At 63.7% G+C, this 57,671-nt stretch carries 52 protein-coding genes, 1 other RNA gene and 1 pseudogene (1 of these 54 running past the window's edge); 10 read left to right on the top strand and 44 right to left on the bottom strand.

All coding sequences use genetic code 11. From position 1 onward, the window contains the following. Positions 1-163 precede the first annotated feature (163 nt). Positions 164-1,231, top strand: coding sequence for a DUF930 domain-containing protein (locus MESS4_RS22920; RefSeq protein ID WP_348259960.1), 1,068 nt, complete (start codon positions 164-166; stop codon positions 1,229-1,231). On the opposite strand, the gene MESS4_RS22925 is transcribed toward MESS4_RS22920, so the two are convergent. Continuing rightward, a complete protein-coding gene (locus tag MESS4_RS22925; protein WP_006336143.1) occupies positions 1,217-1,510 on the bottom strand; it encodes a hypothetical protein in 294 nt (97 codons plus the stop codon). The two genes, MESS4_RS22920 and MESS4_RS22925, sit on opposite strands and share 15 nt — an antisense overlap. 132 nt (positions 1,511-1,642) lie before the next feature. Here MESS4_RS22925 and MESS4_RS22930 point away from each other — a divergent pair, with 132 nt between their 5' ends. Next, complete coding sequence (locus MESS4_RS22930; RefSeq protein WP_006336144.1) at positions 1,643-2,503, top strand: SDR family NAD(P)-dependent oxidoreductase; 861 nt, start codon at positions 1,643-1,645, stop codon at positions 2,501-2,503. A gap of 2 nt (positions 2,504-2,505) precedes the next feature. On the opposite strand, the gene MESS4_RS22935 is transcribed toward MESS4_RS22930, so the two are convergent. From MESS4_RS22935 to MESS4_RS22945, 3 genes are all read right to left on the bottom strand, one after another. Then, positions 2,506-2,931: a low affinity iron permease family protein gene (locus tag MESS4_RS22935; RefSeq protein WP_036241919.1), complete on the bottom strand. Its 426-nt coding sequence runs from the start codon at positions 2,929-2,931 to the stop codon at positions 2,506-2,508. Positions 2,932-3,195: 264 nt separating this feature from the next. Next, positions 3,196-3,831, bottom strand: coding sequence for a DapH/DapD/GlmU-related protein (locus MESS4_RS22940; protein WP_006336156.1), 636 nt, complete (start codon positions 3,829-3,831; stop codon positions 3,196-3,198). Between the two features lie 108 nt (positions 3,832-3,939). After that, complete coding sequence (locus MESS4_RS22945; RefSeq protein ID WP_036241937.1) at positions 3,940-4,434, bottom strand: CreA family protein; 495 nt, start codon at positions 4,432-4,434, stop codon at positions 3,940-3,942. Between the two features lie 203 nt (positions 4,435-4,637). Here MESS4_RS22945 and MESS4_RS22950 point away from each other — a divergent pair, with 203 nt between their 5' ends. The 3 genes from MESS4_RS22950 (at position 4,638) to MESS4_RS22960 (ending at position 8,053) form a co-directional block, all read left to right on the top strand. Then, positions 4,638-5,216, top strand: coding sequence for an SCO family protein (locus tag MESS4_RS22950; protein WP_006336158.1), 579 nt, complete (start codon positions 4,638-4,640; stop codon positions 5,214-5,216). 10 nt (positions 5,217-5,226) lie between these two features. Further along, positions 5,227-6,099, top strand: coding sequence for a 50S ribosomal protein L11 methyltransferase (locus MESS4_RS22955; protein ID WP_006336160.1), 873 nt, complete (start codon positions 5,227-5,229; stop codon positions 6,097-6,099). Between the two features lie 109 nt (positions 6,100-6,208). After that, positions 6,209-8,053, top strand: a complete 1,845-nt coding sequence (locus MESS4_RS22960) for an aminopeptidase P family protein (RefSeq protein WP_006336161.1) — start codon at positions 6,209-6,211, stop codon at positions 8,051-8,053. An 18-nt stretch (positions 8,054-8,071) separates the two neighbouring features. On the opposite strand, the gene MESS4_RS22965 is transcribed toward MESS4_RS22960, so the two are convergent. The 12 genes from MESS4_RS22965 to MESS4_RS23020 form a co-directional block, all read right to left on the bottom strand. Further along, positions 8,072-9,040, bottom strand: coding sequence for a hypothetical protein (locus MESS4_RS22965; RefSeq protein ID WP_006336162.1), 969 nt, complete (start codon positions 9,038-9,040; stop codon positions 8,072-8,074). Between the two features lie 249 nt (positions 9,041-9,289). Next, on the bottom strand, positions 9,290-9,586 hold the full coding sequence (locus MESS4_RS22970) for an AzlD family protein (RefSeq protein WP_006336163.1): 297 nt from the start codon (positions 9,584-9,586) through the stop codon (positions 9,290-9,292). Continuing rightward, complete coding sequence (locus MESS4_RS22975) at positions 9,583-10,311, bottom strand: AzlC family ABC transporter permease (protein WP_006336164.1); 729 nt, start codon at positions 10,309-10,311, stop codon at positions 9,583-9,585. Before MESS4_RS22975 ends, MESS4_RS22970 begins: the two co-directional genes overlap by 4 nt. A 133-nt stretch (positions 10,312-10,444) precedes the next feature. Continuing rightward, complete coding sequence (locus tag MESS4_RS22980) at positions 10,445-11,839, bottom strand: glutamine synthetase family protein (RefSeq protein WP_006336165.1); 1,395 nt, start codon at positions 11,837-11,839, stop codon at positions 10,445-10,447. Between the two features lie 33 nt (positions 11,840-11,872). Continuing rightward, a complete protein-coding gene (locus tag MESS4_RS22985) occupies positions 11,873-12,949 on the bottom strand; it encodes a branched-chain amino acid ABC transporter permease (RefSeq protein ID WP_006336166.1) in 1,077 nt (358 codons plus the stop codon). A gap of 32 nt (positions 12,950-12,981) precedes the next feature. Continuing rightward, positions 12,982-13,881 (bottom strand): branched-chain amino acid ABC transporter permease, encoded by a 900-nt coding sequence (locus MESS4_RS22990; protein ID WP_006336167.1) that lies wholly within the window; start codon positions 13,879-13,881, stop codon positions 12,982-12,984. Positions 13,882-13,888: 7 nt separating this feature from the next. Then, entirely contained in the window at positions 13,889-14,593 is a 705-nt protein-coding gene (locus MESS4_RS22995) for an ABC transporter ATP-binding protein (RefSeq protein WP_006336169.1), read from the bottom strand. A gap of 49 nt (positions 14,594-14,642) precedes the next feature. Further along, positions 14,643-15,797, bottom strand: coding sequence for an ABC transporter substrate-binding protein (locus MESS4_RS23000; protein WP_006336170.1), 1,155 nt, complete (start codon positions 15,795-15,797; stop codon positions 14,643-14,645). A 43-nt stretch (positions 15,798-15,840) separates the two neighbouring features. Further along, entirely contained in the window at positions 15,841-16,566 is a 726-nt protein-coding gene (locus tag MESS4_RS23005) for an ATP-binding cassette domain-containing protein (protein ID WP_006336174.1), read from the bottom strand. A 155-nt stretch (positions 16,567-16,721) separates the two neighbouring features. Then, entirely contained in the window at positions 16,722-17,306 is a 585-nt protein-coding gene (locus MESS4_RS23010) for an XRE family transcriptional regulator (RefSeq protein WP_006336179.1), read from the bottom strand. 71 nt (positions 17,307-17,377) lie between these two features. Next, the gene (locus MESS4_RS23015) at positions 17,378-18,181 is read right to left on the bottom strand and encodes an N-formylglutamate amidohydrolase (RefSeq protein WP_006336180.1); all 804 of its coding nucleotides are present in this window, start codon (positions 18,179-18,181) and stop codon (positions 17,378-17,380) included. Between the two features lie 15 nt (positions 18,182-18,196). Then, positions 18,197-19,606, bottom strand: a complete 1,410-nt coding sequence (locus MESS4_RS23020) for an aldehyde dehydrogenase family protein (RefSeq protein WP_006336181.1) — start codon at positions 19,604-19,606, stop codon at positions 18,197-18,199. 153 nt (positions 19,607-19,759) lie between these two features. On the opposite strand from MESS4_RS23020, the gene MESS4_RS23025 reads away from it, so the two are divergent. Further along, positions 19,760-20,518 carry an SDR family oxidoreductase gene (locus MESS4_RS23025; RefSeq protein WP_006336182.1) on the top strand — a complete coding sequence of 253 codons (759 nt, stop codon included), beginning with the start codon at positions 19,760-19,762 and terminating at the stop codon, positions 20,516-20,518. Positions 20,519-20,552: 34 nt separating this feature from the next. On the opposite strand, the pseudogene MESS4_RS23030 reads toward MESS4_RS23025, so the two are convergent. From MESS4_RS23030 to mraZ, 21 genes and pseudogenes are all read right to left on the bottom strand, one after another. Further along, positions 20,553-21,244 (bottom strand): annotated as a pseudogene (locus MESS4_RS23030) (TIGR02453 family protein). Further along, complete coding sequence (ligA, locus tag MESS4_RS23035) at positions 21,244-23,448, bottom strand: NAD-dependent DNA ligase LigA (protein ID WP_006336185.1); 2,205 nt, start codon at positions 23,446-23,448, stop codon at positions 21,244-21,246. Before ligA ends, MESS4_RS23030 begins: the two are co-directional and overlap by 1 nt. Positions 23,449-23,578: 130 nt before the next feature. Continuing rightward, the gene (gene recN / locus MESS4_RS23040; protein ID WP_006336186.1) at positions 23,579-25,252 is read right to left on the bottom strand and encodes a DNA repair protein RecN; all 1,674 of its coding nucleotides are present in this window, start codon (positions 25,250-25,252) and stop codon (positions 23,579-23,581) included. 13 nt (positions 25,253-25,265) lie between these two features. After that, positions 25,266-26,135 (bottom strand): outer membrane protein assembly factor BamD, encoded by an 870-nt coding sequence (locus MESS4_RS23045; protein ID WP_006336187.1) that lies wholly within the window; start codon positions 26,133-26,135, stop codon positions 25,266-25,268. Between the two features lie 261 nt (positions 26,136-26,396). Continuing rightward, positions 26,397-27,344, bottom strand: a complete 948-nt coding sequence (lpxC, locus tag MESS4_RS23050) for a UDP-3-O-acyl-N-acetylglucosamine deacetylase (protein WP_006336188.1) — start codon at positions 27,342-27,344, stop codon at positions 26,397-26,399. Between the two features lie 276 nt (positions 27,345-27,620). After that, positions 27,621-29,273, bottom strand: coding sequence for a cell division protein FtsZ (gene ftsZ, locus MESS4_RS23055; RefSeq protein WP_006336192.1), 1,653 nt, complete (start codon positions 29,271-29,273; stop codon positions 27,621-27,623). A 66-nt stretch (positions 29,274-29,339) separates the two neighbouring features. Then, complete coding sequence (ftsA, locus tag MESS4_RS23060; protein WP_006336193.1) at positions 29,340-30,647, bottom strand: cell division protein FtsA; 1,308 nt, start codon at positions 30,645-30,647, stop codon at positions 29,340-29,342. After that, complete coding sequence (locus tag MESS4_RS23065; protein ID WP_006336194.1) at positions 30,644-31,585, bottom strand: cell division protein FtsQ/DivIB; 942 nt, start codon at positions 31,583-31,585, stop codon at positions 30,644-30,646. Before MESS4_RS23065 ends, ftsA begins: the two co-directional genes overlap by 4 nt. After that, entirely contained in the window at positions 31,573-32,499 is a 927-nt protein-coding gene (locus tag MESS4_RS23070) for a D-alanine--D-alanine ligase (RefSeq protein ID WP_006336196.1), read from the bottom strand. Before MESS4_RS23070 ends, MESS4_RS23065 begins: the two co-directional genes overlap by 13 nt. Before the next feature lie 324 nt (positions 32,500-32,823). Further along, positions 32,824-33,789, bottom strand: a complete 966-nt coding sequence (murB, locus tag MESS4_RS23075) for a UDP-N-acetylmuramate dehydrogenase (protein WP_006336200.1) — start codon at positions 33,787-33,789, stop codon at positions 32,824-32,826. Further along, positions 33,786-35,192, bottom strand: coding sequence for a UDP-N-acetylmuramate--L-alanine ligase (gene murC, locus MESS4_RS23080; protein WP_006336202.1), 1,407 nt, complete (start codon positions 35,190-35,192; stop codon positions 33,786-33,788). The genes murB and murC overlap by 4 nt, the downstream gene beginning before the upstream one ends. Next, positions 35,192-36,316: an undecaprenyldiphospho-muramoylpentapeptide beta-N-acetylglucosaminyltransferase gene (gene murG, locus MESS4_RS23085; protein WP_006336215.1), complete on the bottom strand. Its 1,125-nt coding sequence runs from the start codon at positions 36,314-36,316 to the stop codon at positions 35,192-35,194. The genes murC and murG overlap by 1 nt, the downstream gene beginning before the upstream one ends. A gap of 1 nt (position 36,317) precedes the next feature. After that, positions 36,318-37,469 carry a putative lipid II flippase FtsW gene (gene ftsW, locus MESS4_RS23090; protein ID WP_006336217.1) on the bottom strand — a complete coding sequence of 384 codons (1,152 nt, stop codon included), beginning with the start codon at positions 37,467-37,469 and terminating at the stop codon, positions 36,318-36,320. After that, the gene (gene murD / locus MESS4_RS23095) at positions 37,469-38,869 is read right to left on the bottom strand and encodes a UDP-N-acetylmuramoyl-L-alanine--D-glutamate ligase (RefSeq protein WP_006336220.1); all 1,401 of its coding nucleotides are present in this window, start codon (positions 38,867-38,869) and stop codon (positions 37,469-37,471) included. The genes ftsW and murD overlap by 1 nt, the downstream gene beginning before the upstream one ends. Positions 38,870-38,877: 8 nt before the next feature. Further along, entirely contained in the window at positions 38,878-39,960 is a 1,083-nt protein-coding gene (gene mraY / locus MESS4_RS23100; RefSeq protein ID WP_006336222.1) for a phospho-N-acetylmuramoyl-pentapeptide-transferase, read from the bottom strand. 26 nt (positions 39,961-39,986) lie between these two features. Further along, complete coding sequence (locus MESS4_RS23105) at positions 39,987-41,420, bottom strand: UDP-N-acetylmuramoylalanyl-D-glutamyl-2,6-diaminopimelate--D-alanyl-D-alanine ligase (protein WP_006336224.1); 1,434 nt, start codon at positions 41,418-41,420, stop codon at positions 39,987-39,989. After that, complete coding sequence (locus tag MESS4_RS23110) at positions 41,417-42,871, bottom strand: UDP-N-acetylmuramoyl-L-alanyl-D-glutamate--2,6-diaminopimelate ligase (protein ID WP_006336231.1); 1,455 nt, start codon at positions 42,869-42,871, stop codon at positions 41,417-41,419. The genes MESS4_RS23105 and MESS4_RS23110 overlap by 4 nt, the downstream gene beginning before the upstream one ends. A 54-nt stretch (positions 42,872-42,925) precedes the next feature. After that, complete coding sequence (locus tag MESS4_RS23115) at positions 42,926-44,653, bottom strand: penicillin-binding protein 2 (protein ID WP_006336232.1); 1,728 nt, start codon at positions 44,651-44,653, stop codon at positions 42,926-42,928. Continuing rightward, entirely contained in the window at positions 44,650-45,027 is a 378-nt protein-coding gene (locus MESS4_RS23120) for a hypothetical protein (RefSeq protein ID WP_006336233.1), read from the bottom strand. Before MESS4_RS23120 ends, MESS4_RS23115 begins: the two co-directional genes overlap by 4 nt. 4 nt (positions 45,028-45,031) lie before the next feature. Then, positions 45,032-46,063: a 16S rRNA (cytosine(1402)-N(4))-methyltransferase RsmH gene (gene rsmH, locus MESS4_RS23125; protein WP_006336234.1), complete on the bottom strand. Its 1,032-nt coding sequence runs from the start codon at positions 46,061-46,063 to the stop codon at positions 45,032-45,034. Then, positions 46,060-46,518, bottom strand: a complete 459-nt coding sequence (mraZ, locus tag MESS4_RS23130; RefSeq protein WP_006336236.1) for a division/cell wall cluster transcriptional repressor MraZ — start codon at positions 46,516-46,518, stop codon at positions 46,060-46,062. Before mraZ ends, rsmH begins: the two co-directional genes overlap by 4 nt. 408 nt (positions 46,519-46,926) lie before the next feature. Here mraZ and MESS4_RS23135 point away from each other — a divergent pair, with 408 nt between their 5' ends. Continuing rightward, positions 46,927-48,039, top strand: coding sequence for a cystathionine gamma-lyase (locus MESS4_RS23135; RefSeq protein WP_006336240.1), 1,113 nt, complete (start codon positions 46,927-46,929; stop codon positions 48,037-48,039). 9 nt (positions 48,040-48,048) lie between these two features. On the opposite strand, the gene MESS4_RS23140 is transcribed toward MESS4_RS23135, so the two are convergent. From MESS4_RS23140 to MESS4_RS23165, 7 genes are all read right to left on the bottom strand, one after another. Beyond that, complete coding sequence (locus tag MESS4_RS23140) at positions 48,049-48,342, bottom strand: type II toxin-antitoxin system RelE/ParE family toxin (protein WP_006336243.1); 294 nt, start codon at positions 48,340-48,342, stop codon at positions 48,049-48,051. Next, positions 48,339-48,623: a type II toxin-antitoxin system ParD family antitoxin gene (locus MESS4_RS23145; RefSeq protein ID WP_006336245.1), complete on the bottom strand. Its 285-nt coding sequence runs from the start codon at positions 48,621-48,623 to the stop codon at positions 48,339-48,341. Before MESS4_RS23145 ends, MESS4_RS23140 begins: the two co-directional genes overlap by 4 nt. A 172-nt stretch (positions 48,624-48,795) precedes the next feature. Continuing rightward, an RNA gene (rnpB, locus tag MESS4_RS31265) (RNase P RNA component class A) lies at positions 48,796-49,205 on the bottom strand. Positions 49,206-49,264: 59 nt separating this feature from the next. Next, the gene (locus MESS4_RS23150; protein WP_006336251.1) at positions 49,265-50,011 is read right to left on the bottom strand and encodes a transglycosylase SLT domain-containing protein; all 747 of its coding nucleotides are present in this window, start codon (positions 50,009-50,011) and stop codon (positions 49,265-49,267) included. A gap of 184 nt (positions 50,012-50,195) precedes the next feature. Further along, a complete protein-coding gene (locus MESS4_RS23155) occupies positions 50,196-50,963 on the bottom strand; it encodes an N-acetylmuramoyl-L-alanine amidase (RefSeq protein ID WP_006336252.1) in 768 nt (255 codons plus the stop codon). Next, positions 50,960-51,679 carry a DnaJ family molecular chaperone gene (locus tag MESS4_RS23160; RefSeq protein ID WP_006336253.1) on the bottom strand — a complete coding sequence of 240 codons (720 nt, stop codon included), beginning with the start codon at positions 51,677-51,679 and terminating at the stop codon, positions 50,960-50,962. Before MESS4_RS23160 ends, MESS4_RS23155 begins: the two co-directional genes overlap by 4 nt. 226 nt (positions 51,680-51,905) lie before the next feature. Continuing rightward, on the bottom strand, positions 51,906-52,100 hold the full coding sequence (locus tag MESS4_RS23165) for a hypothetical protein (RefSeq protein WP_036241922.1): 195 nt from the start codon (positions 52,098-52,100) through the stop codon (positions 51,906-51,908). A gap of 203 nt (positions 52,101-52,303) precedes the next feature. Between MESS4_RS23165 and MESS4_RS23170 the strand changes: the two genes are divergently transcribed. The 3 genes in view from MESS4_RS23170 to MESS4_RS23180 are tightly spaced (at most 31 nt apart) and all read left to right on the top strand, a layout consistent with a single transcriptional unit that may run on beyond the window. Further along, the gene (locus tag MESS4_RS23170; protein ID WP_006336255.1) at positions 52,304-56,173 is read left to right on the top strand and encodes a hydantoinase B/oxoprolinase family protein; all 3,870 of its coding nucleotides are present in this window, start codon (positions 52,304-52,306) and stop codon (positions 56,171-56,173) included. 31 nt (positions 56,174-56,204) lie between these two features. After that, complete coding sequence (locus tag MESS4_RS23175) at positions 56,205-57,503, top strand: DUF3419 family protein (protein WP_006336265.1); 1,299 nt, start codon at positions 56,205-56,207, stop codon at positions 57,501-57,503. After that, positions 57,500-57,671, top strand: the beginning of a protein-coding gene (locus tag MESS4_RS23180) for a class I SAM-dependent methyltransferase (protein WP_006336266.1). Its footprint extends 506 nt past the window's final position; the window shows 172 of its 678 coding nt (coding positions 1-172); it begins with the start codon at positions 57,500-57,502; its stop codon lies off the right edge, out of view. The genes MESS4_RS23175 and MESS4_RS23180 overlap by 4 nt, the downstream gene beginning before the upstream one ends.

Below are 57,671 nucleotides of genomic sequence, written 5' to 3' on the forward strand. Positions count from 1 at the left end.
GCGCCACCCGGGAAAAGACCGTGATCATCACGGCAAAGGCCACCTGTCCAGCGGCTAAATCGCGCCAGTTCCACGCTCATGCTTGATGCCGCCGCTATTTCACTCCACATCGGTCTAGATGAAAGACGAGACACGAGTGCGGCGTCGGAATTTACTGTGGGGCTTGCCCGCATCGCTGATCCTGCATGCGCTGATCGCAGCTCTCCTGGTCTACGGCCTGCCGACGCCTCCCCAACAGCCGCAGGAGGAGCAACCGGTAAATGTCGCGCTCGTACCTCCGCCCGATCAGCCTAAGCCGAAACCTGCTCCCCCAAAGGCTCCCAAAGTCGAAAAACCGCCCGAGCAGAAAGTTGAAAAGCCGCCTGCGCCGGAAAAGCAGCCGCTCAAGCCGTCGCCAATCGAGATCCTGAAGCCTGTTTTTCAGTTCGGCGAGAAGGATACCGGCCCCAGGAAATCCCTGGATGGGGGCAGCCCTCAAGACAACTCGCCGTCGCCGGCCAAGGATGAAGATTCGAAGCCGCCTGTCATACCGAAGGCCGAGGAGCAGGCAGATTCAGCCAAGGTCGGCGACAACTCGGCAATCGCAGCGAAGGACGCCGAGCCTGCACAGCAGACGCAGGCACCATCAGCCCGGGACGTAGACAAACAGGAGGCAGACAGACAAGGTGTGGGAACGCACACCGACAAGCAAACAGCCGCGGCACCAACGCCGTTGGCTGCCGCCGGCAGCGACGGTGAGATCGAGCTTCCCACGTCAGCCGAAGCGCCCCAGCCCAGGCCCGCAAATGCGCCGAACCCCAGCCCTGCAAAGGTCTCGAAGCTCGGAAACGCGAGCGCCAGGAGGCCAAGCTCCACGAACGCACGCAACTATGCGGGTCTTCCGGGTGTTCGCCGGCTCTACTCACAAGGCGCTACCGGCGATGTGCTGGCTACGACCTCAATCGCCGGAGTGCCTCGTGATCAGCGGGCTGCCAAACTTTGCGCCAGCGCGTTGCAGCAACAATTACAGGACGCCTCTTATTTTCCTGACCTGGTACCACTTGTTCCGCTGAAGACGGGCAATATCCTTGATGTTCCGCAGGCCGCTTTCCACGCAGCTGCAACATGGCATCGTCTGAGCTTCCGGTGCGAGGTCGATACCGATGCGACGAAGGTCCTGTCCTTCACCTTCCGTGTCGGACCTACGATCCCGCCCGACGAATGGGCCGCCCTTGGACTACCTATTCGCTAGCCCCCGCATCGCCTTCAACTTCTCGGCGACGGAAGCAGCAAGATCGGCATAGCGCTCCTCCAGCCGTTCGGCCGCCTTGATCACGGAAAAATCATGGCCGAACTTCTCCAGCGCCATGCGCAGCTTCTCGACGAATTCCGCCTGTTTTTCGAGCGCCGAAAACAGCGTCTTCACTTGCGCCTCGGTGATATCGGGATTGGCCAGCATCTGCGGTACCTCGCGGCCCATCTGGTCGCCGGTGGCGGTCTGCTCCTTCAGGATCTCGATCCAGTCGGTCAATCGGCAAATCTCCTCTTTCGCCGGCAACATGCGCAGCGCCCGCCGACGCGGTCAACCCGAAGACATCAGGAGAAGCTTGCCTGAGCCACATCCCACGCTAAGTTCGGCGCTACCCCGAACAAGGAAAAAATCATGACCGCCGACGCCGAAATCCAGACCATTTTGCCCGCCCTTGCCTCAGGCAATGTCGCCGTCATCACCGGCGGCGCCAGCGGCATCGGGCTTGCCGCGGCCAGGCGGCTGGCGGCACTGGGCATGAAGATCGTGCTGGCCGATATCGGCGGCGCGCGTCTCGACGAAGCAGGCCGCGTCATCGCCGCAATCGGCGGCGCCGTGCTCGCCGTCCCGACCGACGTCTCAAAAGCAGACGATGTCGACCGGCTGGCGGAAAAGGCGTTTGGCGCCTTCGGCGGCGTGTCGCTGCTGATGAACAATGCCGGCGTCGGCGACAATCCCGGCAAACCCTGGGAGAACCGCGATGCCTGGAAGCGGCTGCTGGACATCAATTTCTGGGGCGTCGTGCATGGCGTCGAGGCCTTTGCGCCGCGCATGCTGGCGGCCGGCAAACCAGGCCTGATCATCAACACCGGCTCCAAGCAAGGCATCACCACGCCGCCCGGAAATCTCGCCTACAACGTCTCCAAATCGGGCGTGAAAACCTTCACCGAAGGGCTGGCGCACGCGCTGCGCAACGAGCCGGGCGCCCATCTGTCGGCGCATCTGCTTATCCCGGGTTTCACCTACACGGGTCTCACCGAAGGGGCGACGCAAAAACCGGCCGGCGCCTGGACCGGCGAGCAGGTGATCGACTTCATGCTGGCATCGCTGATGCGTGGCGATTTCTACATCCTGTGCCCGGACAATGAGGCGACGCGGCCCATGGACGAAAAGCGCATGGCCTGGGCGATCGGCGACGTCATCGAGAACCGCCCTGCTCTCTCGCGCTGGCATCCGGACCACAAGGACGCTTTCGCGGCATTCATGAAGCGCTGAGCTCAGGCAGCCTGCTTTTTCGCGCCGCGCTTTTGGCCAACGGCCTTCTTGGCGGCCATGTCGGCGATCTCACGGTCATGCCGTTTTGCCGCGCGTTCGCATTTGTCGCGAATCTCCTCGACCTCGGTTTCGGTCAAATGTTCAATGCCGATGAAGTGGTTGTGGCCTTTGCCGACCCGGATCAGCTCGTCGAGCTTCGCCTGGATCGCCGCGCCATCGCGGTTCTGGGTGTTCTGGATGAGGAACACCATCAGGAAGGTGATGATCGTGGTGCCGGTGTTGATGACCAACTGCCAGGTATCCGAAAAGCCGAAGACCGGCCCGCTTGTCGCCCAGACCAGGATGATCAGGCAGCAGAAGGCAAATGTCAGCGGCAGACCGGCGAGATGGGCAACCCTGTTGGCCATCCCAGTGAAAAGCTTTTCCATCATGGCAGGGAGAAACAACCGGCAGCTGCTTCGAGTTCCCTGTCGATGAGGATTTCGCCAATGCAATTGAATGCGCGCGAAAAGAGCATCGCCCGGAAAACAGTCCTTATGAGTTTGGCGCGATAGTCATTGCACAGGCAAAGTGCCTGCTCCTTCCGCTTCACGGCGGTTTATCTCCAGCCCCTCCCGCCGCGCCACCCCCGCAAGGCGGGAGGGGTTTCTTCCCCAAAAGAGCGCCAACCGCCGATCCGCTTGGAGCGAAGATCAGGCGTCTTCCCAGCGGTCGAGGAAGGCTTCGATCGACAGCGCCTGCATGTCGGGGATTGCCCTGGCGAGTTTTTCCACTGGCCAGTCCCACCAGCCAAGATTTTCGATCCGCGCGGCGATATCGGCGGTGAAACGCTGGCGCAGCGGGCTGGCCGGAACGCCGGCGACGATGGTATAGGACGGCACGTCGCGCGTCACCACCGCATTGGCGCCGACGATCGCGCCATTGCCGATGGTCACATCAGGCATGATCACCGCGCCATGGCCGATCCAGACATCGTGGCCGATGCTGACGGACCTGGCCCGCCGCCGCTCCCGGAACGCCGCATCGACGCCCAGCCAGCGGAAATATTCGTTCGGCCGGTAGCTGACCTTGTGCTGCGTCAGCCGCTCGATCGGATGCTCCAGCGCGTTGATGCGGCTGTTGGCGGCGATCGAACAGAACTTGCCGATGGTGGTGTAGATCGCCTCGGCATGGCGCTCGAAATAGGAGAAATCGCCGACCACCACCTCGCGCAGGATGACGCGCTCGCCGATCGAGGCATAGCGCCCGAGCTTGCACGCCTTCAATTCCGCGGTCGGATGGATGCGCGGCTCGGGATCTTTCGGGACAAGGTTTTCGGGACGATCCATGCCGGCGGCTTTACGTCAGCGCAATTGCTCCTGCAAGGCGGGAGCAATTGTCGCGTCGCCGATTGGTCCCGCAAGCGGGACCGATCGTCCGTCAGCTATTGCCGGAGCCTATTTCGGCTTGCCGTTGGTCCACACCACGTTCTGGCCGTAGAGCGGCACCGTGGTGACCGACATTTTCGCCGAGCCGTCCTGCACCTGGCGCGAATGCGACAGATAGATCAACGTCTCGTTGGCCTTGTCGTAGATGCGGTTCACCACCTGCTTCTTCCAGATCAGGCTGATGCCTTGCCTGAACACCTCCTCGCCGGCCTCGCTCATGTCGATGGCGCCGATGGTGATCGGTCCGGTCTGGCGGCAGGAGATCGAGGAATCGGACGGATCCTCGAACCAGTTGCCCTTCCGCAGGCGGTCGATGACGCCGCGGTCGAAATAGGAGACGTGGCAAGTCACGCCTTCGACCTTCGGGTCCTTGATCGCCTCGACGATGATGTCGTTGCCGAGCCAGTCGACGCCGACCTTGCCGACCTCCTGGGCGACGGCCGCGCCAGCGCCGACAACGAGACATGCGGCCAAAGCGCCGCCGATCAGTTTTCGCCCAATCAGTCCTTGCAAGGTTAGCCTCCTGCGGTTCGAGTTTTGCCGGTCTCAGGTGGGGCGAAGGACGGCGCTTTGCAAGCTGGATCGTGCGTGCGGGCCCGCCGGTTGCGGCAACGCGACATCTTTGCGTGCGCGGTATCAAAGAGTTAAGAGTGTTCGCCAAATGGCGCCGATCCCGCGCGCCAATGAAAATCAGACGGACACAATCGATGATGCGTTCAATTCTGGTCGGCATTCTCGTCCTGATGGCGGCAGGCATAGGCTGGCTCACCTTCGACTGGTACCGCGGGCTCTATGGCGGCGAGCCCTATGGCGCGCCCTTCACGCTGGTCGACCAGAAGGGGGCTCCGATCACCGAAGCCGCGCTTCGCGGCCGCCCCAGCGTCGTCTTCTTCGGCTTCACCAACTGCCCCGAGGTCTGCCCGACCACGCTCTTCGAGATGGCCGGCTGGCTGAAGACGATGGGCGACAGCGGCAAGGACTTGCGTGCCTATTTCGTCACGGTCGATCCCGAGCGCGATACGCCCGAGATCATGAACACCTATGTCGGCAATTTTTCCGACCGCATCGTCGGCATATCGGGCGATCCGGACAAGGTGCATGCCATGGCCAAGGCCTTCGGCATCTACTGGAAGAAGGTCGACACCGGCGACGGCGACTACACGATGGACCACACCGCCTCGGTGCTGCTGCTCAACGCCAAGGGCGAGTTTGCCGGCACCATCGCTTACGGAGAAAGTGCGGAGACCGCCGTCGCCAAGCTCAAGCGGCTGGCTGGCGAAAGCTGATGCATCGTTCATGACCCAGACGCGGCTTTACTTCACGGCCGGCAAGATCGAGACCGACCGTATCTTCGCGGCCCTGGGCGCGGCCTTCGAGGACGAAGGCCTGCCGATCGCCCTACTGGAGGTCGATGAGGACCGCGACATCCATGAAGTGTCGCTCTATGCCGACGGCGATGTCGACGCCGTCGAGATCAAGGTGAAGGACATTCTCGCCGGCCTTTCGCTGCCGAGGCCGGTCGAGCGCGAGGCCCTGGCCGATATCGACTGGGTGGCGCGCTCGCTGGAAGGGCTGAAGCCGGTGCGCGCCGGCCGCTTCTTTGTTCATGGCGCGCATGACCGCGGCAAGCGCCGCAGCGGCGAACTCGCCATCGAGATCGAGGCGGGGCTGGCCTTCGGCACCGGCCATCACGGCACCACCGCCGGCTGCCTCGAAACGCTCGAACAGGTCGTGCGGCGCGAGCACCCGCGCAATGCGCTCGACCTCGGCACCGGCAGCGCCGTCCTGGCTATTGCCGTGGCCAAGCTTGCGCATATCCCGGTTCTGGCCACCGACATCGATCCGGTCGCCGTCAAGGTGGCCGCCGCCAATGCCCGGCTCAACCACGTCAAGGCGCTGGTCGAAACGGTAACGGCGCCGGGTTTCCACCATCCGATCTTTGCCGCGCGCGCGCCCTTCGACCTCATCGTCGCCAACATATTGGCGCGGCCGCTGATGCGGCTGGCGCCCGAAATGGCCGGGCATATCGCGCTCGGCGGCTCGATTGTGCTGTCAGGCATCCTCGACCGGCAACGCGACGCGGTGATTGCGGCCTATGTCGGCCAGAGATTTCGCCATGTCAGGACCTTGCATCGCGAGGGCTGGGTGACGCTCCACCTCAAGCGGTGAGATGCCGCGCCGCTCCCCTTCACATCCCCAAGATCAGCGCCGCAAAAAGCTGATTCCGATTTTCAGAGCCATGCGCTAGGTTGCGGCCAGCATCCGAGGAGAGGCCACCATGTTCCAGACCTTTGATTCCGCCGGCGATCCCGCCGTCGGCAAGCCTCGTGTGGCGCTGCTGCGGCAATGGCTGGCGGCCAACGGGCTGGATGGGTTCATCGTGCCGCGCGCCGACGAGCACCAGGGCGAATATGTCGCCGACCGCTCGGCGCGGCTGAAATGGCTGACCGGCTTCAGCGGCTCGGCCGGCGTCGCCATCGTGCTTGGCGACCGCGCCTTGATGTTCGTCGACGGGCGCTACACGCTGCAGGTGCGCCAGGAGGTCGATCTCGGCATCTTTGCGATCGAGAGTCTGGTCGACAACCCGCCCGCCGCCTGGATCAAGGACAATCTCGGCAAGGGCGCGCGGCTCGGCTTCGATCCGTGGCTGCAAACGATCGGCGACGTCAAGGCGCTGAAGGCCTCGGCCGAGAAATCGGGCGCGGTGCTGGTGCCGCTCGACAACAATCCGATCGACGCCATCTGGAAGGACCAGCCCGAACCGCCGCTGGCGCCGGTCGAGATTCACCCGATCGGCTTTGCCGGCGAACTGGGTCGGGACAAGCTGGCGCGGCTGGCATCGGCCCTCGGCAAGGACGGCGCCACCCATGCCGTGCTGACCGACCCGTCCTCCATCGCCTGGGCCTTCGATATCCGTGGCGGCGACGTGCCGCATACGCCGCTGGCGCTCGGCTTCGCCGTGCTTGCGGCCGACGGCAAGCATCAGCTGTTCATGGACCAGCGCAAGTTCTCGCGCACGGTGGCCGCCTATCTGACCCAGCTCGCCGATCTGCATGAACCCGATGAATTCGAAGCGGCTGTTGTCGCGCTGGCCAAGGGCGGCGCCAAAATAGCGCTGGACCCGGTGCTGGCGGCCGAAAAACTCAGGATGCTGGTCGAGGACAATGGCGGCACCGTCATTTCAGCACCCGACCCCGCCCGCATTCCACGCGCGACGAAAAACCAGGCCGAGATCAATGGCGCGCGCGCCGCGCATCGCCGCGACGGCGCGGCGGTTGCCAGGCTGCTCTGCTGGCTCGACCGCCAGAAACCCGGCAAGCTCGACGAGATCGCCGTCGTCACCAAGCTCGAAGAGTGCCGCCGCGGCACCGGCGAAGAGACGCAGATGCCGCTGCGCGACGTGTCCTTCGACACCATTTCGGGCGCTGGCCCGAACGGCGCCATCATGCATTATCGCGTTTCCCGCGCCACCAACCGCAAACTCAAGTCTGGCGAACTGTTCCTGCTCGATTCCGGCGGACAGTACCAGGACGGCACCACCGACATCACCCGCACCGTGCCGATCGGCAAGCCGACCGAGGAAATGCGCGAGCGCTTCACCCTGGTGCTGAAGGGCATGATCGGCATTTCCACGCTGCGCTTCCCCGCGGGCACGCGCGGCTCCGAAATCGACGCGGTGGCGCGGCTGGCGCTATGGAAACACGGCTGCGATTTCGCCCACGGCACCGGCCATGGCGTCGGCTCCTATCTGGCCGTGCATGAGGGGCCGCAGCGCATCGCCAGGACCGGCACCGAAAAGCTGCTCGCCGGCATGATCCTCTCCAACGAGCCCGGCTACTACAAGGAAGGCGCCTACGGCATCCGCATCGAGAACCTCGTCCTGGTGACCCCGGCCGAGGCGATAGAGGGCGGCGATATCGCCATGCACGGTTTCGAGACGCTGACGCTGGCGCCCATCGACGTCAGGCTGGTGCGCACAGATCTGTTGACGCGCGACGAGCTGCATTGGCTCGATCAATACCATGCGCGCGTGCTCGCCGAGATCGGACCGATGCTCGACGGCGAAACCCTGGCTTGGCTGGAAAAGGCAACCGCACCACTGCCGCACGACGCCAAGATCTGACTTTTGCAAGGCGATAGGTCAGCCCTGGACCCCTTGCGGACCTGGGGCTATCGCGGACCTTCGACCTTTGGGGTGACTGAACAGCCGATCTCCAACGAGATCACCAATGCCCCAATCGTAGAATGCTGCGAGGTGATGCGCGAGCGGATGCTTCATAATGGCTGACGGGTGGTTCAAAGGTTCGTAGAGCTCGGCCTTGTCCCGATGCTTAAACAGATGGTTGAGGCTGTTCGCAAGGACATCGGCAGCGAGGACGTAGCCGTCGCCCTCTGCAACCGTATTGATCGTAAGCTTCCTCACCACGGCCTCGATCTGCATGCTGGGCGGAAGGGTGATGCCAATCTCAATACTGCCTTCAACGACCTGCTTGGTGACTGTGTCAAATCCTTTAACTACTTTCAGCAGCGGGTCGTCACTCAGCAGGCGCTTGGCGGTGACCTCGAAGTTCTTCACAATCGGAGTATCGATCTGATCTGTCCGCACCTCGATGGACACTTCCTTCTGATTTCGTTCCTCCAGAAAGGCGATAAGGTGCGCGTAAAGGCCTTCAAACAATACCTCATGCATCGAGGCTGGGTTGTCACGAGGGCTGTTCCGTTTTACTCGCGGAGGCTGCTGCTGGGCTGCCAATGCGGCCTGCCTGTTATCCTCCAGCAACCTCTTTTGAGTGAGGTACCAGTCGTTCAGACCACTCACATGAATCGCGTACCAGAAACAGGGCAGGTTGAGCCTCCGAATAGCCGTATACACATCCTGCCTGAGTGCCTCCTGCTGGACTGCAGGTAGATCAGCTACGTGCAGCTTTCCAGTTGACGGTTTGTGCTTATCGACGACTGCCTGGAATTCAGGATGCGCTTTAGACTCAATTTCCTGCGGCACCAAGATGCCAGCGAACACGCCCACTTCGCCAGGATAGGATTCTGTCTGGTCTGCATAGCCTTTAGCGCCTGACTCATCACACGCGAAGACTAGATTCGTTGTAGTCATCGTTTCCTCCCGTCCATGGCGGAGGCGGTACCCATTTTCTCAGCCTACTTTTGCAATGTGGTTCGGTGCACTGCGCTCAACTGCATCGCATTCCAGCGTTCGTATGAACCAGCCGTCCTCTTAGCAGTTGCTGGAGTTTCCTTGGACACTGACGATCGACATCCGCTCCTAACAGGCGACGTACCGAATGTCATGAAATTCCTGATCTGAAGCACCCGGCGCGCGGCGTCTCAGTCGCAGTCGGCCTGATTACCCGACGAACTGCCGCGCCAGGATCAGCACCGCGGCTCCGACCAAAAACATCGCCATCAGCCCGCCGCGCAGCGACACCAGCGCGGCGACGATCAGCGCCGCCCATTCCGCCGGTCCGGCGGTAAGGGCGGCCGGCGCCACCAGTGTGGTCAGCACCGCCGCCGGCACGGCGTTGAGCCCGGCTTCGACACGTGGATGGATATTTTCGAAGCGCGAAATGACCAGATGCCCGCCGATGCGGGTGAGATAGGTGGCGATCGCACCGGCTATGATGATCCACAAGGTTGTGCTCATGGCCGCGCCTCGACGCCGCTATGGTGGGGCGGCAGGATGACGGCAAGCAGCACGCCGGCGATCGCGCCGATGGAAACATGCCATGGCGATCCGACCGTCTTGTAGGCGATGATCGAGGCAGCGGCACTTGCCAAGACCACCGGCAGCCACAATGGCCGCTTGCGAAAACCCATGACCAGGCCGAGGAAATAAATCGGCAGCAGGAAATCGATGCCCAGCGCATGCGTGTCCGGGATGAGCTTGCCGAACACCGCACCCAGCGCGCTTTCGATCACCCAGAACACATAGACCGGCAGGCCGAGGCCGAGATACCAGGCAAAGCCCACGGTTTCGCCGGCTTCCGCCTTGCGCTCGGCCACGGCGAACTGCGGATCGGTGAGGATGAAATAGCCTATCGCCTGCTGGAACAGCGGCCAGTGCGCGATACGCCGGCCGATCCCCGCGGAATAGAGCACATGACGGAAATTCACGGCGAAGATCGACAGCACGATCAGCCATGGCGCGACATGCTGGCCAAACAATTCGATGCCGACCATCTGGCTGGCGCCGCCAAAGACCAGGGCGCTCATCAGGAAGGCTTCAAGCACCGAGAAGCCATTGTCGACGGCGATCGCGCCGAACAGCAGCGCAAACGGCGCCGACGCCACCACGACCGGCATCGAGAGCCGCACGCCTTGCCAGAAATCGCTCCTGGCGCCGTTTCCGGAAATCGCTTCCACCGACATGACTGCTCCCTGATCAGAGGCCTGATGTAGGGAGCGCCGCCTGCCTTGTCACACCAATTCGCTTGAGCCAAACGATCAGCCGAAATGATCGCCGCGGCCGCGCCATGCACAAAGTGCCGGCAAATCCGCTCGCTTAGCTGACGAAATAGCGCTGCCATTCGAAGTCGGTGATATGCGAGGCCTGCCAGGCGTCGAACGCAGCCTGCTCGGCGCGCCGGCTCTCGGCGTAATTGTCGCGAAACACCTCGCCGAAGGCTTCGGCACAGAAATCGGACGTTGCGAAAGCCTCGATCGAGGCGTTCAGCGTGCGCGGCAATTTCGGCTTGTCGAGATTGGCCAGGTTCGATGTCACCGGCGCTTCGAGCGGCAATTCCTTCTCGATTCCCTCGCAACCCGCCGCCAGGATCGCCGCGATCGACAGATACGGGTTGATGTCGGCTCCGGGCGCGCGATGCTCCAGCCGGCAGGCATCATCATTGGGCGTGGTGATGGCGCGGATCGGCGCGGTGCGGTTCTCGAATCCCCAGGCGACGTCTTCCGGCGACCAGGCGCCACGGTCGAAGCGGCGATAGGAATTGACCGTCGGCCGAAACAAGAGGTGCGTTTCCAGCATCCGGTTGAGTACGCCGGCGAGGAATTTCTCGGCGACCGGCGTCAGCCGGTTTGGTCCAGCGGCGAAGGCCGGCTTGCCGTCACGCCACAGGCTGACATGATGATGCGCGCCGCAGGCGCTTTCCTTGCCCGGCGGCTGGAACCGCGTCATGAAGGTGGCGACAAGCCCGCGCTCGGCGCACAATTCGCGCAGGTGCAGCTTGGCGCGCATGGCGTCGTCGGCCGCCTGCAGCGCCGTCTTCGGCGTCAGCGCGTATTCATACATGCCAAAGCCATATTCGGTCACCAGCGAGGCCACCCCGATGCCGATGCTCTTCATGCGGGTGATGAACTCGGCGGCGAAATCCTGGTACTCGCCGCTGCGCACCAGATCATAGTTGATCAGCGAATGGCCCCAGGGCTTCAACTCGCGATAGCGGCCGGCGCGCATCAAATCGTGGTCGGCATGAAAAATGCCGAACTCATATTCGAGCGCGAAACGCGCTTCGTAGCCAAGCGCATTGGCCCGCTCCTCGGCCTTGGCCAGAACGCCGCGCGGATCGAACGGGCAGACCGCGCCGTCGAGCATGTAGGCGCGGGTGATGGCCGACGCGAATTTCGGCTTCCAGCCGTGCTGGACGACGGTCACCGGGTCGATGATGCCCTTGATGTTGGGAAAGCCGTTTTCTTCATTGGCGCTTGCCGAAGCGAAGGCGACGTCGCCCATCGGCTGACCGTCGCCATGGGTGACGCAATAGAGGATGGCGTTGATCGATTCGCCGTAACTCGACAGTTTCAGCGGCGCGATCTTCGAGCGGAAGGCGCCTGACGTGTCGACCGTATGGATCTCGATGAACTCGACGCCGTCGGCTGCCAGCTTGCTCTGCAGCGCCTTAAGCTTGGGCGCATACGCCACGACCCTGTCCTCAAATTCCACTTTCAGACCTCCACCAGAAAACACCAGGCGTCGCTATTTGGCGTGCCTGAAAAATCGCGACAGCAACTCGTCCAGTTCGTATCGGCCGCTGATGCCGCTTGGCCGGAAGGCCATGCAAAGCACGATGACGACGCCAAGTGCTACGCCGGACAGGCCGAGCAATTGCGGCAGCTGGATGCCGGCGATCGTTACGCCCGACTCGATGCTGCGGATGAATTCCAGCCCGACCGAAAGCACGATCACGCCGGTCATCGCGCCCGTCACCGTCGCCATGCCGCCAAGGATCAGCATCGCCAACGTGTTGAAGATCATCTGGAAGTAGAACAGCTTCGGGCTGATCGTGCCGGCGAAATAGGCGTAGAGGATGCCAGCCAGGCCGCAAATCAAGGCAGACAGCACCCATGACACGAGGCGCAGCCGCCGGGCATCGATGCCGAGTGCGGCGGCGGCTTGCGGGCTCTGGGCGCTGGCCCTGAGCTGCAAGCCCCAGCGGCTGTCCTTGAACAGCCGAGCCAGCACGATCACCACGACCGACATGACCATCATCCAAGGCAGGCCGACCACCTTCGGGATGCCGAAGAACGCCTGGTTGCCCTTGAACAGACCGGTCCAATTGAGAAAGACTGAATGGACGATGATCAGCAGCGCCAGGCTGACAATCGTTGCTGCAACGCCCGAGAGGCGGCTGATGACCTTGCCGCTGACCAGGGCCAGAATGCCGACCGCAAGCAGCGCAAGCAGCGCCGACGAGACGGGATCGAGCTCCAGCGTCGCGAAACCGAAGGGTGCGTTTGGAATGGACAGTTTCTTCATCGCCAGCGGCGTCGACAGGATGGCCACACCATAGGCGCCGAGGCCGACAAAGGCGCTGTGACCGAGATTGGCGATGTTGCTGTTGCCCATGAACACTTGCAGGCCGACGACGACGATCAGGTTCACGAAGGCGCCCAGCGCCAGGAATGTGTAGTAGGTCGGCGCGAAATTCAGGATCAGCAGTCCGACCACCAGCACCGGCAACGAAGTGACCAGCCCGCCGATAAGCGAGCGCGCCAGCGCGCCGCCGGGCCTTGCTACAGCGGCAGGTGCGGTATCTTCAATCGCCTGCGACATCTCTGCTCTCGCCACCCCAGATCTCGCCACCCTCAGATCTCCTTGTCGCCGAGTTCCACCCGTTGGCCAAGCAGGCCTTCCGGTCGGTAGACGAGGAGCGCGACGATGATCGCGTAGGTGAGCGCATCCTTGAAGCCCCCATATTCCTGCGGCAAGGCGACCAGCAGGCCGACTTCGATGAAGCCGAGCAGCATGCCGCCGACCGCCGCCCCGGGAAGCGAGCCGAAGCCGCCGATGACGCAGGCCACGAATGCCTTCAGCACCAGGCTGAAGCCGAGATCGGGTGAGACGCTGCCGCGCCGCGCCATGATGAACACGGCCGCGATGCCGGCCAACGCACCCGAAATGGCGAAGGCGGTGGCAATCACCCGGTTGGCCCTGATGCCCATCAGGCGAACGGTGGCGAAATCGCGCGACGCCGCGCGGATCGCCAAACCGAGCGTCGACCGGTTGAGGAAAAGCACCAAGGCCAGGATGGTCAGGCCGGAGACGATCAACTCCATGACCTGAAGCGACGACACCGCAAACGGCCCGAAGAACCACATCTGGTTCAGGCCATTGAGGATCGAGACCGATTGCGGCTTCGGCGAGATCAGCAGCATGAACAGGTTCTGCACGACGATGCTGACGCCGAAGGCCGTCAGCAATCCTGTCGTCGTCGGCGCATAGCGGACCGGGCGGAATGCCACGCGCTCGAAGGCGATCGCCGCCAGCGCCGCTGCCGCGATGGCAAGCAGGACCGCGACGATTGGCGACGTCAGCCCTAGTGCTGCCGCCAGGAACACGCTGTAGGCCGAAACACCGATGATCTCGCCATGGGCGAAGTTCACCAGCCCCATGATCGAAAACACCACCGCCAGGCCAAGCGCCACCAGCGAATATTCCGCACCGAAGGCAAGGGCGTTGAGAACCTGCTGCAGAGCGTAGTCCATGCCGCGCCTACCCGCCGATATAGAGATTGAGGAGGCCATGTTCGTCGGCAAGCCCGGACGGCGGCCCGTCGAAGCGAAGCGCACCCGAACTCATGACATAGACGCGGTCGGCAAAGCGCAGCGCCTGCCTGGCGTTCTGCTCGACCACCAGCAGCGTCAGCCCCTCCGCCTTGAGCTGGCCGATGAAGTCGAAGATCCGGACGACGATCTTCGGCGCCAGCCCCAGCGAGGGTTCGTCGAGAAGCAGAAGCTTTGGCCGCGACATCAGCGATCTTGCAATGGCCAGCATCTGCTGCTCGCCACCCGAAAGCGTGCCGGCTGCCTGCGCGTAGCGTTCGGAGAGGACCGGGAACAGAGCGAGGAAGCGCTCCATGTCCTGGCGCACGCCTTTGGGATCGCGCCGCGTCGCCGCGCCCAGCCGCAGGTTCTCGCCAACCGTCAAATTGGCGAAAATGTGCCGGCCTTCCGGCGTCGACGTCAGGCCGGCGCGAATCCGATCCTCGGTTCGAACGCGCGATATGTCCTGACCATCAAGGACGATACGGCCGGCCGACGGTGCGACAAGACCCGTCAGGGCATTGATGGTCGAGCTCTTGCCGGCGCCGTTCGGGCCAAGCAGGGCGACAAGCTCGCCCTGCCCCACCGACAGCGACAGGTCGCGCACGGCGGCAACCGCGCCGTAGCGCACGCTCAGATTCTCGACCTTCAGCACGAATCGGCCCGGATTGTCGCTCGCGGCATCATCGGAACAGCTTTGCCAATCAGTTCAACGCCGGCACGAAGGTCGGCTGCGCGTCGCTGATGAGCACGCGTTTGCCGCCGGAGAATCCCATCACCGGCACGGCCTTGACCGGATAGCCTTTCTTTTCGGCGAAGGAGATGATCGGCGCGGTCGTGCCGGGATAGCCCCCGGGTGCACGGATCGCCTCGCGCAAGGCCTTGGGCTCGACGGTGCCGGACTTCTTCGCCGCCTCATAGCTGATCTGCACCATGTCGGCGCCGAGCGCATCGAAGATGCCATTGATCTTGTAGCCGTCGGCCTTGCACTGCGCCAGGAAGCGGTCGATCGGGCTGTCGACGCCGGTCGCGCCATGGGTGGCGAACATCACCTTTTCCAGCGACGCCGGATCGCCGACGGTTCCTTCCAGCGACTTGTCGTCGAAGGCATCGCAACCGGCCACCCAGCCGTCGTAGCCGTTGGCGCGCAACTGGCGAATGAGGATGCCGACATCGGGCAGCACGCCGCAGACCTGGATGGCGTCCGGCTTCTGCGGCAATGCCTTGATGCTGGCGATCTGCGGCGACCAGTCGGTGGTGCCCCAGGAATAGTTGAGCTTGGAGACGACCTTGCCGCCGAGACGCTCGAACACCTCGCCGAACCATTCCGGCAGCTTTTCGGAATAGGAGCCGGCGTCGGGTGAGACCAGCAGCGCCACCGTGCGCGCGCCCTTGCCATAGAGCGCATTGGCGGTGGCCGCCGCATTGATCGGATCGGGCACGGCGCCGGCAATGAAATTGTCGAGGCCGGCCTGCTGCATCTCGATCTGGGTGTTCGGTGCCGAAAACACCGTCGCGCCATAGGGCTCGGCGATCTGGGCGGTCGGGATCAGCGCATCCGGGAACGGCACGCCGGTGATGACCTGGGCGCCGGCATCGAGGAATTTCTGGCCGAGCGAAACCGAAAGCTGCGGGTCGGAACGGTTGTCCTCGATCATCAGCTCGATCTTGGGATCACCGGCGCCAGCCGCCTTGTTCAATTTGTCGGCCATGCAGCGCGCGCCCTCGGCCTCGCTGTAAGGCGCATAAGTACCGGTCATCGCCACGGCGAGCCCGATCTTCAGATCGGCGGCGCCGGCATGCGCCACCTGCAAGAGCCCCGCCGCGGCAATCGCGGCCCCCAAGATCATCCTGTCCATTGAACCCCTCCTTCTCCCTTGTTGTTGCAATTCCCAGGCGCCGTCACGATGTCTCGGACTGCCCGACATAAACCTCGATGACGCGCGGATCGCGCCACACCTCTTCGGTCTGCCCGGATGCGATCACCTGGCCCTGGTCCATGACGCAGAGCCGGTCGCACAGCCGGTTGATGAAACGCAGGTCGTGATCGATGACGATGGTCGCGCAGCCGACATCCCTGCGAATGCCCTCGATCGCCACTGCCAGTGTCTCGGATTCGTCTTCATTGAGCCCGGCCGCCGGCTCGTCGAGCAGAAGCAGCAGCGGTCCAAGCGCCAGCGCGCGGGCGATTTCGAGCCGGCGCTGGCTGCCATAGGACAATGTTCCAGCCGGAACATCGGCGAAGCCGTCCAGTTGATATTGGGCAAGCAGCCGATCGACGCCGATGCGTGCCGCGATATCGGGGCGAACTGCGCGACAGGTGATATGGGCGACCTCGACATTCTGCCGGACGGTCAAATCCCTGAACAGGCGGATGGTCTGGAAGGTGCGGCCGACGCCAGCCCGTGCGCAATGCTCGGGGCCATGGCCGGTGATTTCCTTGCCTGCCAGCCTGACGCTGCCGGTGTCCGGCTTGAGCACACCGGAGATGGCGTTGACCAGGGTGGATTTTCCCGCACCATTGGGACCGATCAGGCCGAGGATTTCGCCGGCCGCGCAAGACAGCGAAGCACTGCGCAAAGCCTGCACGCCGCCAAAGGTCTTGCTGACTGCCTCAACCGACAGCATCGGTCACATCTCCCATCCCGGCCGATGGCTTTTTCTCCTGTCGGCCGGTCATCAGGATGCTAGACCCCTGACTTTTCCATAACAAGTATTTTTTTCCATTTTAGAAAATATTCTTGGGGAGGCGAGCTTTTGGCCTCGAATCCGGCCGGCAGGAATCAGACCACCGCGCCGGCCGGCAGCCCATCGCGCGGGACCGTGTTCGACATCAGCATGACCACGGGTTCGTCGCCGAGCGCGATATAGGCGTGCCGCATTTCGCCGTCGAACAGGATGCTGTCGCCCGGTTGCAGCACCGTCGGGTCATAGTGGACCGTATGCAGCTCCAGGCTGCCGCTGAGCACATGGATGAACTCTTCGCCCGAATGGCTGCGCCAGCCGCCATTCTCCTCGAAACTCCTCGCCCGCAGCGTGACGCGCCAGAAAATGTTGGTCTTGTCGCGAAAATCGCTGCACAGGACCTCGAATTCCATGGCGTTGCCCTGATGCAGGATGCCGCTGCCGGCGCGCGTGATCGAGCGGCGCGCCTGCATGCCCGGCTTCGGGCTGAACAGGAAGGATGCCACCGGCACATGCAGCACGCCGGCAATCATCAGCGCCACGTCGACCGTCAGGCGCGCCTTGCCGTTCTCGAGCTTCGACAGTTGCGAGACCGAAAGGCCGGAGCTCTCGCTGAGGTCGCGCAGCGTGATGTTCTGCTCCTTGCGCGCATCCCTGATCTTGCTGCCCACATTGCCCTGCATCGCCCATGCCCTTGGCTGTCGTGTTTCCAATTCGACAAGCTCTAACGGCGTGGCCTGAGGGCGTCCAGCCTTTAGACGGCTACTGCTGATTTCGGCCATAGTGACATCGCGACAGTGGCAAAGCTTGTCTCCAGGGTCTGGCTGATGAGCTCGAAAGTTTCGGGATCGGAAAGCAGGTCGTTGCGGACTTCGAGATAGAGGCAGGGCCGGTTCTGCTCGAGCCCGTGCCGGTTCAGCGTATAGCCGACCGCCTGACGCCAGTCATAGGGCGCATTGTCACCGATCCTCAAGCCCGCTTCGGCGCCACGCGCGCCGAGGGTTTTGAGAACCGAGGTGACGAAGGGCGACGGCTCCCGCCACAGCACGCCGATATCGACGTCGCGCCAAACACCGCCCATCACCGGGGTGAAGGAGTGTATCGAGACGAGCGCCTGCCGGCCTGCCGCAATCTCGGTGATCGCCTGTTCGACCGGCGCCCAGGCGATGCGCTTGCGCAGCCTGGCGTCAGCGGCATCGACCGCGAGATTGGCTGGCACCGGAAAGCCGCCGAGATCCGGGCGCATGAAGTCCCACTCGCCCGCCGGGCGGTTGTAGTCGAGGAACAGCCGCGAATAATGCGCGACCACGGCCGGCGCCCACAACGTCCGCGACAGCCGGCGCGTCAAGGCGTCGATGCCGAGATCGACGGCGAAATGCGTGCCGAGATAGGGCACTGCCAGGCCAAGATCATGCCATGGCGCAGGGACAAGATTGCCGGCATGTTCGGCGATCAGCAGATAGGGGCTCGCCGCGTCGGGCAACAGCCGCTCGACACTGGCCGCGGCCAGCATCTCGACGGTCGCATCGTCAAGCCCTGCAAGGCTCTCGGCGTTCACCGGACGACCTCCAATTCAACCGATGACGGAGCGGACGTGATAGGCCTTCGCCGCCGTCGCTTCCGTCAGGCCGGCGCGGCCGTTGGTGCGGCCGAGGCCTGAATTCTTGATGCCGCCCCAGGGCAGATGCAGGTCGGCGTGGTCGCAGCGGTTGAGATAGACGGTGCCGGCCTCGACCTCGTCGAGCAGCGCCACACCGCGATCGATGTCCCGCGTCCAGATCGAGGCGCTCAGGCCGAAATCGCTGTCGTTCATCAGGCCGATTGCCTGGTCGTCGCCGCCGACCGGCTGGATACAGGCCACCGGCCCGAACAGCTCGTCGCGCATGATCTGCATGCCGTGATCGACCCCGACCAGAACTTCCGGAGCGACGTAGGCGGCGCCAAGCCCCGCGGCCTTGAGAGCGCCGTCCTGCGGCATCAGGCGCCGCGCCCCTGCCCGCACCGCCCTTTCGGTGAGATCGCGGATCGTGTCGGCGGCGCTCGCCCGCACCACCGGGCCGACCATCGGCTTCTCACCGATCGGATGGCCGATGGTCCATTTCGCCGTCTCGGCGACAAGCGCGTCGACGAAGCGGTCATGGATCGCCTGGTCGACATAGATGCGCTCGACCGAGCAACAGGACTGGCCGGCATTGGAATAGGTGCCCTCGGCGATCTGCGGTATCGCCGCATCGAGATCGGCATCGGCGCGGACATAGGTCGGGTCCTTGCCGCCGAGCTCGAGATGCACTTGGGTGAAGGTGCCGGCGGCGGCGGCATGAACGCGCCGCCCGCCATTGACCGAGCCGATGAAGTTCACCGCATTGAAGGTGCCTGATGCGATCAGGTGCTCCGCATCGGCATGATCGAGATGCAGGCTCTGGAACACGCCTTCGGGACCACCGGCGGCGCGGAAGGCCTTCTCGGCCACCTCGGCGATCAGCGGCGTCTGCGGCGAATGCTTGAAGATCACGACATTGCCGGCCGCCAGCGGCGACGTCACCAGATAGCCCAGCATGGCGGTCGGATAGTTCCAGGCACAGATCGACAGATGCAGGCCGCCCGCCACCGGCCGGGCATAGCGGCGGATGGTCTCGTCGGAGGGATACGGCACGTCCGCCAGCGTTTGCGGAGCAATGTCGGAAAGCAGCTGTCCGATCAGCGCCAAACGCGGCGTCTCGTCGGCCTGCCACAGCGGCCGCCCGATCTGCCAGGCGACCATCTCGGCAAGCGGAGCGGCCCGCGCCTTCATCTCCTCGCCGAAGCGCAGCAGGATCGCCAGCCGCTCGGCCAGCGGCATCCGCCGCCACGAGGGCAATGCCGCCCGGGCCCGCGTCAGCGCGGCCTCGATTGCCGTGCCGTCGGCATAGCCGCGCGTCACATAGGTCGAGCCGTCGACGGGAGAGGTCACGGAGAAGGTCCGCGCGCCGGAATGCAAATTCATGGTCTTGAAATCCGTTCGAGCTGGGAAGTCATCCGGGCACGATATCGCGATTTTCCATTTTGGCAAATTTTTTCTAATACCGCTTGATGGAATTTTTATCCGCCCCTATTGTCCGGCGATCGCGCGTTGGGCGGAGCACATGAGGGGAAGCAGATGATCGTTTATGATTTCACCGGCAGGCACGCGGTTGTCGCTGGCGCCGGTGGCGGCATGGGCGAAGCGATCGCGCTTGCGCTGCTCGAAGCGGGAGCTTCCGTTACCGCCATCGACGTGAAGGCTCGTCCGGCCTCATTGTCCTCCCACAGCGACAGGCTCACCTTCGCACAGGGCGATCTCACCGACGCCGCCTTCGTCGAACAGGTCGTCGGCACGGCGGGCCGTGAGCGCGGCGGCATCGACTATCTCGCCAATGTCGCCGGCGTGCTGTGGTTCGGCCGCGACAAGTCGGCCCTCGACATGGATCTCGACGTCTGGGACCAGGTCTTCAACATCAACCTGAAGTCCTTTGTGCATACGGCACGATCGGTCGTTCCGTACATGCGCTCTGGCGGGCGCGGCGGGGCCATGGTCCATTTCTCGACCATCCAGTGGTATCGTGGCGACCCGAACCCGCAGGATGCCTACCAGGCATCGAAGGCGGGCGTCTGTGCGCTCTCCAAGTCGCTGGCCATGCAGCTTGCCGGCGACCGCATCCGGTCGAACGCCATCTGTCCGGGCATGGCGCTGACGCCGCTGCAGGCACGCTGGGACACCGAGGAAAAGCGCTCGGCGGTCGCCAGTTACGCGCCGCTCGGCCGGATCGGAACACCGCAGGACATGGCCAATGCAGCACTTTTCCTGCTCTCCGACGCGGCAAGCTACATCACCGGAATTGAACTCCCCGTCGACGGCGGCCTCTTGATGCGGATGTAACCGTCATAGCCGCGACCGGACCGCACCGGAAACCCTAACTCGCCGAAACCTTGCCCTGGATCGCCCTGCCCCAGTCGAGCAGCGGCTTGGCGCGCAACGTGAAATCGACGAGCTCGTCGACCAGGGCCGACGTGTGGATTCCGGCCGGGTCGATCGTGTGGCGGACGGCGAAATGCCGGTTGCGGACAGCCTGGGCGAGATCGGTTTCCGTGACCTGCTCGAAGCCGCGTGGCGCGCGCTTCATGCACCCTTCCGTATCGAGTTCGAGGCCGGCCTTCTTCAGTGTCCCAGTCAGGCCGCGGAATTCCGCCGGTTTCGTCGCGATCGCCTTTCGCATGGCCCGGAGCAGCTCCGGCCCAGGCTGCCACCAGGCAACGCCGGCAAAGCAACGGTCGAGCCCGATGTAAACGAAGAACACGCCCTGCTCCATCTTGGTACCATCGGCGACAGGATGGCCGACAGATGGCTGTTATAGGGTCGCTTGTCCTTGGCAAAGCGCACGTCGCGGTTGATGCGGAACAGCGATTTCTTGCGATCGCCCCGCAAGCCCAGCCCCGCCGCCGCGAAGCGTTCGGAGAGCGTTTCGACCAGATCTCCGAACGGCTCATAAAGCGCGCGCTCGTAGAGGTCGCGGTTCTCCTGGAACCACTCCCGGCTCTGGTGGAAATCCAGCGCCTTGAGAAATGGAATGGCCTTCTGGCCGAAACCGTCGAATGGGCCGGCCATCACGCCTTGCCGATCCGCACCAGCCAGGCATCCTCGTCGATTACCTCGATGCCGAGTTCGGTGGCGAGCTTGAGCTTGGACCCGGCACCCGGTCCGGCAACGACCAGATCGGTCTTGGCGGAGACCGAGCCCGCGACCTTGGCGCCGAGACGTTCCGCCATCGCCTTGGCTTCCGGGCGCGTCATCTTTTCCAGCGTGCCGGTGAACACGATCGTCTTGCCGGCGACCGCGCTGCCGGCTGAGACGTCCACGATATACGGCTTTGGGTGGACCTGCGCGAGCAGCGCATCCAGCACGTCGTCGTTGCGTTCATTGCCGAAGAAATCGCGAAGCGCGCCGATCACCGTGTCGCCGATGCCGTTGATCGAAGGGAAGACAGTGTGCGGGTCGGCCGCCGCTGCTGTCTCCTTGCCGACACGGATCAGCTCCTCGATGGTCGAGAAGGTTCGGGCAAGCACGGCTGCCGTCGTTTCGCCGATATGGCGGATACCCAGCGCGAAGATGAAACGGTCCAGCTCGGGCTCGCGACGAGAGTCGATGGCAGCGAAGAGTTTGTCGAGGCCTTCGTAGTTGCGTTCCTCGACGCTGCGCACATTCTTGCGCGTCTTGCCCGATGCGGCCTCGCGCTGCCTGGCCTGCTCCTCGCGCCGCTCGGCCAGCGCCTTGGTCACCGCCGGACGCCGATCCCTGAGCGTGAAGATATCAGCGGCAGTCTTGATCAATCCCGCATTGAAGAAGATGTCTATGTTTTCGGCGCCCAGGCCTTCGATATCCAGGGCGCCGCGTGACACGAAGTGACGCAATCCTTCCACGGCCTGCGCTGGGCAGATCAGCTCGCCGGTGCAGCGGCGGCGGGAATCTTCCTTGCCGGTCTTCTCGTTGATCTCGCGTGTCGCGGGCGAGCCGCAGATCGGGCAAGAGTGTGGAAATTCATATGGCACGGCATCGGCCGGCCGCTTGTCGATGACGACGCTGACGATCTGCGGGATGACGTCCCCGGCCCGCTGGATCACCACTGTGTCGCCGATGCGTACATCGATGCCGTCGCGGATCGGCTGGCCGGTGCTGTCCAAACCCTTGATGTAGTCTTCATTGTGCAGCGTGACGTTTTCGACTACCACGCCGCCGACCGTGACGGGCGCAAGCCGTGCAACGGGCGCCAGCGTGCCGGTACGGCCGACCTGGATGTCGATCCTTTGCACGGTCGTCATTGCCTGTTCGGCCGGAAATTTGTGGGCGACGGCCCAGCGTGGTTCGCCGGTGACAAAACCCCATCTGCGCTGCAGTTCCAGCTGGTCGACCTTGTAGACGACGCCGTCTATGTCATAGCCCAGCGATGAGCGCTGCTCCTCGATCAGGTGATAGTGCGCGACCAGTTCCTCGACCGACTTCGCCCGCACCATAAGCGGGCTGATCTTGAAGCCCCAATCCGCGAACTTTTGCACTGAACCGTATTGAGTCGGAGCGGGATCTTCCGATGTATAGCCCCAGGCATAGGCGAAAAATTTAAGGTTGCGGCTGGCCGTAACAGATGGATCCTTCTGGCGCAGCGACCCGGCCGCCGTATTGCGCGGATTGACGTAGTCCTGGCCGCCGGCCGCTGCCGACCGTTGCTTCAGCGCCTCGAATTCCGAATAGGTCATATAGACCTCGCCGCGTACCTCGATGACATCGGGCCATCCCGAGCCTTTCAAGGTCTTGGGAATATCGGCGATCGTCCTGAGATTGGCGGTGATGTCCTCGCCGACGGTGCCGTCACCGCGCGTTGCGCCCTGCACGAACACCCCGCCTTCATAACGCAGCGAAGCCGACAGCCCATCGATCTTCGGCTCAGCCGTGAAGGCGATACCGAGATCCTTGTCGCGGTCGAAGAATCGCCGGCCACGTTCGATGAAGTCGGTGACGTCCTGGTCGGTATAGGCCTTGGCGAGGCTGAGCATCGGCACCGCATGGCGCACCTTGGCAAAGCCTTCCGCCGGTGGCGCGCCAACCCGGCGCGCCGGTGAATCCTCGCGCACCAAGGTGGGGAAACGCTCTTCGATAGCGAGGTTGCGCCGCGTCAGCGCGTCATATTCCGCGTCCGTGATTATCGGCGCGTCCTCGGTATGGTAGCGCCGGTCGTGCTCGGCGATCTCCTCCGCCAGCCGCTCCAGCTCGCTGGCGGCCTCGCTTTCGCTGAGCAAATCGACACGTTTTTCGGCCATGCTTTTCTTCCCCGAACAGTGGCGCGTCACAATAGATCAAGATTTTGGGAAAATCATTCCTGAACAGCGGGATGCAGCCACATCCTGACTCTGTCCGAAAGCCTGGATTTCGGCGATGGACCGCCCGTTTCTATGCCGCTGCCGTGTTCTCTCGCAGCAGCCGCTCGGCCGCCGCGCGGGCCTCATCGGTGATGGTCGCTCCGGCCAGCATGCGGGCGATCTCTTCCTGGCGCGCCGCCCGGTCCATCTCGGCTATGCCGGTTGCAACCCTGTCGGCGCCGCCGAATTTGGAGATCAGGAAATGCGTTGCCGCACGCGCCGCCACTTGCGGCGCGTGCGTAACCGAAAGCACCTGCACGCGCTTCGACAGCCGCGCCAGCCGCTGGCCGATGGCGTCCGCCACCGCGCCACCAACGCCGGTGTCGATCTCGTCGAAAACCAGCGTCGGCGCCGAGCCGCGGTCGGCCAGCGCCACTTTTAGCGCCAGCAGAAAGCGCGACAGCTCGCCGCCGGAAGCGACCTTCATCATCGGGCCCGGCCGCGTGCCGGGATTGGTGCGCACCCAGAACTCGACCTGGTCGATGCCCTCTTCCATGCGGCTCTCCACAGCGCTCGTCATTTCGACAATGAATTCGGCCCGTTCGAGCTTCAGCGCCGGCAATTCGGCCATCACCGCCTTGGTCAGCCCAATGGCCGCCGCATGGCGAAGCGACGAAAGCTGTGCGGCGGAAATGTCGTAGGCCTCGCGCGCGGCCGCGGCCTGCTTTTCCAGCCCGTGCAGGCGCTCCTCGCCAGCGTCGAGATCGGCAAGATCGGCGGCCATCGTGTCACGCAGCTGCGCCAGGTCGTCGACCGCCACACTGTGCTTGCGCGAGGCGGCGCGCAGCGAAAACAGCCGCTCTTCCGCCTTCTCCAATCGCTGCGGATCGTATTCGGTGGCGCGAAGTGCCGCTTCGACGCCCGACTGCGCCGCATCCAGCGACAGCATCGCCTCGTCGAGCGATTTGACCACATCGTCGAGCAGGCCCGGTGCTTCCGTCACCTTGCGCTGCAGGCGCCGCAACAGGCTGGCAAGCCGCGGCAAGGGCGAGGACGGTCCGGCGAGCACATCCTGCGCGTCATGGATTTCCGAGGCGATCTTTTCCGCCCGCATCATCGTGGCGCGCAGTTCCGCCAGCTCGGTCTCTTCGCCGGGCTGGGGATCGAGCTTCGTCAATTCGGCGACCGCGGCGCGCAGATAGTCGGCCTCGCGCGCCGCCGCCTCAACCTTGGCGCGGTGCTTGGCCAAGTCCTGCTCGCAGCTGCGCCAATAGCGCCACGCCTCACCTGTCGCACGCACGGCGCCGAGATGACCACCGAAACTGTCCAGCAATTCGCGATGCGCGCCGGGGTCGACCAGGGCACGCTCGTCGTGCTGGCCGTGGATCTCGACCAAGGCGTGGCCGACGTCGCGCATCAGCGTCACGCTGGATGGCTGGTCGTTGACGAAGACGCGGGTGCGGCCGTCCGCCGTCTGCACGCGGCGCAGGATGATGTCGCCGTCATCCTCGATGGCGTTGTCGGCAAGCAGCATGCGGGCAGGATGGTTGCGCGGCACGTCGAACACGGCGATGACCTGGCCTTGCGCCGCGCCATGGCGGACCAGCGAGGCATCGCCGCGGGCGCCGAGCGACAGCGACAGCGCGTCAAGCAGGATGGATTTGCCGGCTCCGGTTTCGCCGGTCAGCACCGAAAGGCCGGACGAGAAGTCGATATCCAGCTTCTCGATCAGAACGATATCGCGGATCGATAATCTGGAAAGCATCGCTACGCCTGCATCAGGCGCCGGTGATCAGCTTCCCGGCCTTGGATATCCATGACCCGGCATTCTCGCGCGGCTCGAGCCCATTGCTTTGCAGGAGCTTGTAGGAATCCTTGTACCACTGGCTGTCGGGGTAATTGGTGCCGAGCACCGCCGCGGCGGTCTGCGCCTCGGATGTCAGCCCCATCGCATAATAGCTTTCTGCCAGACGCGCCAGCGCTTCCTCGACATGGCGTGTGTTGGAGTAGTTTTCCACCACATTGCGGAACCGCTTGACGGCGGCGATATATTCGCGCCGCTCGAGATAGTAGCGGCCGATCTGCATCTCCTTGCCGGCGAGCTGGTCGTTGGCGAAGCGGATCTTTTCCTTGGCGTCGTCGACATATTCCGAATCGGGCCAGCGCGTCACCAGATCCTGCATGGTCTGCACGGTCTGACGCGCTTCCTTCTGGTCCTGGGTAACGTCCTTGATCTGCCGGTAGTAGCTGAGCCCGATGATGTACTGGGCATAGGCGGCATCATCCGTCGACGGATAGAGGGTGAGATAGCGCTTGGCCGAACCGATCGCTTCGTCATATTTGCCCTGGCGATAGTCGGCAAAGGCGCCCATCACCATCGATTTGCGGGCGAATTCCGAATAGGGGTGCTGGCGGTCGACCGCATCGAACTTGCGGCTCGCCTCCTGCAGGCGCCCGGCGTTCAGATTGGCGAGACCTTGGTTGTAGAGAACGTCGGCCGGCTCGGTCTGCTCGACATAGGTCGACAGATCGACATCTTTCTCGGACGACATGCAGGCCGACAGGAAGAGCGATGGAACAACCACCGAAAGCGCCAGGAAAACAGCCCGTTGCGGCGCTTTCGATTGACCAACTCGCTTGAAGACCATGATTGGATTCCGCCCTTTCGGCGTCATTTTAATGCACTTTGCATGTCGTTGTCCCAAACCGGCACCCATTTTCGGGCGACATGCACCAGTCGACGGCAGCAGCCATAAACCATAACCGCCTTGCCCGGCAACGCTATCGCCGGCCAATCGCACATTTTTGTGGCGGTTTGGCGTCGCCTGAACGCCTATGCCTTTTCAGCGGCCTGTGGTGCATTCATGCAACACATACCGATGCTCATAAGGCCTGAAAAACGTTAAAAATCAGATCATCCAAGGGGCGTAGACGGGCGCATAGACCGCGCTCATCTCAGCGGCACGGCCGCGCTCGCGGCGCGTCGTCTCGACGATCTCGAAGGCCGAACGATCCGACAAAAGGCGGCGCAGCGCCGCCGCGTTCAGCCTGTGGCCGCCACGATACGAGCGGAAGCAGCCGATGAACCGGGCGCCGGCCAGCGCCAGATCGCCCATGGCGTCCAGCGTCTTGTGGCGGGCGAACTCGTTGGGATAGCGCAGGCCTCCCATATTGATCACTCGGTTGTCGTCGCCGATCACCAGCGAGTTCTCCAGCGACGAGCCGAGTGCATAGCCGGCTGCCCATAGCCGCTCCACATCCTTCATGAAACCAAAGGTGCGGGCCCGCGCGATATCGCGGCGGAAAATATCGGGATTGATGTCGGATGCGAAGAGCTGACGGCCGATCGCCGGGCTTTCGAAATCGATCTCGATTTCGAAACGCGTGCCGTCATAGGGCCTGAATTCCGCCCAGGACGCACCGTTTTCGATGCGAACCGGCTTGACCACCCGGATATACCGGCGCTTGACAGGCAGCGTATCGATGCCGACGTGGTCCACGGCCTCCACGAACGGCATCGCGCTGCCGTCGAGGATCGGAACCTCGTGGCCGTCGATTTCGATGACGATGTTGTCGATGCCAAGACCGAAGACCGTGGCCATCAGATGTTCGACGGTGGCAATATGCTCGCCTCCGGGGTCGCCGAGCATGGTGCACAGATCGGTGGCGCCGACTTCGGCGACAAGCGCACGGAATTCGCGGCTCTCGCTTCCGTTTGAAAGCTGGAACACCACGCCCGTATCGGCGTCTGCCGGCAGGAAATGAACGGTAACGGGTCTGCCGCTGTGAACGCCGGTACCGGTCAGCGTCGCACGCGATTTAAGTGTCGTCTGGTAGTCCTGCAAGACAAACCCCATAGCCCATGCTGCCCAAGTCCGCTTTGTCGGCCCCAAGGGCGCGGCACTTGATTGATCGGCAGGCAGGGCCACTTCCCCGAATCCCGGCAAACCGATGTTGGTCGCGGGAAGATAGTGATCCGGCAGGGAGACTCCAAATCACGGTTTCTTACTCTTTGTAACCACGACCTAGAGTGAACGTGGCATCGTAACACTATGTTTTACAAGGATTTTCCAAGTTAACAGGCAAACAATCTTTTGCTTGCCTGTTAACATTTGTTACGGACTGTTAACAGGTCAATTGGCCTGGCGGCGCAGGAATGCCGGAATCTCCAACTGATCGTCTTCCTGCATGGTCCTGGCCTGCGGCGTCAGCCGGCCCTGATCGTCCAACTGGCCGCGGCGCGGCGCGTAAAGCTGCGGATCCTGGCTGGCGAGGCGGCGCACTTCGGGGGCCGCCTGGCGCAGCTTTGGTTCACGCGGCTGTGCCGGCTGCAGCCGTGCGGGCTCCTCTTCGCGGCGGGTCAGGCCGCTTGTCAGGCGCTTGATCAGGCCCATCGGCCCGCTGCTCTCATGATCGGCCGGACGGGCCTTGGCTTCCAATTCTGCCTTCACGACAGGCGGAAAATCCTCCACACGCGGCATGCGCTGGGGTGCCGCGGCCACCGTCTGAAGCACTTCACGCTGCGGCATCGCCTGCTGAACCACCGGCTGCAGCATCGGCTGCGGCTGGGCGGGCGGCGCCTGGAAGATCTTGCTCTGCGGGCGGAAGTCTTCCGCCTGGGCAACCGGTGCGGGACGCGCCATCGCCGCCGCATTCGCCTCGGCAAGCTGGATCGCCTCGGCAACCGGATCGGCCGCGCGTGGCTCATAGACGGCCTGGACGGGGGCCGGACGGCTTTCCGTGACCGGGACCGCCGGGCGGTTGACCGGCTTTGGCGGCGCCGCGCGGATGGCGATCGGCGCGGCGGCGATTTCAGCCGCCGATTTGTCGATGCCGGTAGCGACCACCGAGACACGGATGACGCCTTCGAGATCCTCGTCGAACGTCGCGCCCAGGATGATGTTGGCGTCCTGGTCGACCTCCTCGCGAATGCGGGTCGCCGCCTCGTCGACCTCGAACAGGGTGAGATCGCGACCGCCGGTGATCGAGATCAGCAGGCCCTTGGCGCCCTTCATCGAGGTCTCGTCGAGCAGCGGGTTGGCGATCGCGGCTTCGGCGGCGGCCATGGCGCGGCCCTCGCCGGATGCCTCGCCCGTGCCCATCATCGCCTTGCCCATCTCGCGCATGACCGAGCGGACATCGGCGAAGTCGAGGTTGATCAGCCCTTCCTTGACCATCAGGTCGGTGATGCAGGCGACACCGGAATAGAGCACCTGGTCGGCCATGGCGAAGGCATCGGCGAAGGTCGTCTTGTCATTGGCCAGCCGGAACAGGTTCTGGTTGGGGATGACGATCAGGGTGTCGACGCATTTCTGCAGTTCCTCGATGCCCATGTCGGCCGTCTTCATGCGGCGCTGGCCCTCGAAATGGAACGGCTTGGTGACGACGCCGACCGTGAGGATGCCCTTTTCACGGGCGGCACGCGCAACCACCGGAGCCGCTCCCGTGCCGGTGCCGCCGCCCATGCCGGCGGTGACGAAGCACATATGGGTGTTCGACAGATGATCGATGATCTCGTCGATGCATTCCTCCGCCGCCGCGCGCCCGACTTCCGGCTGCGATCCCGCGCCCAGACCCTCGGTGACATGCGCGCCGAGCTGGATCAACCGCTCCGCCTTGGACATGGTCAGCGCCTGTGCGTCGGTGTTGGCCACGACGAACTCGACACCGCGCAAGCCCGCGGTGATCATGTTGTTGACGGCATTGCCGCCGCCGCCGCCGACACCGAACACGGTGATGCGCGGCTTGAGCTCGGTGATGTCCGGCTTCTGCAGATTGATGGTCATTGTCTCCGTCCTTTGCCTTTCACGCCGCTTCGCCGCCGCGGCCGCCTATGGGGCTGCCCCCGTCAATTAGAAACTGTCTCTCAACCACTGACTCATTCGATGCAGTTTTCCGCCCGTTCCGGTCATTCTAAGACCGGAAATGCCTTTCGCCGGATGGCTCTCGAAGCTCGCCATCTGCGGGTAGATCAAAAGCCCGACCGGGGTCGAAAAAGCCGGCCCCTTGGCCGCCTCCGGCAGGCCGGCGACGCCAAGCGGCCGGCCGATGCGCACATTGCGTCCGAGAATGCGGCGCGCCGCCTCCGGCAGTCCGGAAAGCTGGCTGGCGCCACCGGTGAGCACCACCCGCTTGCCGACGGCATTGCCGTAGCCGGATTTGTTCAGCCGGTCGCGCAATAGTTCGAGCGTCTCGTCGATGCGCGCGCGGATGATGCGCGTCATCACCGACCGCGGTACCTGCAACGGCACCTCGCCTTCCTCGCCGATCGGCTGGATCGATACCAGGTCGCGGTCGTCGGCACTGCCGGGCAGCGCCGAGCCATGCATCACCTTCAGCCGCTCGGCGGCATCGAGCGAGGTCGACAGGCCCTTGGCCATGTCCAGCGTAACGTGGTTGCCGCCGATGGCGATGGCGTCGCCATGCACGAACTTGCCTTCCGAAAACACCGAGATCGTCGTGGTGCCGCCGCCCATGTCGATGCAGGCCGCGCCCATTTCGAGCTCGTCGTCGACCAGCGCGGCCAGACCGCTGGCATAGGGCGTCGCCACCATGCGTTCGACCGACAGATGCGAGCGGTTGATGCAGAGCTCCAGATTGCGCAACGGGGCAGCGTCGCCCGTCAGCACATGCATGTCGACGCCGAGCTGCTCGCCGACCATGCCGCGCGGATCGCGCACGCCGCGCTCGGCGTCCAGCGAAAAGCCGACGGGAAGCGAATGGATCACCTCGCGCTCGGCCCTGAGCGCCTGTTTGGCGCCGGCGGCAAGCACGCGCTTGATGTCGGCCTCGTCGGCCTCATGGCCGCCAAGGTTGATGGTGGCCGAGAATGTCTCGCTCTTCAGCCGGCCGGCCGTCATGTTGACGATCAGCGAATCCACCGTCAGGCCGGCCATGCGCTCGGCGGCGTCGACGGCAAGGCGGATGGCATGCTCGGCCCGGTCGAGATCGATGACGACGCCCGATTTCACGCCTTGCGACTTCTGGTGGCCGATGCCGATCACCTGGATGCGATGCGAGCGCCCGCGCAAAAGCTTGCCGTCCTCGCGCGGCTTGAGCTTGGCCACCACGCAGCACACCTTGCTCGAGCCGACATCCAGCACCGTCAAGGTGCCGGACCGGCGCGACGAGGCATCGCTGTTGCCGCCAAGCCAGCTCATATTTTCGTCTCCGGCTTGCGCTTCAGGATTTTAGGCTTTTCGTTGAGCGCGGCCTCGCGCTGCGTCGCCGCCTCAGGCGTCAGCTGGACGACGAGACGATCGGAAAGGCGCATGTCGACGGCGGCGATGTCGCGCGTCAAAAGCCCGTTCTCATGGTCCATCCTGACCAGATCGGCGATCGCCTGATCCTCGCCATCCTCGGGAAGCTTGACGGTGATGCCGTTTTCCAGCTTCAGGTCCCAGCGCCGTTCACCGATGCGGATATAGCCTTTGACCCGCGCGGCAAGCTCCGGATATTTCTTGATCCTGGCCAGGAAATCGGGCGCCTTGGCCGGCGCACCGGTGCCGATGATCAGCGGCAGCAATGCCTGCTTGCCGCCGGAGAACGGCGCAATCACATTGCCGGACTTCTCAATGACGGAAAGCTCGCTGCCTTGCTGCCAGAGCGCGAACGGCTCGCGCTCCTCGACGCGCACCTCCAGCGTATGCGGATAGACCTTGCGCACGGCCGCGACCTCGACCCAGGGCAGCGTGTCGATGCGTTCCCGCGCGGCTTCGGCATCGAAGCCGATCAGCGAGGTCCAGCCGTCGAGCTCCAGCCTGTCCAAGATATCGATCTCGGAGGTTTCGCGATTGCCGACCACCTTGATCTGATCGACGGCAAAGCCGGTGCGGGCGGTGATGCCCTGGACGATGCCGTCGACATGTCCGCCGAGATAGGCGCCATAGGCGCTACCCGACACGAGCAGCGCCGCCGACAGGATGGCAGCGGAGAAAGGCGGCGCCTCGAAGTCGCCCTCGCCCAGGCGCGCCAGCACGCGCACCGGCCGGCGAAGCAGGCGCGGCAATACGAAATGGTCGAACGACAACGGCATGCCGAACAGCGTCGGCCCGGCCGCGCCCTTCTCCTTGCCCTGTCCCCACCTCAACGCAAACACGAAGCGTCCTCCACCATCCAACTCAACAAATCGCCGAACGAGTGTCCCGCGTGCGCGGCGATTTCAGGCACCAAGGATGTCGGCGTCATGCCAGGCTGAGTGTTGATCTCAAGCCAGACAATTTCGCCGTTTTCGGAGTGACGATCGTCATAGCGGAAGTCCGACCGGGAAACGCCCCGGCAACCGACAGCTTGGTGAGCCTTGAGCGCCAGTGTCTGTATTTTTTGGTAAATATTCGGTGAAATTTTTGCCGGGCATTCGTGTTTTGATCCGCCCGCGACGTATTTTGAATCATAGTCGTAGAAGGAATGGCCGGTCGGGATGATCTCGCAGACGCCGAGCGCCACATCGCCCATCACCGCGCAAGTCAGCTCCCGCCCGTGAATGTAGCGCTCCACCATCACCGTATCGCCATATTTCCAGTCGGACGAGCCGAGGACCTGCGGCGGATGCGACTGGCCCTCATGCACGATGACGACGCCGAAGCTCGACCCTTCGCTGACCGGCTTGACCACATAGGGCGGCTTCATCGGATGCTTGTTCTGAATGGCGAAGCGATCGGCCACCTTCGATTCCGCCACCGGAACGCCGGCGGCCTTGGCGATCTTCTTGGCCTGCTCCTTGTTCATGGCAAGCGCCGAAGCGAGCACGCCGGAATGGGTATAGGCAATTCCCAGATATTCGAGGATGCCCTGGATGGTGCCGTCCTCGCCGAAAGGGCCATGCAGCGCATTGAAGGCGACGTCGGGCTTGAGCTCGACCAGCACCGATCCGACATCGCGCGAGACATCGACGCGAGTGACCCGGTAGCCTTCATTCTCGAGCGCATCGGCACACGCCTTCCCCGAAGACAGAGACACGGGCCGCTCGGACGAGAATCCTCCCAGCAGAACGGCCACATGCTTGCTTTTCATTTCCCGTCATCCCCTATCACGGCGGGCCTGCATCTTTCGATCAGAGCGGTCTTTGCTCTCACGATTTCCGCGACTTTGAGTCCGAGTCTCCCGGCAGGTTGCCCCCCAGACGGAAAACGCGGGAAACGCGTCGAACGACTCAAATCAGGAAACGCTTTCAGGCAGAGAATCAGAGAGTTGATTCGCTGGCAAGTGCTTACGATTCCGAGGGATTCACTTTCCGTAAAAACGGCCGCAAAAACTGCGTTGTGAGTCTTTGGCGCAACGGTCGCGCGGCGATTTCAGACCGTTTAAGTTCAAGCATCACATGAACGTCAGCTCGCGCTAAAGTAACTGCCCGAGAAACTCCTGCACCGCGTGCCCCGGCCGGAACTCGCCGATGCGCTTGATTTCCCATTGCAGCCGGATGCCTGAATTTTCGAGCACGCGCGTGCGCACCGTCTCGCCGAGATATTCAAGGTCGTAGCCGGTCGCGATTCCCGTGTTGATCATGAAGTTGCAATGCATCGGCGACATCTGCGCGCCGCCGATCATCAGCCCCCGGCACCCCGCCTTGTCGATCTCCTTCCAGGCCGAGGTGCCTTCCGGATTCTTGAAGGTCGAGCCGCCGGTCTTTTCGCGGATCGGCTGCACGGTCTCGCGATGATGCTGGACGGCATCCATCGCCGCCTTGATGGTGGCCTTGTCGTCCAGGCTGCCTTCGAACAGGGCCGAGGTGAAGATCAGCCCGCAAGGTGCAGCCGAATGGCGATAGGCGTAGCCCATATCGGCGTTGCTCAGCGTGTGCATATTGCCCTTGCGGTCGAGGGCCCGAACCTCGACGACGCGATCGCGCGTCTCGACGCCATTGGCGCCGGCGTTCATCCGCAGCGCGCCGCCGATGGCGCCTGGAATGCCGTGGTAGAAGTGGAAGCCGCCAATGCCGGCTTCGTAGGCGACGGCGGCAACGCGCTTGTCGGGCGTGGCAGCACCTGCCTTGATCGTCGTCGGGCCGATCGCCTCGGCCTCGCCAAAACCCTTGGCCGAAAGCCGGATGACGAAGCCCGCCACGCCGCCATCGCGCACCAGAAGGTTCGAGCCGACACCGACGATGGTCAGCGGGATCTCTTCGGGAACCGCCCTCAGGAACGCGGCGAGATCGTCCTCGTCCGCTGGCTGGAACAGCGCGTCGGCCAGTCCGCCGGCGCGGAACCAGGTGATCTTGTCCATTTCGGCATTGGGCGTGATGCGGCCGCGCAGGCCGGCAAGCCGGTCGCCAAGCTTGTCGATCAACGCCTGGCCGCGCATCATGACGCGCTTCCGCCGAGTTCCCTGGGCAGCGCATAGGCCCATTGGGTGATGTTGCCGGCGCCGAGAAAGATCACGAAATCGCCCGGTTTGGCCAGATCGCGGATAACCGGCGCGATTGCCGCGGGGCCTTCGATGTAGCGGGCGTCGCGATGGCCGCCGGCGCGGATGCGCGACACCAGCGCATCCGATGTCACCCCGTCGATCGGCTCTTCGCCTGCCGCGTAGACCGGCGCCACCATCACGGTGTCGGCGTCGTTGAAGCAGGCGGAAAACTCGTTGAACAGATCATGCAGCCGGGTGAAGCGATGCGGCTGGGCAATGGCGATGACACGGCCCTTGGTGGCGCTGCGCGCCGCCTTCAGCACCGCCGATATCTCGACCGGGTGGTGGCCGTAATCGTCGAACACGTCGACGCCGTTCCACGAGCCTGTATGGGTGAAGCGGCGCTTGACGCCGGCGAAGGACGACAGGCCCTTCTTGATCGCCTCGGCGGACAGGCCGAGCTCATGCGCCACGGCAATCGCCGCCGTCGCGTTGGAGACGTTGTGAAGGCCAGGCATCGGCAGGCGCAGATCGGTAATCGTCGTCTGGCCGCGCGTCTTGCGGTCGCGGATCACCACGTCGAACTCCGAGGTCGCACCCGCCATGCGGTGGTTGGTGAAGCGCACATCGGCCTGCGCATTCTCGCCATAGGTGATCACGCGCCGGTCCTCGATGCGGCCGACCAGCGCCTGCACCTCCGGATGGTCGGTGCACATGACGCCGAAGCCGTAGAACGGCACGTTCTCGACGAACTGGCGGAACGCCTCGCGCACATTATCGAAGGAGCCGTAGTGGTCGAGATGCTCGGGGTCGATGTTGGTGACGACGGCGATATCGGCCGGCAACTTCAGGAACGTGCCGTCGCTCTCGTCGGCCTCGACCACCATCCATTCGCCGTCGCCCATGCGGGCGTTGGTGCCATAGGCATTGATGATGCCGCCATTGATGACGGTCGGGTCGAGCCCGCCGGCTTCGAGCAGCGTCGCCACCATCGAGGTCGTCGTCGTCTTGCCATGCGTGCCGCCGATGGCCACCGCTTGCCGGAAGCGCATCAATTCAGCCAACATTTCCGCGCGCCGCACGATGGGCAGCAGCTTTTCGCGCGCGGCCTTCAGTTCCGGATTGGATTTCTTGATCGCGGTCGAGACGACGATCACCTCGGCGTCGCCGAGATTTTCTTCCTTGTGGCCGATAAAGCATTCGATGCCCTTGTCGCGCAGGCGCTGCACATTGGCGCTGTCGGCCTGGTCGGATCCCTGCACCTTGTAGCCGAGATTATGCAGCACCTCGGCGATGCCGCTCATGCCAATGCCGCCAATGCCGATGAAATGCACAAGGCCGATCGTCCGCGGCATCTTCATCAATGCGTCTCCTTCCTGAATTCCGAAACGGTTTTCTTCGACGCAATAGCCTCTGTCAGATCGGCGAGCAACCGCGCCGCATCCGGTTTTCCGGCCGATTTCGCCGCCGCCGCCATAGTGGCGAGCCGCTCCGGATCGTCCATCATCCCACCGACCAGCGCGGCGATGCGTTCGGGCGAGAGCGAGGATTGCGCATGCACCTCCGCCCCCCCTGCCGCGGCCAGCGCCGCGGCATTGGCCGCCTGGTCGTGGTCGAGCGCATGCGGATAGGGTACCAGCAGCGCCGGTCGGCCGACCACGGCGATTTCCGACACGGTCGATGCACCGGACCGCGACATCACCAGATGCGCCGCCGCCAGGCGCGCCGCCATGTCGGCGAAGAACGGCGACACCTCTGCCTCGATGCCAAGGGCGGCATAGGCAGCCTTCACCTTCTCCACATCCTCGGCGCGTGCCTGTTGCGTGATATCAAGCCGCTTGCGTTGTGCGTCGGAAAGCAGCGCTATCGCCGCCGGCACCGCATCGGAAAAGAACTGTGCGCCCTGGCTGCCGCCGAACACCAGAAACCGGAACGGCTGATTGCCCGTGGACGCGCTGTAGGGCGTCCTTGCCGCCTCCAGCACTTGCGGCCGGACCGGATTGCCTGTCGTCACCGTCTTGGTGCCCGCGGCGCTTGCATCCTCCGGCAGAAACCCGCCGGCAATGGCGTCGACGCGCCCGGCCAGCGCCCGGTTGGCGCGCCCCATCACCGCATTCTGCTCGTGGATCAGCGTCGGCACCTTGCGTCGCGTCGCGGCATAGAGCGGCGGCAGCGTCGGATAGCCGCCGAAACCGACGACTATGGCGGGCTTGATCCGGCGGATCACGGCGGAGGCCTGGCGCACCCCGCCCCAGATCTTCCAGAAGGCGGCAAGCACGGCGAAAGGATTTTTCGACCCCATCGTCGCCGACCGGATCGGATGGATGCTGGCCGCCGGGAACTGGCCGGCAAAACGCTCGGCACGATCGTCGGTCGCCAGATGCACCGTCCAGCCACGCCGGTTCAGTTCATGCGCCAGCGCCTCGGCCGGGAACAGATGCCCGCCCGTGCCGCCTGCCGCCAGAAGAATGACCCCCTTCGCCATTTCATTCCGCCGGCATGGCGCGCTGCGACGGTGCAAAGCCCATCTGCTTGCGCCGTTCCGGCCGTTTGCGCGTCAGCGCCAGCACCATGCCCATTGAGATGGCGATGGCGATCTGCGAGGAGCCGCCATAGGAGATGAACGGCAAGGTCATGCCCTTGGCAGGCATCAGCTGCAGATTAACGGCCATGTTGATAACCGACTGCAGGCCGAAGACGGTGACCAGGCCGCCAACCGCATAGCGCGTGAAATCATCCTGCTCCTTGAGCGCCGTGTTGAGGCCGCGCAGCACGATGAAGGCGAAGATGGACATGATGAAGAAGCACATGATCAGCCCGAATTCCTCGCCGGCGACCGAGAAGACGAAGTCGGCGTGGCTGTCCGGTATGACCCGCTTGACGGTGCCTTCGCCCGGCCCGACGCCGAACCATCCGCCATTGATCAGCGCCTCGCGGCCCATGTCGACCTGGAACGTGTCGCCCTCGCCGGTCATGAAACGGTCGATACGGCCGGCGACGTGCGGAAACACCGTATAGGCGGCGAACACCCCGCCAATGCCGGCCGCGCCCAGCGCCATGATCCACAGCCACGGCAGTCCGGCCATGAAGAACATCACCCCCCAGGTGCCGAGCACCAGCATGGTCTGGCCGAAATCCGGCTGCGCCACCAACAGCGAGATGACGAGGGCCAGCAGCAGCATGGCGAACAGATTGCCTGGAATGTCCGGCTGGCGCTTGTGCTCGGCAAACAGCCAGGCGCAGATGATGACGAAGGCCGGCTTCAGGAATTCCGATGGCTGGATCGACAGGCCGGCAAGCGACACCCAGCGCCGCGCACCCTTAACCTCGACACCGATGTAAAGCACCGCCACCATCAGGAACAGTGTGATGCACAGCATGACCAGCGCCATGCGTCTGATCTGCCGCGATTCCATGAAGGAAACGGCCAGCATCACGCCAAGTGCGGGAACGGTGAAGATGATCTGCCGTGTGGCGAAATGGAAGCTGTCGAGGCCGATGCGCTGGGCCACCGCCGGGCTGGCCGCGAAGGACAGCACGATGCCGAGCCCCATCAGCGACAGGAACGCTGCCAGGAACCAGCGATCGATCGTCCACCACCAGGTGGCGACCGGGCTTTTGTCGAGACGGCTTTGCATTATCGTGTCCCTCCGATGGGCTTGACGCCATCAATGGCGCTCGCGGCTTGCCTGAACGCGTCGCCGCGAACTTCAAAATTCTTGAACTGGTCGAAACTGGCGCAGGCCGGCGAAAGCAGCACCACTGCCTCGCCGCCGTCATCTCTCGCCGCGTCCCTTGCGGCATGCTCGACCGCCGCGGCAAGCGTGCCCGATATCTCGTAAGGCACCGCCTCGCCCAGCGTCGCCGAAAAGGCGGGCGCGGCCTCGCCGATCAGATAGGCCTTGGCGATGCGCGGGAAGAAGCCGCGCAACGGCTCGATGCCGCCTTCCTTGGCCAATCCGCCGGCGATCCAGTAAATGCGGCTGAAGCTCGACAGGGCGGGTGCTGCCGCATCGGCATTGGTCGCCTTGGAATCGTTGATGAACAGCACATGGCCCTTGCGGCCGACCTGCTCCATGCGGTGCGCCAGGCCGGGAAAGCTTTCCAGACCCGACTGGATCTCGCCAAGCTCCAGCCCGACCTTGAGGCAGGCAGCGACGGCGGCCAGCGCATTCTGCGCATTGTGCTGGCCGCGCAGCGAGCCGATGCCTTCGAGAAAGGCAACGCGGCTGAAACGCCCGTGCACCGCCTCCATCAGATTGGTGCCGTCGGCGAAATAGCCGTCGGTCAGCGGCAGACGCTTGGAAATGCGGATGACGTGCCGGCCGGCCCGTTCCAGCCGGTCGGCGATCTGGGCGCACCAGGAATCGTCGATGCCGACGATTGCCACCTCGCTGCCCGCTACCAGCCGTTCCTTGATCGCGGCGTAGTGCTGCATGGTGCCGTGACGGTCGAGATGATCCGGCGTCAGATTGAGCAGAATGCCAGCGGTCGGATTGATCGAGGGCGCCAGGTCGATCTGATAGGACGAGCATTCCACGACATAGTGCCGCCCGGGCTCCGGCGGATCGAGCGTCATCACCGCGCGGCCGATATTGCCGCCCATCTGCGTGTCGCGGCCGGCCGATTTCAGGATATGCGCCGTCAGCGCCGTGGTCGTCGATTTGCCGTTGGTGCCGGTGATGGCGATGAAGGGTGCAGCCGGCGACAGCAAGGTCCGCTCGCGGCAGAAAAGCTCGACATCGCCGATGATCTCGACGCCCGAGCCGCGCGCCAGCTCCACGCTCCAGTGCGGCTTCGGATGGGTCAGCGGCACGCCGGGCGACAGCACGAAGGCCGAGAATTTCGTCCAGTCGGCGCCGCGCAGGTCGCCGGTCGCGATGCCGACGGCGCCTGCCTTGGCGACGCTGTCGGGATTGTCGTCCCAGGCCAGCACGTCCGCCCCGCCCTCGATCAGCGCGCGCGCCGTGGCGATCCCCGAGCCACCGAGCCCGAAGAGCGAAACGCGTTTGCCGGCGAAGGATGCAGCGGGGATCAAGCGGCCTCCTATCTGAGCTTCAGGGTCGACAGGCCGACCAATGCCAGGATGACGGCGATGATCCAGAAGCGGATCACCACCTGGCTTTCTGTCCAGCCGAGCTTTTCGAAGTGATGATGGATCGGCGCCATCAGGAACACGCGCTTGCCGGTCATCTTGAAGTAGCCGACCTGGATGATGACCGACAGGATCTCCACCACGAACAACCCGCCGACGATGACCAGCACGATCTCATGCTTGGTGGCGACCGCGACCGTGCCGATCAGGCCGCCCAGGGCCAGCGAGCCGGTGTCGCCCATGAAGATCGCCGCCGGCGGCGCGTTGAACCACAGGAAGCCGAGGCCGGCGCCGATCACCGCGCCGAGAACCACCGCCAGTTCGCCGGTGCCTGGCACGAAATGGATCTGCAGATATTCGGCGAACACCGCGTTGCCGGAGAGGTAGGCGATGACGCCGAAGGATGCCGCCGCGATCATGATCGGCACGATCGCCAGCCCGTCGAGACCGTCGGTCAGGTTCACCGCATTGCCGGCGCCGACAATGACGAAGCAGGAGAACGGGATGAAGAACCAGCCGAGATTGATGAGAAATTCCTTGGCGAAGGGGAAAGTCAGTGACGACGAGAACGGCGCCTGGCCGTTATGCATGATCACCCAGGCGGCAATGCCGGCGATTATGAATTCGAGCCCGAGCCGCGCCTTGCCGGAAAAGCCGAGATGCGATTGCTTCGTTACCTTGAGATAGTCGTCATAAAAGCCGATCGAGCCGAAGCCGAGCGTCACCAGCAGCACGACCCAGACATAGATGCTGGAAAGGTTGGCCCACAGCAGCGAGGAGCCGACGATGCCGCACAGGATCATCAGCCCGCCCATGGTCGGCGTGCCGGCTTTCTTGAAATGCGTCTGCGGCCCGTCGGCGCGGATCGGCTGGCCCTTGCCTTGCCTGAGCCGCAGCGAGTTGATGATGGCTGGCCCGAAGATGAAGACGATCAGCGCCGCGGTGATCAGCGCCCCGCCGGTGCGGAAGGTTATGTAGCGGAAGACGTTGAAGACCGAGATCTTGTCCGCGAAATCGACGAGCAGTGTAAGCATGCGTTTCGGTCCCCCGGGAGTTGACCCTAGGTCGGTTTACTGGTTGTGGCTTGCGCCGGAAATTTGCCGAGCAACGCCTCGACCAGTTTTGAAAACCCGATGCCCTTCGACGACTTGATCATCACCACGTCGCCAGGCTTCAATGTCGACAGCAGCACCGGCTTGAGGTCCTCGGCGCCGGCGCGATATTCCGTCTCGATCTCGTCTGGCAGGATGTCGGCCAGCGCCCGCATTTCCGGGCCGCCGAGAAAGACGTTTCGAGTCTCGGTGCCGACGATGAGGTCGGCGAGCGCGGCATGCAGCTTCGCCGAGTGGTCGCCAAGTTCCAGCATGTCGCCAAGCACGGCGATGCGCCTGCCTTCGCCCGACACTGGCGTGGCATTGAGCAGCGCCATCGCAGCACCCATCGACGCCGGATTGGCGTTGTAGCTCTCATCGATCAGTGTGATCGACCCCTTGGGGTGGCGCAGCACATGGCGCTTGCCGCGTCCGCGCTCGGCCGAAAGATCGGCCAGCGCCAGCGCCACCCTGGTGATATCGGCGCCGACCAGATGCGCGGCACCGAGCACCGCCAGCACGTTCTGCACCATATGCCGACCGGGCGCGCCGACACGTGCCGTGACCTCCTGCCCGCCGATTTTGGCGGTGATTATGGAATGATCGGCATGCAGCACGCATTTGACCAGCTTGAAGGTCGCGCGGGCATTTTCTCCGAAGCCGTAGACATGCTCGACGCCGGCGTCTTTCGCCATCTTGCCCAGCAGCTTCGAGCGCGGATCGTCGCGGTTGAGCAGCGCCGCGCCACCCGGCTCCAGTCCTTCGAAAATCTCGGCCTTGGCCTTTGCGATCTCGTCGAGGTTGCGGAAGAAGCCGAGATGCGCCGCCGCGATCAGCGTGATGATGGCGACATGCGGCCGGACCATCTTGACCAGCGGCCGGATCTCGTCCGGATGGTTCATGCCGATCTCGAAGACGGCATAGTCGCAGTCGGCGGGCATCCGCGCCAGCGTCAGCGGCACGCCCCAATGGTTGTTGAACGATTGCGCCGAGGCATGCACCTTGCCGACAGCGGACAGCGCATGGCGCAGCGCCTCCTTGGTGGTGGTCTTGCCCGCCGAACCGGTTACCGCGATGATCTTGGCGTTTGAACGCGCACGGGCGGCAACACCAAGCTTTCCAAGTGCGGCCAGCACGTCCTGCACCACGATCATCGGGGCCGTCAGCCGGCCGAGCGCCGGCAATTTGCCCTCGGCGACGACCAGCACGCCGGCGCCGGCCTTGATGGCGGCGGTGGCGAAGTCATGGCCGTCCATCGCTTCGCCCTTGACGGCGAAGAAGGCCTCGCCCGCCACAAGGCTGCGGCTGTCGATCGAGATGCCGGTGACACCTTCCGGCATCGGGCCAAGCGGCCGTCCGTCCATGGCGGCGACCATATCCTCGGAGGTCCACAGGAAACTCATGCGGCGCGTTCCCTAAGCGCGGAGCGGACTTCCTCATGGTCGGAAAAATGCAGCGTCTCGGTGCCGATGGTCTGGCCTTCCTCATGGCCCTTGCCGGCCACGATCAGCGTATCGCCGGCGTGAAGCATGGCGACCGCGTCATGGATCGCCTTGCGCCGGTCGCCGATCTCTATGGCGCCGGGCGCGGCTGCAAGGATGGCGGCGCGGATCGTTTCGGGCACTTCCGAGCGCGGATTGTCGTCGGTGACGATGACGACGTCGGCCAACCGCGTCGCGATCTCGCCCATGATCGGCCGCTTGCCCCTGTCGCGGTCGCCACCGCAGCCGAACACGACGATGACGCGGCTTGTGGTAAAGGGGCGCACCGAGGCCAGTACGTTTTCCAGCGCATCCGGCTTGTGCGCGTAGTCGACATAGACCGGCGCGCCATTGGCCGTTGTTCCAACGAGATCGAGCCGGCCCGGCGCGCCTTTCAATTTCTCCAGCGCCATCAAGGCCTTGGCGGCAGATGTTCCGGTGGAAATGGCAAGGCCCGCCGAGACCAGCGCGTTGGCGATCTGGAAATCGCCAGCCAGCGGCAGGTCGACCTCATGCAGAACGCCATCGACTTCCACCTCGGCGCGCTGGCGGTGGCGCTCGTGCTCGACCCGCTTCAGCCGCAGGAATTCGCCATGGCGGCCGACCGTCAGCACATTCAGCCCCGCCGCCTGTGCCGCCTTGATCGTTGGCTCGGACCACGGATCGTCGGCAAAGATGACGGCAGGCGCACCCTTCGGCAGCAGCGCGTCGAACAGGCGCAGTTTGGCGCGATGATAGTCCTCGACCGTCGGATGATAATCCATGTGGTCGCGGCCAAGATTGGTGAAGCCGCCGGCGGCAAGCTTCACGCCGTCGAGCCGGCGCTGGTCGAGCCCATGGCTGGAGGCTTCCATCGACGCGTGGGTGACGCCGGCATCCGCCAATTCCTTGAGCAGAAGGTGCAAAGCGACCGGGTCGGGCGTGGTCAGCGAGCCATATTCATTGCGGCCCGGCGCCACCACGCCGGTGGTGCCGATCGAAGCAGCGGCAAAGCCCGCCTGCTCCCAGACTTGCCTGGTAAAGGCGGCGACCGATGTCTTGCCGCTGGTGCCAGTCACAGCGACCATGGTTTGCGGCTGCTTGCCGAAATAACGGGCGGCACTCAGCGCCAGCGCCAGACGCGGATCGTCGACGGCAAGAACCGGCACCGGCAGTCCGGCAATGGCGCTGCCCTTGCCCGCCACGATCGCGGCGGCGCCGCGCCTGGCGGCATCGGCGGCATAGGCCGCGCCGTCCGCCTTGGTGCCAGCGAGCGCGAAAAAGACGACGCCCGGTCTTACCTCGCGGGAATCCGACGAAATCCCGGTAACCTCCATATCGGGGGAAGCTATCCCCTCGACAGGCAGGATACCGGCTAGATCTTTCAGCTTCATCGAACCCCGTTCATCTCAACAAAATAGCGCGCAGTTGCCGGCGCGCCCTAGGAATCACTGATAGGAAACCAGCGTTGCACCATTTTCATGGCTGAAATCTGGCTTCACGCCAAGCATGGAAGCCGAACGTCGGATGATGTTTGCGGCCATGACGCCTGCATTCGAGGCGGCCGTTGCGCCCATGCCGGGCTTTTCGGGCTTCGGTTCGTCGGCGATCGTGAGCACGATATATTGCGGATCGTCCATCGGGAAAGCCGCGACAAAGGCATTGAAATTCTTGTCCTTGGAGTAGCGGCCATTGACGACCTTCTCCGCCGTTCCGGTCTTGCCACCGACGCGGTAGCCCGGAACCCTGGCATTCCTGCCCGACCCCTTCTCGGCATTGAGTGCGTAGAGATAGCGCATGCCCTCGGAAGTCTTGTCGCTGACCACTTTCTTGGCCGCCGACATCGCCTGCTCCTGCGTGCGCGTCAGGAAAGTCGGCTCCATCAGATAGCCGCCATTCATCAGCGCGGCGCAACCAACCGCGGTCTGCAGCGGCGTCGTCGACACGCCGTGGCCGAAGGCGATGGTGATCGAATTGACCTGCTTCCAGACCTTGGGTTCGGTCGGGCGGGCGACCTCCGGCAGTTCCGTCTGCATCTTCTCGAGGATCCCCAGGCGATGCAGGAATTCGCGGTGCCCCTCGATGCCAACCGCTTCGGCTTCCTTGGCCGAACCGATGTTGGACGAATAGATGAACACCTCCGGCACCGAGAGCACCCGACCCTTGCCGTGGAAATCATTGATGGTCTGGTTGCCGATCCTGATCGGCCGCGTGGCATCGAAACGGCTGTTCATCGTCACCTTGCCGGAATCCAGCGCCATGGCGGTGGTGAAACTCTTGAAGGTCGAGCCCATTTCGTAGAGGCCGGCCGACATGCGGTTCAGCCGGTCCTTGTCCTGCGCGTTGTAGGGATTGTTCGGGTCGAAATCCGGTACCGAGGCCATGGCCAGCACCTCGCCGGTCTTGACGTTGAGCACAACGGCGCCGGCGGCGATCGCGCGATACCTTTCCATGCCGGTGGAGATTTCGTCTCGAACGATGTTCTGGACGCGCAGGTCGATCGACAGTTGCACTGGCTTCAGGTCCCTGGCCACCGCCAGGCCGGACGCCTGAAGGTCGGTCAAGCCCTGGTTGTCGATGTACTTCTCCATGCCGGAGATGCCCTGATTGTCGATGTTGGTGAGACCGACGATGTAGGACGAGGTTTCGCCGCTCGGATAGAAGCGGCGCTTTTCCGTGCGAAAGCCGAAGCCGGGAATGCCGAGCTGCATGATGTCGGCCTCCTGCTTGGGCGTCAGTTGCCGCCGCAGCCAGACGAAACCGGCGCCGCTCTTCAACTTTTGATAGGTCTGCTCGTAGTCGATCTCGGGAAGCACCGTCGACAGCTTCTCGATCGCCTCGTCCGCGTCGACGATGCGCCGCGGCTCGGCAAACAGCGACGCCGTCTTGATGTCCGTCGCCAGCACTTCGCCGTTGCGGTCCACGATGTCCGGCCGCGATGCCGTCACGCGGCTCTGCGGCCCTCCCGACATGTCGGGATTTTGAAAGCCGAGGTAGACCAGCCTGCCGGCGATGCTCGAATAGAGGCCGAAGAACACCGCCATCGTCATCACGATACGGGTCCTGCCCTTGCCGCCGGTCGCCTTGCGGGCGCCTTCGACGACGATCGAGCCGCCTTCGCCGGATTTCGCGCCACGCTTCAGCAGCCTCCTGATTGTTGCAAGTCTGGCGATCATTGCACGATGCCTCCGGTGACCACGGGGTCCTTGCCGCCGATATCGGCCATGCCGCCCAGCCGCTGGGACGAGAGGTCCTGGATGTTGACCGGCTTTGCCGGCAGATCGTCCAGCCCGACGATCTGGCGCGCGTTGACCGGCTCGAGTGCAAGCTGCGACTTGTAGATCTCGGTCAGTTTCTGCAGGCGCGACGGCTGGGTAAGCAGGCTCCAGTCCGCCTTCAGGAGGTCGATCGTGTCCTCCTCGTAGCGGATCTGCGCCTGGATCTTCTGCACCGCCGCCAATTGTTCCTCGGCCTCGCGCTTGGTCTTGTAGGTCAGGGCCGCGGCCGAGACCATGACGGCGATCAGGACTATGTCGCTGGTACGAAACACGTGCTCACCTCTCTCCCGGCCGGTTGGCGCCGGGAAGTTTTGGGCTGGGAAGTTTTGGCAGACCGAAAATCGCAAAGTCGCCGGCCCGAGCCGGCGCCTCGGTGCGGATGGCGGCGCGCAGCCTTGCCGAACGCGCCCGCGGATTGGTCGATATCTCGGCATCGCCAGGCGTCACCCCGCCGCCGGCCTTTCGGAAAGTGGCCAGGCGTGTCTGCGCCTCGGGCATGTGCCGCGACCCGGTCACCTGATCGGCGCGGTCGGCAATGAAGCGCTTGACGATGCGATCTTCCAGCGAATGAAACGTCACCACGGCTAGCCGTCCGCCCGGTCTCAGCACGCGCTCGGCCGCAAACAGCGCCTTGGCCAATTCGCCGAGTTCGTCATTGACGAAGATGCGCAGCGCCTGGAAGACGCGGGTCGCCGGATGGATCTTGTCCTTTGGGGCGCGGCCGATATGCGTTTCGATGGCGTCGGCAAGATCGAGCGTGCGCTCGAATGGATTTCTTTCGCGGCGGCTTTCGATCATGCGGGCGATGCGGCCGGCATGGCGCTCCTCGCCGAGGAAACCGAAAATCCGGGCAAGATCGCCGGCCTTGAAGGAATTGACGACATCGGCCGCACTCAGGCCCGCCTGCGCCATGCGCATGTCCAGCGGCCCATCGGCGCGGAACGAAAAGCCGCGCTCCGCCTGGTCGATTTGCATGGAGGAAATGCCGATATCGAGCACCACGCCGTCGGCGCTTTCGACATGCTCGTCCAGCGTCGAGAATGGCGCATGGACAAGCCGGAGCTTGCCGTCCGACTGCGCTTCGAGGTCTCGCCCCACCGCGATCGCATCCGGATCGCGGTCGATGGCCACAACCGAGGCGCCGCTCGCCAGAATGGCCCTGGTGTAACCGCCGGCGCCGAATGTGCCATCGACGATCACCTCGCCTGCCTTGGGCGAAAGCGCCTCCAGCACTTCGGCAAGGAGGACCGGAATGTGGCGGGCCGGTCCGCCAACGGCGTGAAGGTCATCGCCGTGGCCCGCCATCATTCCGGTCGCTCCCCGGGCTTCGTCCCCTGCCGAAGCTGCAAAAGCCTGGCGCGTGCTTCCGCCCCGTAGGTGGAAAGCCGTCCGGGCTCCCAGATCTGAAAGAAGTTGCCGCGACCGACAAAGGCCACTTCCGCCGATATGCCGGTGTGCTCGCGAATGAAATCGCTCATCGTGATGCGGCCATCCTGATCGAGCTTCAGGAACGTGCCGTCGCCATGGCAGAAGAACGACATGTCGTCCGCCGTCCGCAGGAAGGGATCTTCCTGCGCGATGCGCTGCTCGTAGCGGTCGAGCAGGTCGAGCCCGCCGACATCCATCGCCGGACGGTCGAGGCAGCGCAGCGCATAGAGTTCCGAGTAACCGCGCTTCTGCACGACCGCCCGGAAATGCGCCGGAACGGACACCCGCCCCTTCGCATCGATCCTGTTCACCGCGCTCGACAGAAACCGGTCCATTACGCGTTACAGCCGCTTGCGCCGCCGCACCCCTCTGCATTTTGCCCTCCGCGCCGCCGCAGCGCGGTCCCTGCCCGAAATCCATGCCGTTCCGAGGGGCGAAAGCAGCCAAACGCGCAGCCGCCGCGGCTGCCCGATTGGCGTACGCTTCACCCTGACGCGGAACGAAGGCTTGAATGTCCAAATGGGATATCATGGGGCACTATGGGCGTCAACGGGAATAGGATACACAAACGCGCGCGCCACAACCGGTGAGAGCGACTTTGACGGCACTCTCGTGTTTATCCTCCATTAAGCCTAACGAAGCGTTTAGAGCCGCGTGGCCCAACCGGACGCCGCTTGCTGCAAACCGTGGCCTGACGCTAGGGTCGGCTACATTTCCCCGGCTAGAAACAAGGTTTGAAATCGATGTCCGAAACAGCCAGGTCACGCGCCGCAGCGCTTCCTCACCTGCGTCGCGGCAGGCTTGCCAAGGGCGACCCAATTCCCGTGCCCCTGACCATGGCCGCCATTTTTCACACACCGGGCGATGCTGCGGGCTTTGACGAATACGGCCGATACGACAATCCAACCTGGAGGGCCGTCGAGCATATGCTGGCGCATCTGGAAGACGCGCCATGCGTCGGCTTTCCCTCCGGAATGGCTGCGATCTCGGCGGTGTTTTTCGGGCTGCTCAAGGCAGGCGATCGCATTTTGCTGCCCGCGGACGGCTATCACGCCACGAGAGCGCTGGCCGATCGCTTCCTCAAGCCTTTCGACATTGCCTACGATGTCCGCCCGACATCGAGCTTCCTCGACGGCGGCTTCGACGGCTATCGCCTTGCCTTCGTCGAGACCCCGGCAAATCCGGGCCTGGACATCTGCGACATTGCCGCCGTCGCCGAAGCCGCGCACAAAGCGGGCGCGCTGCTCGCCGTCGACAACACGACGATGACGCCTTTCGGCCAGCGCCCACTCGATTTTGGCGCCGATATCGTCATTGCCGCCGACACCAAGGCGCCCAATGGCCATTCCGACGTGCTGTTCGGCCATGTCGCCAGCCGCAATGCGGACATCATCGCCGCGGTTTCCGGTTGGCGCGAGATGTCAGGCGCCATTCCCGGCCCATTCGAGGCATGGCTGGTGCATCGCGGCCTGGAGACGCTGGATGTGCGCTTCGACCGCATGTGCTCTTCGGCGGAAGTGATCGCGCGGCGGCTGCAAGGCCACCCCGCTATCAGCGGTCTGCGCTTTCCCGGACTGGACGGCGATCCGTCGCACAATCTCGCCCGCGCCCAGATGGAGCGCTTCGGTTTTCTGATCTCCTTCGTGCTGGATTCAGAGGACAAGGCCGAGGATTTCATCAACAATTGCGCGCTGATGCAGGCCGCGACCTCCTTCGGCGGTGTCCATAGCTCCGCCGAGCGGCGGGCAAAGAGAAGCGACGCGGTTGCGCCAGGCTTCGTTCGCCTGTCGGTCGGCTGCGAACCCGTGGAAGAACTTTGGCAAGCGATCGAGGCGTCGCTGGATAGGCTGGCGTGAGCGGATCGGTCACGAATTGAGGTCGTGGGCTTCGATCCTGCGCCGGCCATGTAACACGCGCACGATTTCGATTGCCTCGTCGCCGACACGGTACAAGGTGAGGTATTCGCCGACGACCAAATGGCGGATACCCGGCGCGATGTCGTCACGCAGCGGGCCGGAGAAAGGGTACAGAGTCAACAGATGCCACCGCTTTTCCAAGGCATCCACAAGACGAATCGCGGCATTTGGATTGTGGCTGGCGATGTAGTCGCCGATATCTTCGAGATCGACCGCCGCCTGGGGAAGCAGCCGATATTTCACTCTTCAAGGCCTTTGGCCTCGACCATTTTCAAATACCTGGCGCGCGCTCGTTCCAAGATCGGCGGCCCTTCCAATGCTGGCCCGCTGTCGATCCCTTCCTGCACCAGCTTGCGCAGTTCCTCGACCGTATAGCCGAGCAGGTCGCGCCGATCCTTCCATTGCCTGAGCGCGTCGCGGATCACCTCGCTCGCCGACGCGTATTCACCGGCGGCGACCACGTCGTCGACCGCCGCCGCCAGTTCCGGCGAAAGCGTGATGCTGCGTTTGTCGACATGACCCATGATGCGCTCCTGGTGCCGCTCAAGGGTATGGTACGATTTAATCGCACCAATTTCAACAGTGCCGCAGCGCATCCGGCAAAGGCGATCCAATTTCAGGTGCATGAATCAAGAGGCGCGCCCGAAGACGCAACCTGCTGATATCAGCGGACTTCCTTGTAAAATCTGGAAGAAAATTGCCAGCTGGCCTGTAAGCCGGGTTCTGTATGGCCCTCGCCCCTTGCGGCGCGAGAACGTGGCGGCCATTCATCTTGGGCGCATGTTGCCATGCGCCTCACGCAACCTACCCGGACGGTGAGCCGGAAACAGCCCCCGAGGGTTGCCCCTCGCACCGTCCCTATTCGGTCTTGCTCCCGGTGGGGTTTACCGTGCCGCTCCTGTTGCCAGTCGCGCGGTGGGCTCTTACCCCACCCTTTCACCCTTGCCCCGAATCCGGCGGAGCCGGATCGTGGCGGTTTGCTTTCTGTGGCACTTTCCCTGGGGTCGCCCCCGCCGGCCATTAACCGGCACCGTGTCTCCATGGAGCCCGGACTTTCCTCACCCGCAGCCTTTCGGCTTCGCGGGTGCGGCCGCCCGGCCAGCTGGCAAGCGTATAAAGGGGTTCACGCCAAAAAACGCAAACGAAAAAACGACTTATGACCAGTTCACGCAGGCTGCCCAAGCGCGGCCATCTGCACCTTGACCTTGCCGCAATAGGCCGCGGAGACCGGGTTCATCCGCTTGGCCGCGTGGCCGGCATTGTATTTCAGGATGGTGCCGCAGGTGGTGCCGCCGCCGAGGCCCCGCGCCATCGCAAGGTATTTCATGCCGTATCTGATGTTGGTGTCGGGGTTGAACAGGCCCTTGATCGAGCCGGTGTAGCCCATCATCCGCGCCGTCGCCGGCTTGATCTGCATCAGGCCGATCTCGCCGGCGCCGCCGACGATGTTCGGCTGGTAGTTGCTCTCGATCTTGACGACGGCGTTGGCGAGCGACACCGGCACACCGTAGCTGGCGGCGTAACGGGCGATGATCGCCGAATACTGTCCAGTGCCGCCGGACGCTGCCGTCGACACTGCTTTGCTCTTCGGGCCGATCGACGCCGTTGTCGTCCGGTCGATGTGTTTCCTGTTGCGCTTCACATGCCGCTTGGAGACCGCCTTTTTTGCAAAGGCTGGCTTTTTTGCAGAGACTGGCTTTTTCGCCTTTACCGCAGCCGCCTTTTCAACTTTTGCGGTGGCTGTCTTTTTTACTTTTGCACCTTGGGTAGCTTTCGGCATGGCGGTCTTGCCGGATGCGACAGCGAGGCCTTGGTCTGCCCGTGGGCTCAGTGGCGCGCCATTCGCCGTGCTGAAGGCAAAAGTCATTACGCCGGCAGCAACAGCTACCGTTACAACGGTCAATTTCTGCATGTGATCCTGTTCTGTCTGGACTGCGCGAAGAACTTCACACAGCTACGCTAAATCAACATCGGAACATCTGGGGGATTAGAGCCCGACAACTTGCACGGATCGCCTTTGACGGCCGATTTGGCGTCAAACAAGGCGATGCAAGTCACTTTGAGTGACAGGCTGTAACTTTAGGACGGCAAAAAGACTACTTGGAAGAACCTGCCCTTGCGGAAGCAAGCAGCCTTTCCAGTGTGCGGATCGTCGATCCGTCGGCGAGGCCATCCACCTTGCGCTGCCGGAAATGCCGCTGGAAAGCGTCGACCACGATTTCGGTCTGCCGGTCGAAAGCCCCTGATATCTCCGCGCCGTAACCATAGAGCGCCAGCATCGACTGCAACGCCTCGACCTCGGCGCCCGCATCGCCGGGCCTCAGCACCGCGCCGCGCCTGACCGGTGCCGCTTCGACGAGATGGCCGACACCGGCGTCGAACAGCGTCTTCCACGGGAATCTCTCGCCCGGATCGATCTTGCGTCCCGGCGCCACGTCGGAATGGGCGAGCACTCGTTGGGCTGGAATGGAATGGCGCTGGACGATCCCCTTGCACAGGCCGATCACCGCATCGATCTGCCGTTTCGGAAAGTTTCGATAGCCCAGCGAATGCCCCGGATTGACGATCTCGATGCCGATCGAACAGGAATTTATGTCGGTGCGTCCGAACCACGAACTCTTGCCGGCATGCCAGGCACGGTCGCTTTCCCTCACCATCTGGACGATTTGGCCGTCCTCATGGGCGAGATAGTGCGACGAGACCTCGCTGGCCGGATCGCACAGCCATGCTTCGGCGCCCGCGCCGGTCTTCATGCCGGTGTAGTGCAGCACGATCATATCGGGCTTGGTCGTTTCGCGTCGCGGGCCGAAATTCGGCGATACCCTTACCTCGGCGTTCGGCTCGTCGGGCAGGAAGCCGCTCATGCGTGCCGCAGGCCTCGCTCGATCATCTCATAGGCCGCGTTGATCGCGGCGATCCGGGTCGTTGCGATCTTGATGAATTCCTGCGGCAGGCCGCGCGCGATCAGCCTGTCGGGATGGTTGTCCGAAACCAGCTTGCGATAACGCTTCCTGACCTCCTCGAAAGGCTTTCCACGTTCGATGCCAAGCACGACATAGGGATCGGCCGCACCAAGATCGACATGCCGCGCCAGGATGCTCTGGTAGTGCGCTTCCTCGATCCGGAAGATCTCGGCGACACGATGCAGGAACTGGCCTTCGCGCTCGTGCACCAACCCATCAGCCTTGGCGATGTGGAACAGCCCGTCGAGAATGTCCTCCAGCATCGCGCAGTTCGAATGGCCGGAGCCGCAAAGCTGCGCCATGCGCTCGGCATAGGTCTCGAACCCGGCAATATCGCGCTTGGCCAGATCGTAGAGGCGCGCCACATTGCGCGTCTGCTCTCTCGGCACTTCGAATATTTCCTGGAAGGCGCGCACCTCGTCCTGGGTGACGATGCCATCGGCCTTGGCCATCTTGGCCGACAGCGCGATCATCGCCACCGAGAAGGCGACGCGCCGGCGCAGATCGGCGTCGCCCGCGAAAACTGTCCGCACGGCCTCGACGACATCGGCGACACCCGACGAGGCTGAAGACGAAACGCGGGTGATGAATTCGCCGAGGCGGTCCCAAATCGACATGAGGGCTTAATAGAGCCAACCGGCCATCGCTATCAAGCGAAGACAATGCCGCGGCGCCCGGCCCTACCGATTTGGTGGCACGCATGAAGCACATGAAGCAACTGGCGACGCAATGGCGAACCCGCGAACGGCAGACTGCCATATCGCACTACAGCGCTTTGAATGAATCTTAAGCCAGATTAAGAGAAGGCCGGCGTTAACCGGCCTTCCCAAATCGCTGTATGAACTACTGCGCCGGGGCAGGCGCAGGCGCAGGAGCCGGTTCGGCAGGCTTCGTGGCGTCAGGGGCCGGCTGCATCGGCTGTTCGGCGGCCGGCGGATTGGTGCTCTGCGTGGTGGTAGTATCGGTACCGCTATCGCTGCAGGCCGCAACGCCGAGCAGTGCAAGCGCCGAAACCGACGCAAGAATGAGCTTTTTCATAACTTCTCTCCTCTAATCACGCCGCCGTTACCGGTGGCGGTCGAAAAGAAAATGCATGAGGCGGATATGAGTTTCGTAACGTTGCATTTCCACCTGTAACATCTTCATATCCCTTGGCGATTGCCGGCCGGGGCATGTCGAACCAACAGCCGGGGCCATGTCGAACTAACAGATTGGACAGGAAAAATGCCAGGAGCCGTATCGTGACCGCAAAATGGGATTTCTGGATCGACCGCGGCGGCACCTTCACCGATATCATCGGTCGTGACCCGGAGGGCGGGTTGCATCCGAAAAAACTCCTGTCGGAGAATCCTGAAGCCTATGCCGATGCCGCCATCCAGGGCATTCGCGAGCTGCTCGGACTAAAATCCGGCGCTCCGATCCCGTCCGGCCTGATCGGCGACATCAAGATGGGCACCACCGTTGCCACCAACGCGCTGCTGGAGCGCAAGGGCGACCGTGTGCTGCTGCTCATCACCAAGGGCTTTCGCGACGCGCTGAGGATTGCCTATCAGGCGCGGCCCGACATCTTCGCCAAGGAGATCATCCTTCCCGAGCAGCTCTATGAGCGCGTCATCGAGATCGACGAACGCGTACGCGCCGATGGTTGCGTCGAACGATTGCTCGACATCGCCGCCTGCGGGCCGGCCATCGAGAAGGCCAGGAAAGACGGTATCGACGCGGTGGCTATCGTCTTCATGCACGCGTGGAAATACCCCGATCATGAAAAGGCCGTGGCAAAAGTCTGTCGCAAGCTCGGCTTCGGCCAGGTTTCGGTCAGCCATGAGGTCTCGCCGCTGATCAAGCTGGTCGGCCGTGGCGACACCACGGTGGTCGACGCCTATCTCTCGCCGATCCTGTCGCGATATGTGCGGAAGGTCGGCCAAGAGCTCGGCGTCCTCTCCGCCCTTGAGGGGGAGATGGCCGCGCAGCGGCCAGAGGGGGTCATCTCAGAAGGCACCGCCAGAGCGTCGAACCCAGTCGAGCCGACCCCACCCGGCGGCTTTGCCGCCACCCTCCCCTCAAGGGGGAGGGAATCCCCTCGCCTCATGTTCATGATGTCCTCCGGTGGCCTGACCGCCGCCGACATGTTCCAGGGCAAGGACGCGCTGTTGTCCGGCCCGGCCGGCGGCGTCGTCGGCATGGTCGAGACGGCAAAACTCGCCGGCTTCGGCAAGGTCATCGGCTTCGACATGGGCGGCACCTCGACCGACGTCGCCCATTATGACGGCGACTATGAGCGCGCCTTCGACACCGAGGTGGCCGGCGTGCGCATCCGCGCGCCGATGATGCGCATCCACACCGTCGCCGCCGGCGGCGGCTCGATCCTGCACTACGAGGCCGGCCGCTTCCGCGCCGGCCCCGACTCGGCCGGCGCCAATCCCGGCCCGGCCGCCTACCGGCGCGGCGGGCCATTGGCCGTCACCGACGCCAACGTCATGCTGGGCAAGCTGCAGCCCGATTTCTTCCCGGCGATCTTCGGTCCCGGCCAGAATGAGCCGCTCGATGTGGAGGTCGTCCGCGGCAAATTCGCGGCACTTGCCGCCGAAATCGGCGATGGCCGCGCGCCCGAGGCGGTCGCGGAAGGCTTCGTCACCATCGCCGTGGAGAACATGGCGAACGCCATCAAGAAGATTTCCGTGCAGCGCGGCTACGACGTCACCGAATATCTCCTGAACTGTTTCGGCGGCGCCGGCGGCCAGCACGCTTGCCTCGTCGCCGATGCGCTCGGCATGGAGGCGGTGCTGATCCATCCCTTTTCCGGCCTGCTTTCGGCCTATGGCATCGGCCTGTCCTCGGTCTTTGCCTCGCGCCAGCAGGCGCTGCTCAAGCCGCTCGCCGAAGAATCCCACTCGGCGATCGACGACCTCGTCGCGGCGCTCCGGAAAGCCGTCGTCGACGAGTTTGCGGTACAAGGCATTGCCGAGGCCGCCATCGCCTCGAAGCCAGTGCTGCAGATCCGCTACGACGGCACCGACACCGCACTGCCGGTGAATTTCGAGCATGGTTCGATCTTCAGGGCGAAGAGCGACTTCGAAACCGCGCACAAGGCGCAGTTCGGCTTCGTCTATGAGGACAAGCCGATGATCGTCGAAACCGTCGGCGTCGAAGGCGCCGACACTGGCGCCACCGGCCGCGACGAGAGTGATTCAGCGCTTGAGGACATGGTCGCAAACCCTTCGGAGACTCGGAAAATCTTCGCCGACGGCATTTGGCGTGATGCCGGCATCTTCCGCCGCGAGACGTTGAAACCGGGGCACAAGGTTGCCGGCCCTGCCCTGATCATCGAGCCGAACCAGACCATTGTCGTCGAACCGGGTTGGCAGGCCGAAATCACCGCCAAGAACCACGTGCTGTTGCGCCGCGTCGAGAAAAAACGCCGGCAGGCGGCACTCGGCACCGCGGCCGATCCGGTCATGCTTGAGGTCTTCAACAATCTCTTCATGTCGATCGCCGAGCAGATGGGCGTGACGCTGCAAAACACCGCCTACTCCGTCAACATCAAGGAAAGGCTGGATTTCTCCTGCGCCGTCTTCGACCGTCATGGCGCACTGGTCGCCAACGCGCCGCACATGCCGGTGCATCTCGGCTCCATGGACCGTTCGGTGGAAACCATCATCCGGCTGAACTCGGGCGACATCCACCCCGGCGACGTCTTCGCCCTCAACGCACCTTACAATGGCGGCACGCATCTGCCTGATATCACCGTCGTCACGCCGGTTTTTTCCCTCCCCCTCGAGGGGAGGGTGGCCGCGCAGCGGCCGGGTGGGGTCGCTGCGGCAGTGCTCGACGTTTTGGCGGCGCCTTCTGAAGCAACCCCCTCCGGCGGCTTCGCCGCCACCTCCCCCTCAAGGGGAGAGGAGATCTTCTTCTACGTCGCCTCGCGCGGCCACCACGCCGATATCGGCGGCACGGCGCCCGGCTCGATGACGCCGCTCGCCACCACGGTCGACGAGGAAGGCGTGTTGTTCGACAATTTCCGCATCGTCGATCGCGGCCGCTTCCGCGAGAAGGAACTGGAGACGCTGCTTACCGACCATCGCTATCCCGCGCGCAACCCGCATCAGAACATCGCCGACCTCAAGGCGCAGATCGCCGCCAACGAAAAGGGCGTCGCCGAGCTTCGCAAGATGGTCACGCATTTCGGGCTTGGCGTGGTGGAGGCCTATATGGGCCATGTCCAGGATAACGCCGCCGAGAGCGTGCGCCGCGTTCTGGAGCGCTTGCCCGACAGCTCCGTATACGAATATCCAACCGACACCGGCCAGGTGATCAAGGTCAAGATATCGGTCGACCGGAAAAAGCGCGAGGCGACGGTCGACTTCACCGGCACGTCGCTGGTGATGAAGAACAATTTCAACGCGCCCGAACCGGTGGCGCGGGCCGCCGTCCTCTATGTCTTCCGCGTCATGATCGAGGACATGATCCCGATGAATGCCGGATGTCTGCGGCCCATCAACATCATCATCCCCGATGGCTCGATGCTGAAACCCGCCTATCCCGCCGCCGTCGTCGCCGGCAATGTCGAGACCTCGCAGCATGTCACCAACGCGCTGTTCGGCGCCATGGGCGCGATGGCCAATGCGCAAGGCACGATGAACAACCTCACCTTCGGCAACAAGCAGTACCAATATTACGAGACGATCTGCTCCGGTTCGCCGGCCGGCCGGATGAACTCCGGCCGCGGCTTTGCCGGCACCTCGGGCGTCCACACCCACATGACCAATTCACGCCTCACCGACCCAGAAGTGCTGGAACTGCGTTTCCCGGTCCTGCTCGAGGATTTCCACATCCGCGAAGGTTCTGGCGGCCAAGGCAGATGGAGTGCCGGCGACGGCACCCAACGCACCATCCGCTTCCTCGAAAAGATGGAGTGCGCGATCCTGTCCTCGCATCGCAACCGCCCGCCGCAAGGGCTGGATGGCGGCGGCGACGGCGAGGCCGGCTCGACGAAAATCCGCCGCAACGATGGTGCGGTCGAAGTGCTGAAAGCCTGCGACCAGACCGTGCTCGACGCTGGCGAGGCCGTCATCCTCACGACACCGACGCCGGGTGGGTTCGGCAAAGCCTGAGCGGCATCAACAGGACTGTCACCGGCTTGTCATGACCCTGCGCTACCCGCTTGCGCCAACGCAAATGGGGAATCACCTTGCCATGACGGATCTTTCCGGGGAACTCGTTTTTCGACGTGGCAAGGAAGTTGGAAAAGCCGTCTACCAGAACCGTCCCCTGTCAAAGGCCGGTGTCTCCGAACGGCTGTTCGCCCTGCTGTTTTCCGGCCTTGTCTACCCGCAGATCTGGGAAGACCCCGATGTCGACATGGAGGCGATGCAGCTCGGCCAGGGCCATCGTATCGTCACCATCGCGTCCGGTGGCTGCAACATCCTGGCCTATCTCACCCGCTCGCCCGAAAGGATCGACGCCGTCGATCTCAACGCCGCCCACATCGCGCTGAACCGCATGAAGCTGGAGGCGGTGCGCCATCTGCCCTCGCAGGGCGATCTGTTCCGCTTCTTCGGCGCCGCCGACACCAGTCACAATTCGGAAGCCTACGACCGCTTCATCGCCCCGCATCTCGACCCGGTCAGCCGCCACTATTGGGAGCGCCGCAACTGGCGCGGCCGTCGCCGCATCGCCGTCTTCGACCGCAATTTCTACCAGACCGGCCTGCTTGGCCTGTTCATCGCCATGGGCCACCGCGTTGGCAAATTCTTCGGCGTCGATCCCGCCGGCATCATGAATGCGAAGACCATCGCCGAGCAGCGCCGCTTCTTCAACGAGGAACTGGCGCCCGTCTTCGAAAAGCCTTTGCTGAAATGGGCCACCTCGCGAAAAGCCTCGCTGTTCGGCCTCGGCATTCCGCCGGCGCAGTACGATTCGCTGATCACCTCGGGCGACGGCACCATGGCCAGCGTCCTGAGGGCCCGGCTGGAAAAGCTCGCTTGCGATTTTCCGTTGAAGACCAATTACTTCGCCTGGCAGGCTTTTGCGCGACGCTATCCCAATCCCGGCGAAGCAGCACTCCCCGCCTATCTGGAAAAGCGCAACTACAAGACGATCCGCAACAATGTCGATCGCGTCGCCATCCACCACGCCAATCTGATCGAATTCCTCGCCGCCAAGGATGCCGGCTCGGTCGACCGCTTCGTGCTGCTCGACGCGCAGGACTGGATGACCGACGACCAGCTCAACGCGCTGTGGGCCGAGATCACCCGCACCGCATCCGCTGGCGCCCGTGTCATCTTCCGCACCGCGGCCGAACCCAGCCTGCTGCCCGGCCGGGTTTCGAATTCGCTGCTCGACCAGTGGAGCTACGCGGACGACGCCTCGCGCGAGTTTTCGGCACGCGACCGTTCGGCCATCTATGGCGGCTTCCACCTCTATGTGAAGCGGGTCGCATGAGCACCAGCGAGCTGCCGGCCAGGCACGGCGAACCGCCGGCCGGGCATGCCGAACTGATGGACGGCGTCTATCGCTGGCAGCGCCATTTCTACGACCTGACCCGCAAATACTATCTGCTCGGCCGCGACCGGCTGATATCAGGGCTGGACGTGCCGGCCGGCGGCACGG

The sequence above is a fragment of the Mesorhizobium sp. STM 4661 genome, from assembly GCF_000359125.1.
Taxonomy (GTDB): domain Bacteria; phylum Pseudomonadota; class Alphaproteobacteria; order Rhizobiales; family Rhizobiaceae; genus Mesorhizobium.

What these genes read in the sequence shown, in the direction of transcription:
- MESS4_RS22930 (WP_006336144.1), top strand. Translation starts at nt 1,643, where the DNA reads ATGACCGCCGACGCCGAAATCCAGACCATTTTGCCCGCCCTTGCCTCA.
- MESS4_RS22935 (WP_036241919.1), bottom strand. Translation starts at nt 2,931, where the DNA reads ATGGAAAAGCTTTTCACTGGGATGGCCAACAGGGTTGCCCATCTCGCC.
- MESS4_RS22940 (WP_006336156.1), bottom strand. Translation starts at nt 3,831, where the DNA reads ATGGATCGTCCCGAAAACCTTGTCCCGAAAGATCCCGAGCCGCGCATC.
- MESS4_RS22950 (WP_006336158.1), top strand. Translation starts at nt 4,638, where the DNA reads ATGATGCGTTCAATTCTGGTCGGCATTCTCGTCCTGATGGCGGCAGGC.
- MESS4_RS22955 (WP_006336160.1), top strand. Translation starts at nt 5,227, where the DNA reads ATGACCCAGACGCGGCTTTACTTCACGGCCGGCAAGATCGAGACCGAC.
- MESS4_RS22960 (WP_006336161.1), top strand. Translation starts at nt 6,209, where the DNA reads ATGTTCCAGACCTTTGATTCCGCCGGCGATCCCGCCGTCGGCAAGCCT.
- MESS4_RS22965 (WP_006336162.1), bottom strand. Translation starts at nt 9,040, where the DNA reads ATGACTACAACGAATCTAGTCTTCGCGTGTGATGAGTCAGGCGCTAAA.
- MESS4_RS22970 (WP_006336163.1), bottom strand. Translation starts at nt 9,586, where the DNA reads ATGAGCACAACCTTGTGGATCATCATAGCCGGTGCGATCGCCACCTAT.
- MESS4_RS22975 (WP_006336164.1), bottom strand. Translation starts at nt 10,311, where the DNA reads ATGTCGGTGGAAGCGATTTCCGGAAACGGCGCCAGGAGCGATTTCTGG.
- MESS4_RS22985 (WP_006336166.1), bottom strand. Translation starts at nt 12,949, where the DNA reads ATGTCGCAGGCGATTGAAGATACCGCACCTGCCGCTGTAGCAAGGCCC.
- MESS4_RS22990 (WP_006336167.1), bottom strand. Translation starts at nt 13,881, where the DNA reads ATGGACTACGCTCTGCAGCAGGTTCTCAACGCCCTTGCCTTCGGTGCG.
- MESS4_RS23000 (WP_006336170.1), bottom strand. Translation starts at nt 15,797, where the DNA reads ATGGACAGGATGATCTTGGGGGCCGCGATTGCCGCGGCGGGGCTCTTG.
- MESS4_RS23005 (WP_006336174.1), bottom strand. Translation starts at nt 16,566, where the DNA reads ATGCTGTCGGTTGAGGCAGTCAGCAAGACCTTTGGCGGCGTGCAGGCT.
- MESS4_RS23010 (WP_006336179.1), bottom strand. Translation starts at nt 17,306, where the DNA reads ATGCAGGGCAATGTGGGCAGCAAGATCAGGGATGCGCGCAAGGAGCAG.
- MESS4_RS23020 (WP_006336181.1), bottom strand. Translation starts at nt 19,606, where the DNA reads ATGAATTTGCATTCCGGCGCGCGGACCTTCTCCGTGACCTCTCCCGTC.
- MESS4_RS23025 (WP_006336182.1), top strand. Translation starts at nt 19,760, where the DNA reads ATGATCGTTTATGATTTCACCGGCAGGCACGCGGTTGTCGCTGGCGCC.
- ligA (WP_006336185.1), bottom strand. Translation starts at nt 23,448, where the DNA reads ATGGCCGAAAAACGTGTCGATTTGCTCAGCGAAAGCGAGGCCGCCAGC.
- recN (WP_006336186.1), bottom strand. Translation starts at nt 25,252, where the DNA reads ATGCTTTCCAGATTATCGATCCGCGATATCGTTCTGATCGAGAAGCTG.
- MESS4_RS23045 (WP_006336187.1), bottom strand. Translation starts at nt 26,135, where the DNA reads ATGGTCTTCAAGCGAGTTGGTCAATCGAAAGCGCCGCAACGGGCTGTT.
- lpxC (WP_006336188.1), bottom strand. Translation starts at nt 27,344, where the DNA reads ATGGGGTTTGTCTTGCAGGACTACCAGACGACACTTAAATCGCGTGCG.
- ftsZ (WP_006336192.1), bottom strand. Translation starts at nt 29,273, where the DNA reads ATGACCATCAATCTGCAGAAGCCGGACATCACCGAGCTCAAGCCGCGC.
- ftsA (WP_006336193.1), bottom strand. Translation starts at nt 30,647, where the DNA reads ATGAGCTGGCTTGGCGGCAACAGCGATGCCTCGTCGCGCCGGTCCGGC.
- MESS4_RS23070 (WP_006336196.1), bottom strand. Translation starts at nt 32,499, where the DNA reads ATGAAAAGCAAGCATGTGGCCGTTCTGCTGGGAGGATTCTCGTCCGAG.
- murB (WP_006336200.1), bottom strand. Translation starts at nt 33,789, where the DNA reads ATGATGCGCGGCCAGGCGTTGATCGACAAGCTTGGCGACCGGCTTGCC.
- murC (WP_006336202.1), bottom strand. Translation starts at nt 35,192, where the DNA reads ATGAAGATGCCGCGGACGATCGGCCTTGTGCATTTCATCGGCATTGGC.
- murG (WP_006336215.1), bottom strand. Translation starts at nt 36,316, where the DNA reads ATGGCGAAGGGGGTCATTCTTCTGGCGGCAGGCGGCACGGGCGGGCAT.
- ftsW (WP_006336217.1), bottom strand. Translation starts at nt 37,469, where the DNA reads ATGCAAAGCCGTCTCGACAAAAGCCCGGTCGCCACCTGGTGGTGGACG.
- mraY (WP_006336222.1), bottom strand. Translation starts at nt 39,960, where the DNA reads ATGCTTACACTGCTCGTCGATTTCGCGGACAAGATCTCGGTCTTCAAC.
- MESS4_RS23105 (WP_006336224.1), bottom strand. Translation starts at nt 41,420, where the DNA reads ATGAGTTTCCTGTGGACCTCCGAGGATATGGTCGCCGCCATGGACGGA.
- MESS4_RS23110 (WP_006336231.1), bottom strand. Translation starts at nt 42,871, where the DNA reads ATGAAGCTGAAAGATCTAGCCGGTATCCTGCCTGTCGAGGGGATAGCT.
- MESS4_RS23115 (WP_006336232.1), bottom strand. Translation starts at nt 44,653, where the DNA reads ATGATCGCCAGACTTGCAACAATCAGGAGGCTGCTGAAGCGTGGCGCG.
- rsmH (WP_006336234.1), bottom strand. Translation starts at nt 46,063, where the DNA reads ATGATGGCGGGCCACGGCGATGACCTTCACGCCGTTGGCGGACCGGCC.
- mraZ (WP_006336236.1), bottom strand. Translation starts at nt 46,518, where the DNA reads ATGGACCGGTTTCTGTCGAGCGCGGTGAACAGGATCGATGCGAAGGGG.
- MESS4_RS23135 (WP_006336240.1), top strand. Translation starts at nt 46,927, where the DNA reads ATGTCCGAAACAGCCAGGTCACGCGCCGCAGCGCTTCCTCACCTGCGT.
- MESS4_RS23145 (WP_006336245.1), bottom strand. Translation starts at nt 48,623, where the DNA reads ATGGGTCATGTCGACAAACGCAGCATCACGCTTTCGCCGGAACTGGCG.
- MESS4_RS23150 (WP_006336251.1), bottom strand. Translation starts at nt 50,011, where the DNA reads ATGCAGAAATTGACCGTTGTAACGGTAGCTGTTGCTGCCGGCGTAATG.
- MESS4_RS23155 (WP_006336252.1), bottom strand. Translation starts at nt 50,963, where the DNA reads ATGAGCGGCTTCCTGCCCGACGAGCCGAACGCCGAGGTAAGGGTATCG.
- MESS4_RS23160 (WP_006336253.1), bottom strand. Translation starts at nt 51,679, where the DNA reads ATGTCGATTTGGGACCGCCTCGGCGAATTCATCACCCGCGTTTCGTCT.
- MESS4_RS23165 (WP_036241922.1), bottom strand. Translation starts at nt 52,100, where the DNA reads ATGAAAAAGCTCATTCTTGCGTCGGTTTCGGCGCTTGCACTGCTCGGC.
- MESS4_RS23175 (WP_006336265.1), top strand. Translation starts at nt 56,205, where the DNA reads ATGACCCTGCGCTACCCGCTTGCGCCAACGCAAATGGGGAATCACCTT.